The following is a 54962-nucleotide window of genomic DNA, read 5'->3' as shown; positions in this document are numbered from 1 at the left end:
AGAATAAAGGTGAGTTTTTATCTTTTCTGCCGCAGAGCGGCTTCGTTCAACAAGTCATTTAAATGGAAAATTAACAGTTGTCCATCGCTTCGCGATTATAGCCAACCATTAATTTCCACTTAATGAGGCGTTATGTGTACAAAGAGTTTTCATGGGTAGCATACATAGTTACTATTTAGTTGGGTTCATGCTTTTATCAGCAATGTTAAATGCGTTTATAGAGCATGAGGAAGTCGGAATAAAGTTACTTTGCTTACTTTTATTATTCACGACTTTCGTCTTTGCTTCTCTATTTCATTCTTTAATGGTTAAAGTTGCAAAAGAGAAAACAGCAAATGTCGAGTAAGGTAGACATACAAGCTGTTTAACCTGGAAAAAATACAGTTGGTTTTTTCGTTCCTCAACATCTTAGCCAACAATATTTTGCTCATTAAAGAGGGCGTTATGTGTTGAGGATGATTCGCAGTAAATTCAAGGATGAAGAGACCGAAATGAGAGTTAATAATAAACTTAATCAAGCCAAACTAGGTTCTTTAACCATCTGCTTAGGTGTTTCACTTGGTATGTCTATTTTCGTTGGAAGTACATCACCTTACATTGGATCAATGCTCGGTATTCTTACTGTCGGTGTTTTCGTAATGATTGTCTCAGGAAAGTGGGGCACAAAAAGCACATAACCAGTTAATATTTAAACCTTGTATATTGACGAATTTCTCAAGTTTCATCCTTTATCTCTTCATCGTTTATCTCTCTATCGTTTATCTTTCGAAACTTTATCTCTCTGCCATTTATAAAAAGCTGGTCATTAAAAAAGAATAACGAGTGCGATAGACACTTATTGAATTCCAATAAAAAAAGCCAGCATATCGTTTAACGAAATATGCTGGCTGTTTGTATTGTACCTGTTAGTTGGTTTTCTCTGCTTGGTATTGTTCAAACCACCATAAGATATGGGCAACTTTTGACATTAAGTTACTTGGTCGTTTGTATATGCCATGGGGCGCATCTGGGATCCTGACCATAGCGGTATCAATATTACGTAATTTAAGGGCTTGATAAAACTGCTCAGTTTCAGCAATAGGGGTACGTTGATCTGCTTCTCCTGTTAATAGCATGGTAGGTGTTGTGACATTACCTACATAACTGATTGGTGATAACTTCATATAATGCTCGCTATCTTCCCAAGGCATTTTCTCAAACCAGTTCTTAATTACGAAGGGATAAATATCTGTCGTTAGCACAAAGCTATACCAATTGATCACAGGTTTGGCGACTACGGCTGCTGCAAATCTATCTGTATGGCCGACAATCCAAGCTGTCAGTACGCCGCCGCCTGATCCACCGGTGACAAATAATGCCTCTTCGTTAATTGCTTCTTTGGCAATAACACCATCGACTACCGACATTAAATCATCATAATCTTGGCTAGGGTAATTGTTATAAATGGTTTGTGCGAACTCTTTACCGTAACTGTCGCTTCCACGTGGGTTAGCATAGACAACGACATAACCACTGGCTGCCATTAATTGTACTTCTGCAGAGAAATGAGGGCCGTAGTTCGTTACTGGACCACCATGAATCTCTAAAATTAGCGGGAAGGTTTTGCCTGCTTTTTTATCCGCTTCATAACCTGGTGGATAGGCTACCCATGCTTGAATATCTCTATCATCAAAAGAGGATTTCACGTTCAACTCTTTTATTGAAGCTAAGGTTTTATAACTCAACGCATCATTATTTAAATCGGTAAGTTGGTTAGTTCTTCCTTTACGGGTAATGGCAATATCTGCGGGACGTTGAGGGTCTGAATAGGTAAATGCGATAGTGCCATCTTCAGCGACATCGAATTGGCTGCCCGTGTAAGGTCGACCAAATGAAAGGCCACCAAGGTTTTTAGCGGCAATTTCACGCTTACCTTTCAATGACTGATACGCCACATAAGTTTCACCTTTATCATGATAACTCATGTATATGGCTTTACTGTTATCAGCCCATTTTATGCTGTTAATCGAGCGATCTAAGTCGGCAGTGATAGAACGTTTATTACTACCATCAATATCCATGATAAACAGTTCAGTATTTTCATAGTTTTTGAAGTTTTGATCGTAGCCTAAGTACGCAATCATTTTGCCATTAGGTGACACTATAGGGGAGTTATCTGGTCCGACTCGATCGGTAAGTTGGGTGACTTGTTGATCATTAATATTAACGGCGTAGATATTGGTGTCTGTCCATTCTAAATCTTTCTTTGCGCGCTTATTGCTCGAGTAAATGAGCTGCTTACCATCTTTAGACCAACTGATATTACTACGATGATCAAATTTCTCGTGGGTGACTTGTCTTGCTGCGCCGCCATCAGAGGACATCACAAAAATCTGACTATTACCTGCTTGACTAAAACCTGCACCATCAAAGCGATAATACATGTCATCAATATAAACGGCAGGTTTTGCCCATTGGGCATTTTGTGGCTTACCAGGCAGTGAAACAACAGATTTAGGTTTACTGTCTACGAAGCGATTAAATGCGATGTACTTGCCGTCTGGTGACCAACTTAAATTAGATGGAGATTGGCTAAAGTGACTCATTTGGCTACTTTCACCGGTTTCTAGCCATTTCATATGGATTTGAGCTGAGCCACTGGCTGTTGAGATATAAGCTAGTTTACTGTTGTCAGGTGATAGGCTTGGTGAAAAATCAACATGCAGGCCATTGGTAACAGGGGTAAGGCGCTTGTTTTTATCGACTTTCCAAATGTTACCTAGCTTTTTATCCGTCTGAATATCCATGTAATTACGTACAAAATAGACTTCATCGCCGTCAGCGGTAATGGCTAAACCAGATGCATATTCTAAAGAAAACACATCTTCAAGCTGCAGCGTATTATGGACTTGGCTGTTATCGACATCATTTTGAGCATATGCCATTGTCGATGTTATCGCCGCAACGAGTGGCGATATAATGCATACCAGATAAATACCTTTGTTCATGAGTAATCCTTGACCTTAAATTGAACGATGAATATTTGTTATTAGTAACCCTAACTGAGTTATTTGAGATGAGTCAGCTAGAGAATTATTGATGTTTATTGAATAAATTACCATAAGCTTAATAAAATACAAACTTATGTGAATTGATATTTACATTAATAAAAGCTTAGGTATATTAATGAACAAGATTAATAACAATAAGCTTAAATGCCATGACTTTATTTCCATTATCAACAAAGCATAAAATAACTGAGTTCAAATCGTTCATCTCTACTCCAGATTCAAACTCTAACAATATCCAAATCCTTAAGAATGATAAAAAAGCCTTTTCGCTTAGCGCGTTGGTTTTTGGTTGTTTAATGTCTCACTCGGTAATGGCTGATACAAAAGTGATTCATGCAGGTGAGTTGCTTGTTGTACCAGGTAAGGCCCCTTTGACAAAGCAGACTGTGGTCATTAAAGATGGTGAAATCATTGCGGTGAAAAAAGGTTTTGTTGAGGTAAATAAAATATCAGCTGATGCCACCTTGATAAATTTGTCAGATAAGTTTGTTATGCCAGGCTTGATGGACATGCATGTTCATTTACAAATGGAGTTAGGACCGAATAATGTGTCAGATACTGTAAAACTATCTGATGCCGATGTCGCAATGAAAAGCGTTCACTATGCCAAAACCACCTTATTGTCAGGGTTTACTACAGTACGTGATTTATTAAGTGAGCCAGAACAAATGTATGCACTGCGCGATGGTGTAGAAAAGGGCTGGATTGAAGGCCCACGTATAATTGCCGCTGCGGGTGTCACTATAACAGGTGGCCATTTAGATGCTGATGGCATGGCACCTGATATTTTAGCGATGAAATCCCCTAAAACGATTTGCGATGGCCCATATGAATGTCGAAAGGCGACGCGTGAAGCAATAAAATATGGCGCGGATGCCATTAAAGTGGCCTCAACTGGTGGGGTATTATCAGATACCGATACTGGTACTGGTCAGCAAATGACTGATTTAGAGTTAAAAGAAATTGTAGAAACAGCTCACGGTTTAGGGCGTAAAGTGGCAAGCCATGCTCATGCAACAGCAGGCATCAATGCAGCGCTTCGTGCTGGTGTTGATAGTGTTGAGCACGGCAGCTATGCCGATAAAGAAACCATTAAGCTGTTTAAACAAACGGGTGCTTATTTGGTTCCTACTTTGCTAGCTGGTGCAACGGTTGTTGAGATGGCTGAAACGTCAGATTTTATGTCTACACCTATTAAAGCCAAAGCCATTAGGGTTGGACCTGACATGCAAGCTAACTTTGAAAAATCATATAAAGCGGGAGTCAAAATCGCTTTTGGTACAGACAGTGGCGTTTCTAAGCACGGAATAAACGCTCAAGAAGCAGTATTGATGCATCAAGCGGGAATGCCAACCAGTGACATTTTAAAATCAGCGACTGTAAATGCTGCAGACCTTATTGATATGTCAGATAAGCTTGGCACTATTGAAGTAGGTAAGTATGCCGACATTATCGCAATTGATACCAGTCCACTTGATAATATTGAAGCCTTATTAGATATTGGTTTTGTGATGAAAGATGGTGTGGTGTATAAGCAGCAGTAATCATTATCTTTGGTTCAATTGATACCAACAGTGATTGAATAAACAATTCATACATCATTTAATAAAAAAGGAGCTTAGGCTCCTTTTTTATTAGCATATTTTATTAATCTTAATTTAAATCATTCTTCTAACTAAGCGTGGTAACGTAAAGCTAGTTCAAACTCACAAGGAAGAGACATGGTAAATTTAACTGAGGTCAATGGTGTTGAGGTTATGCCTAAGCATAGAGCCAGTTGTCATTGTGGTTCAGTGGTCATGGAGCTTTCTTTACCAAAAGGAATACAGGATGTTAGGCGCTGTGATTGCAGTATGTGTCGTCGCCGAGGTGCTATTGTTGCATCAATCAATTTAGGTGATATTCAGTTTATTCAAGGTGAACACGAGTTAAGCGTCTATCAATTTAATACCAAAACAGCTAAACATTATTTTTGCCGTCATTGCGGTATTTATACCCATCATCAGCGACGCTCAAACCCGAATCAATTCGGTTTTAATGTGGCTTGCTTAGCAGGTATTAATCCGCTGAAAATTGATCAAGTAAAGCTATATGATGGCGTGAACCATCCAGCTGACAGTTAGGTTCAGTACAGGACGTGTTAATTTGGTTTATTAGGGAAAAAATATGAAGATCATCGGTTTGTTAGGCGGGATGAGCTGGGAGTCCACTGCTAGCTATTATAAAGCTATCAATGAAGACGTTAACCAACAATTGGGTGGTCTGCATTCCGCTAAAATTAGCTTGTTTAGTGTTGATTTCGATGAGATTGAAAAGCTGCAGTATCAAGGTGACTGGCAGCAAACAGCAACTATCTTGTCTGAAGCTGCTAAACGAGTAGAACTGGCTGGCGCAGATTTTATGTTGATATGTACTAACACCATGCATAAAGTCTATGACGATATCGACGCCGCCATTAATATCCCCATTTTACATATCGCAGATGCAACCGCAGACCGACTTAAGCTTAATAATATTGACACCGTTGGCTTACTCGGAACTGGCTTTACTATGAAGCAAGATTTTTATAAAGGACGCTTAAAGTCCTTGCATGGTATTGATGTCATCGTCCCTCATGATGAGCAGCAAAAAGTTGTTCATGACATTATTTATGGGGAGCTATGTCTAGGAGAATTTAAGCCGTCTTCTAAAGCCAGTTATCTACAAATTGTCGAGGATTTATTCTCTCGAGGGGCTCAAGCAATCATATTAGGTTGTACTGAAATTGCTTTACTGATTAATCAATCTGACACCGAAATACCACTCTATGATACAACAAGCATTCATGCAGCTGCTGCGGTTAACTACGCGTTAAATCTGAAATAGTAATTTCTTAAATACATGATTTAAGCTAATAAGATTGTCTAGTATCAAAAATCGCTTTTTAAGTTAATACATAGCCGGAGAATGTTAACTCTTTAAGATATGAGACAAGTAAAGTGTTTAGCCTATACAGTTCGTCTACAGAGTGTATTTTAGTTAATGTTTCTTGCGTGATGGTGTCGCCGATTGTAGTCTTGAGGTCAAACATGTACCAGGTTAACGAATTCATTTACATGCAAAATACACCAGAGAAATTGCCATTACATAAAATTTCCTTAGACAACTATCATCTCAACTATCATCTCAACTATCGCCTGATAATAAACGTAGCTTGTATTTTAGTTTGTGTGAGTTTCTCTTTGTTTATAGGCTGGATTATTTACCAAGCCAATACGGGTGGAAGTAATGTCTTTTTCGATTTAGTTCGCACTATTCCCTATGGTGATAAAATTGGCCACTTTTGCTTATTTGGTTTGTTGACAACAATGGGATTACTGGCAAGTCGTTTAGCACACTTTAGCTTCAGAAATATTCGCATTTACTATGCTGTTCTAGTCGTCAGTATCTTTGTGTTAGTCGAAGAAATAAGCCAAGCGTTTATTAGTACAAGGACATTTGATTTAAGCGATCTCCTAGCCGATGCCTTGGGTATTACACTATGCTCATTTATCACTATTAAGTTGTTTACACGTTATACCTATTCTCAACTCTCTAAGGATGAATATAAAAGATTATAAATAGAGTCTTTATGATTGGTTTTAGTTATTAATAAATTAATTCAATATTTTAATGATTGATTTTATCTCATCACTACTAGATGGTTGTGATTGGCTGAAGACGTATTATTAATAATGCTGAAAACCTAAACGGATGTCTAAAAACAGCTATAAATTAGAAGTCTTTTTGGAATTATTTATGCGCGGCTTGTTTGTTATTATCATATTAATTTCGTCTTTTACTGTCCATGCTGAGCAAATCAAACCGTTCACTTCAGATGGATGTAGTGTATTTCCTGATGGAACCTTTAGCCAAAATGAATTGTGGTTATCATGCTGTACTGCTCATGATTACGACTATTGGCAAGGAGGCACTTTTAAGCAACGTCTTGAATCGGACAGACGATTAAAACAGTGTGTAGCAAAAGTGGGTGAGCCTCATATTGCCAATATAATGTTGGCAGGAGTTCGAGTCGGTGGCAGTCCATATTTTCCTACCACTTATCGATGGGGGTATGGCTGGCCTTATCCAAGAGGGTATAAAGTGTTATCAATTTCTGAGAAGCAACAAATTAAAAATTTACAATTAAAAAGCCGTTAAAAACTAAAGTCGTTAGCGATCATAGTGGGTTAATGTTAGGTTATTTTGTGTTCTATCTCTTGGTAAGGTGTTGAGTTGTCGCTCTATTAAGATGCCAATTTCAAGCTAAATAAGGATATATTATGCTTAAGACATTGATGAGTACTGCTGTCATCGCGTTAGTATTGACAGGTTGCTCTACCGCAAATAAACAAGCTGCGCCGGCTCCACAGATATCCCCTCAAGCTCAAATCAACTTTGAAACTTACACAGCTGAAGAGTTTTATAAAACGACCAGTGTGTTTGGCTCATCTATTAATCATTCCGGAAGTGCGGTTTTGGTAAGTAATGATGATTCAGGGATCTTCAACGCATACAAAGTGCCAGTAGATGGCTCCAAAACAACTCAATTAACGTTTTCCACAGAAGAATCAATTTTTGTTGAATCTTGGTTCCCTAAAGATGATCGCTTTCTTTATAGTGCTGACAAAGGGGGAGATGAATTAAACCATCTATTTGTTAAAGACCTCGAAGGCAATGAAGTAGATTTAACTCCAGGTGAAGGCTTGAAGGCCATGATGTTGTCATGGCATGAAGATGATGATTCGTTTTTTGTTATGACCAATGAGCGTGATGCTAAATATTTTGACGTTTATCAATACAGTACTGCAGACTATAGTCGTAATTTAATTTATAAAAATGAGTCAGGATTTACAGTTGAAAGCATGAGTCCCAATGGTCGTTTTATTGCCTTAAGTAAGAACCACTCTAATAGTAATACTGATTTATATTTGGTTGATTTACGACTAAAAATGAACAAACCTCGCTTAATTACAGAGCATGAAGGTGATGTGTCTTATTATGCTTACACCTTCACCAAAGACAATAAGCAGCTGTTATATGCGACAAATGAGTTTGGGGAATTTAACCAAGCATGGACCTATGATATTGCTACCAGTGAAAGTGAGTTAAATTATAAAGCCGATTGGGATGTAAGTTTCAGTTACTTCTCGAAAGATGGTCGTTATCAAATCACAGGTATCAATGCTGATGCTCAAACTCAATTAACGATAACCGATCACAACAATAATCGTGAACTCTCTTTGCCTGAATTACCTAGTGGTGATTTACGTGGGGTGAATTTCTCACAAGATTCTAAATCAATGGTGTTCTACATAAACTCAGATACATCACCATCAAATTTATACAGCCATAAAGTTGGTACTGATAAGGTATTGCGTCTGACGAACTCAGGCAATCCAGCCATTAAAGAGCAAAACTTAGTCGCTGGCGAAGTGATTAGATTCAAAAGCTTCGATGGCGTCGAAATTCCGGCTATTTTGTATAAGCCAAAACAAGCTGAATTTTCCAAGGTTCCTGCATTAATTTATATACACGGTGGTCCTGGAGGGCAATCGCGTAAAGGCTACTCAGCTACAGTTCAGCACTTAGTGAATAATGGCTATGCTATTGTAAAAATAAATAATCGTGGTTCAAGTGGCTATGGCAAAACCTTCTTCCATTTAGATGATAAACGTCATGGTGAAGACGATTTACAGGATGTGGTTTACAACAAAAAATACCTACAAACCCTAGATTGGGTTGATGCTGAAAAAATTGGCGTGATGGGTGGCAGTTATGGCGGTTATTTAACTATGGCTGCAATGGCATTTACCGATGAATTTAAAGTCGGCATTAATATTTTTGGTGTCACCAATTGGGTAAGAACCCTAGAAAGTATTCCGCCTTATTGGGAAGCATTTAGAAAAAGTCTTTATGACGAGCTTGGAGACCCAGCTACTGATAAAGAGCGCTTACATAACATTTCACCAGTATTTTTTGGTCATCAAGTTAAAAGTCCAGTACTTGTTGTACAAGGTGCCAATGATCCAAGAGTGCTAAAAATCGAAAGTGATGAAATGGTCGAGTCTATTCGCTCTGGTGGTACTCATGTTGATTACTTAGTTTTTGATGACGAAGGTCATGGCTTTAGTAAAAAAGAAAATCGCGTCAGTGCTTCGAACAAATACTTGGTCTTTTTGAAAGCATATCTATAACGTTTATCTCTTAAATGACTGAAATAATAATTAAGCCATTTGTGTAAACAAATGGCTTTTGCATTTATAGCAGTTATAGATTGGTATTAATGATAAAATCAATATAATCATAAGTTTGAATGTGACAAAACATGTAAGAGGAAAGGATGTGAATATAGAAGTTTTACACTCAGAAGAGTCGAAAATTGTTGATCAACTTGTTGATGGTGTTAGGGAGTTTAATTTTAGCCACATGGGTAATGAAACGTCCAAACCTTTGACTGTAATTATGCGAGATAGCAATAACACAATCGTCGCTGGCATATCTGGGCGAACGATATACCATAAATTTTTAATCAACGTGGTGTGGGTCAGTGATGAATACCGTGGTCAAAGACTCGGATATCAGTTGATGAAGTTAGCTGAACAGGAAGCCAAACAGCAGGGGTGTAAAGCCGCGCAAGTCGATACGTTGGCATTTCAAGCCCCAAACTTTTACCAGAAATGTGGTTTCGAGGTTATTGGAACAACGCCTGGTTTTGACGGCTGCCCCGAACAGTATTTCCTATTTAAACGTTATGAATAGTAAAGGGAAGCTCGCTGGTTAAATGAATTAAAATACTATTTGGCCAGCAATGGTTATTAACAGAGCTAATAGATTAATTTATTGAGCTAAAAACTTAATTACCACAGCGTTAATAAGTGCCTTTTTTAAAAGAACGCGAGGCTGTTTGCACTGAATTAATCATTTTTCCAAGTGCTTTATCTTTAGCTCTTTTTTGCGCTAACGTCGCGCTATTCATGGCTTGTTCTCGCATTAGTTTCTGATAGCTAACCAATCGTCTTTGATCAATATCCCCTTTATCTAATGCATTTTGAATCGCGCAACCAGGTTCTGAGTTGTGCTGACAATCTGCAAAACGGCATTGTGTTGCCAGTTCAGTGATTTCACTAAAGGTTTCACTTACCCCTTGCTCACAAGCACTGAGTTGTAATTCTCGCATACCGGGAGTATCTAGAATTAATCCACCTTGTGGTAATAATCTTAATGCTCTAGAAGTTGTCGTATGGCGACCTTTACTGTCATCTTCACGGATATCACTCGTTAGCTGCGTATCTACACCCATTAAGCCGTTGACTAAGGTAGACTTGCCCACACCAGATGACCCAAGCAATGCGATAGTTTTACCTTGTTTGCAATAACCGCTGAGTTCAATTAAATGATCATTATCTAGAGCGTTTAATGCATGAACCATCATAAATGGATCAAGTGACTGTACTTGCTGACGTTTAACATAAGTATCTTCACATTGATCGGTTTTCGTCAGGATTATAATGGGTTCTACTTGCGCTTCTTTTGCTAACGCAAGGTAACGTTCAATTCGGCTTAAATTGAAGTCTTGGTTGAGCGAACAAACAATAAATAAGCTATCCACGTTAGAGGAAATTAGCTGAGTATCGATTTTACTGCCCGGTGCTTTGCGCTGAAACAATGATTGTCTTTCTAGTAAGCGTTCAAACTGAAGTTGAGTATTGAATAACAGCCAATCTCCGACACACAGTCTGTCAGTCTGTGTTGCTTGAAGGACTGTTTGGGTTAATGAAAATTGGCCTGAGCCATTCATCACCACAACCCCATTTCGATGGTGTTCAATAACACGTCCTGCATATAGCTTTTCATCAAGATTTTCTACAGACAATAACTCAAGTTCATTGAGCGACAATTGTTGTTGAAAAAATGGTCGCCAGCCAAGTTGTGCTAATGATGTTTGTGAGTTCATATTGAAGACCTTGCAAATCTTTATGGTTATTTAGCTCGAAGACGGGCTGTAAATTATCAACGTGTTTTAAGCGATGACGAAATTGATGGAGGGATTTTAGCAAGAACTAACAAAAGGAGATTGTACAAATACGACAATTTTTAATATTGGTTTAAAGCTCCAGTAATCTTAATTGTTAACAGAAAAGCCTGCCTGCATGATGAACAATGTCATTATTAAAACCTTATTGTAGTGATTTGTTTTGTGTGACGTAGAGGGAGTAGAACAAGTGTTGTTATTTATGGATTTATTTTTAAAGGCAATTATATTAACTGGTTAGGTCTGCTAGTGTTGCGTGTGGTCGCTTGAATGATAGTGATGTTAAATATATTGAATATGGCTAATGTAAAGTAATGCAAAGCAATAAATAGATATTGCAAATGCAAACATCATATGTTTATATTGGGTTTCAATTTAACAAATTTCACAAACCTGTAAAGCGTGTTTTGAACGTTTAAACTGGACAATGTGGGGTTGATTTCAGTAAGTACAAATCTTGTTGGATGTGATTGTCATCATGGGATTTGATTATTAAAAGGACGTCCGTAAATGAAGCCTATCGTTGCCAAGTCAAATTTCGCTAAGACGATATTTGCACAAAGTGCTTTGGTGTTACTTATTTCTCAAAGCTTAATGGCTTGTCAAAATAATGAAAAAGCGCCTGAAACTGAGTTGGTAAGTCAACAAAGCAGTCAATCTTCAGTGGCACTTGATCAAGTTATGCCGTACTCAGATCCGAACAATGAAGGTGGCTGGGTATTAAATACTGAAATCAGTGATGAGTTTAACGCAGATGTTATTGATCAAGAAAAATGGTTTGTTCAAGGTGCAAATGATGAATACTACATTTGGAAAGGGCGCGCACCATCGCAGTTTGCGCCTCATAACGTTATTTTAGAAGATGGTTTACTCAAACTTCGCAGTCAGTGGGAACCCGACTTTGATTTTGCTGACGAAGCTTACGCAGATGGCAAAATTAAAGCCAAATATGGCACTGCAGAAAGTGGCGAGTTTATGCCTATTACTACTGCTGCTATTGTGAGTAATAAACGTTTTCTTAACGGTTATATGGAAATACGCTCTAAAGCGGTTAACGCATCCATGACTAGCGCCTTTTGGGCTATTGGTTACCAGTCTGAGCTTGATATTTATGAGCAAATTGGTAATCCAAAAATCATTGGTGATATTAAACCTGATCAATCTAAATCAACCGTTCATGATTGGAGCCCACCAGCAAAACGTCCTACACGTGTTTTTCATCATAAAGAAAACTTGCCATATCGCGTAGCTGATGAATTTCATATTTATGCAGCTGAGTGGGGTGAAGATTACTTAAACCTGTATTTAGACGGCAAATTACTGGAACGTTTTACTCAAAAAGAATTAGGCGATCGTTGGGTATTGAATAATCCACTAGAAATTTGGTTAGATTCAGAAATCTTTGCATGGCTTGGGATGCCAAATAAAGATGAACTACCAGCAGATTTCGAAGTTGACTATATGCGTGTGTGGCAAAAGCCTAACCCGCAGTTATTAGATAGAGCATTCTTTGGTTTTGAAGGGCCTATTTTATTCCAAGAAAATAAGCGTCCACTTAAGTTGGTACCTGAAAACTCAGCAAATAATGATTACCAAAAGTTCTGGGATATCAGTACTGAGTCAGCTAAATATGCCGAGATAACTAAAGAGCAACGCATTACAGGTTTGCGTAGCTTAAAAGTGTCAGCATTGGCTGCAGATGCTACGCAACCGATTATTATCAGCTCTCCAGAAGCTGCTGTTAAGTTAGATGCTGGTAAGTATGTTTTTTCTATGCGCCTATGGGTTGATACCAGTAATTCGCTCAAAGAGTTTAATATCACAGTCACTAACGATGCGAATACTGACGTTGGTTTTAATTTAAAGCCGATTAATTTAAGTCACATTGATCATGCGCATAAAGCGCAATGGATAACCGTTAGTCAAGAAATTAACCTAACGCAAGCAGTTCCAGCTGATGCCAAACTGACAATCTCAATTGACCCTTCACTCATCGCTAAAGAGTCAGCTTTGTTTTATATCGATGATATTTCGGTGGTTAAACAGTAAAGGGTACGACTTAGAGATAGCAACATAGCTAAAAGCTAGTAAGACTGTTATGCGGGCAATTTGGGGAAGAGTGTCAATGATCCATTTACATTCTTAAGAGCTCGCGCAGTCTTTACTCGTAGAACAATTTACTTATAAACACTTACTCATAATCACTTACTGATAAAGAAGAACACAATCTAGCATCGTTGTTCTAAGAGGTTTTGTAAGTGACTGTTGTAAAACATGGTTTTAAGTAATTGTTTTAAAAGAGTAGAGAAAGTCCAAACAAGAGACAAAATAATGATAAACAATAATCTGAAAACATTGCTGACATTAACCTGTGTTGGAATAAGCACATTAGTAAGTCAAGTTGCGTATGCTAATGCAGCAAACGACACTAGTTTAAAATCAGCACAACAAGTTCAGCCTAATGTATTGATCTTGATGTTTGATGACATGCGTTTCGATACTTTTTCTTACCGTGATGGCCCAGTTAATACGCCTAACATTGATGCGTTAGCTCATGAAGGTGTTCGATTTGATAATGCAATGACCAGTACCGGTTTATGTTCTCCATCTCGAGCTGCAATGTTTACTGGACGCTGGGGTCATAAAACAGGCTTAGATGACAATGTCGGCTTATATCATTCACGCGTTGATGAATTAAACCCAGAAGAAGGAGGCGTTATTCGCCGCGCCGTTGATGTGGGTTACAAGGTAGGTTACGTCGGTAAGTGGCATATTGGCGCTCAAGGTCCAGCATTACGAGGAGCTGAGTTTATATATGGTCACGATAAAGACGTAGAGCGTCATGGCCGTCAATGGACACCTTATGAAACACAGGCCAATATCGAAAAATTTAATCGTGGTGAGCGTGATGCTAATGGTGAAAAGCACGAATATTACCGCACTATGCCAGGCACTTTTGAAGACACTAAAGCGGGTAAAGAGGTTCGTGAAGGTCAGAAAATGTTGCGCGCAGCCGCTAAAAAAGACGAGCCTTTCTTTGGTATCGTAAGTTTTGAGCAACCGCATCCGCCTTATCGCGTTCCTGAGCCATACGCGAGTATGTTTGATCCGAAAACTGTTGAGCTACCTAAGAATCATGGGATTGAACGTATTCATAAGCCGATGGCTCAAGATGATATTTGGTGGCCTTGGCACGATGTAAGCCACATGACAGATGAAGATTGGCGTAAGTCTCGGACCTTCTATTATGGAGCGATCGCAATGATCGATCATGCTGTCGGTGAACTGATTGCAACGGCTAAAGAAGTCGGCATGTATGATGATTTACGCATCATTATCATTGGCGATCAGGGCAGTATGCTAGGGGAACATAACCTTTATGATAAAGGGCCATACGCTTACGATGAATTAATGAGAATGCCATTAATTATTCGTGACCCAAGTGTTGAACCGAAGATTATCCAACGTCAAGTTTCTATGTTGGACATTGCTCCCACATTAGCAGATTGGATGACGCTTGCTGACGATGGTGATGTGGATGGCCGTTCATTGGTACCACTGATGGAACAAGGTGATGTGGCTGATAAAGGTAAAGATGATATCGCGCTATATGCCTACGAATGGTACAACGGTGGCTGGTTTGGAATAAGAGCTATCCGTACCCCAGAAATGAAATTTGTATGGAACCCAGGTGATAGTCGTGATGAGTTATATGACTTGAACAATGATCCTTACGAAATGACCAATTCAATCAAAGATCCCAAGTACAAAAAACAACTAAAACAGATGGTTAAATATATGCATGACGAACTGGTGCGCTTAGAAGATCCTTCTATCGTTAAGTTTCGTCAACATATGAAAGGCCTTTTGTAGACTTATATTTACCTTGCGAATATTACTCAAGGCGTAATGGTAAAAATAGGTAACAGTAACTTGTCACAACAATCATGAACTAAACAAAAATTGTTGTGATGACATATCGGCGCTGTGATTACAGCATCAGTATTAATGAAAGCTCATGTTAACTAAAGCATATGTTAACTAAAGCTTTTGTTAACAACTGAATGTGTCAATAACACAAGCGCCAACAATCCCTGTTTTAGATTGGAAACCACTTTTGGCTGTATAGCCAAGAGCGGGGTTTTTGCGGCTCCAATGTTGGCAAAGCAGTAAAAATAATGTGAATTAGGAGAAATTATGAACAGCGTTTTTAACACCAGCATCGGGAAAACTGCCCAGACATGTTTACTCGGAAGTATGCTAACGCTTTCAATGGCATCAATGACTTATGTCGCGCCAACAGCAGCTGCAAGTATTGGTAATCAAGGCCGTTATTTTACTAACAAAGTGACCGGAGCAACTGAAACCGTCACGTTATCGGGTAGTGCAGCTGTGCAAACGCGAGCACTTCAAGCCGCTATCGATCGCGCTACTAATAAGCCAAATGGCGGCGTGGTAAAAGTGATGGGTAATGATTTGAAATTGGCGCAAGTTGATTTAAAAGCCAATGTTCGATTAGAAATTCAGTCAGGTAAAACCATTAAAATGGCTGATAAAGTTTTATTTAACCTCAACCGTAATGGTCAAGGTCCTCGTGCGCCTTTAATGCAAAATGTGGAGATTACCTCAACCGGTAATGCTCGTTTCAAAATTGACGTCAATAAAAATGCCATTTTCTTAAATGCAATTCCGGTACGTGTGGGTTATGTGAAGAACTTTGCGTTATCAAATTTTGATATCAAGGATAACTATTCTATTTTCCCATCACTATTTATGGTTGCTGATAGTGACGCTAGAACAGTGGCTAACAATGCGACTTATGGTCGGATTCCGCAAAAGGGTGTTGTCGAAAATATCTCTGCTACAAAGGTGGCAGCAGGTTACGCATTGATCCAACTATTCAGCGGTAAGCAGATGCGTCTAAAGAACTTAGATGCTGAAGGGGGGTTAACCATTCGTTTAGAGCCTGGTAGTGGCAGACCATCAGATTACTTAAACCAAGCAGGTCCCCGCGTCGGTAATATTGCAGATATCAAAATGATTGATATTGAAAACACTGAAGGTATGGCTGCTTTGTTTCTAAAACCGCATCAAAAGATTTGTTCTGATATCACCGGCACCAATATCCGTGGTGTAAACAGTGCATTTACCATAATGAGCAACTCAAGTGACTCTAGCACCTTTAGCCGTGGTTATTTTGAGCGCACTAAGTTTACTGGCCGCATATCTCTGACTAAAACTAAAAACACGCCGTTAGCTGATATTGGTGCGTCGTCACAATATTTTGTCGAACCAAGTGAAAGCGCGGGCAGAACTAAGATTGCTGATTTCCCGAACGATCCTTCTGGTCGTCGCTGGCACACCAAACCAATTGCACCAGTATTGTTGGCTTCTGCGCTTAACAAAAATAATGTTGGCACAGCTGTAAAAGGGCGTTTTGGTATTGATATTTCAAATGCCAATATTACAAAAACGGGCAATTACGAACGTGCAACGAAAGTCTTTTACCGTGAAGATGCCGTCAAACTAAATGGCAAAGCCGCAACAGTGTGGATTAACAAATAAATTTAGATTAAGCCTTAGCTTTGTCATTACGTTAATAAAAGTGTTTGAGCAGTGAGTGATTCGCCGCTCAAACACTATAAACATCAATAGTCATATTATTGAGTGGGTCATGAAAAGGGGAATGCAGTGTTAAATCATCAGACAAATTTAGTGTTTAATATTAAAACTAACAAACAAATCGCAGCAGCCTTGTTATTTTCAGTATGCATGATGTTTATTGGTTTTCTGTTTGGGTTCTTCTTTAATGATTTAACTAATAGCGCTTCATCTAGATATGCAAGTGAATATCAAGAACGTGACCAAAACCAAGGCCAATTACAAAACTCAAACCCAAACCCAAACCCAAACCAAGAGAACCCAGCTCAGTTAACTGATGACTCAAACTTGATTAGGGTAACAAATAACAAACCGCAGCCAATGATTATCGATAATCTAGATGCTGTATCCAGTGAGGCAATGACAGTTGAGCAATGCCAGCTGATTTCATCATTGTATGATCAACAATGGGATTTATCTTCTAATACTGAATTTTATCAGTTGATGAGTGATATTAATTCACTGCAAGATTCAGCGATTAAACAAATGGCGATAACAGCCATATTGTCGATAACGTCTGTTGAGGATGAAGGTTTAGAAGAGGGGATATTTGAGTTTTTAATTGAAAATCCAAATGATGTTATTGCGAATCAACTATACCAACAAAATTATTCACATAAGTTATTGCCTGAACAGCGACAACAATTAAGACAGAATTTAGTCAATATAACAGATCCCAATATATTAACTGACAGCATAAAGCTGACTAGCCAAGTCAGTTACATGACTGAAGAGAAAAAGCAGCAATTCAATCAAGCGTATCAGCAATTTTATTATTCCCCTTATGACAATGTTCGTGCTGCAGCCATTGGAGTGATTGGTGTGGCTTCAAGGGACGATGAAGTGATGTTATTAACGGATGCGCTATCAGATCCCTCAGATGCAGTCATTGATATGGCTTTAGATGTCATAGGAAAAAGACAACTAACCGATCCGCAATTACTCAGTGCATTAGAAGAATTGCATTACCAAAGAACCGATCAATTAAATACTGCGCAGCAGCGTGACATGGTAGAGCACATTCTTTTTGAATCAGGGGCTATTTGAATAAAGTGCTATTTGACTCAGGCTCTATTTGACTCAGGTGCTATTCGAATCAGGGGTATATGCATAAGGCTAATTCGATACATGTTTAGTCGGCAAGTATAAGGTTGCAGCCGGTATAAAACTTTAAGCATGTGTATGAGATTTTGCAGGAGTTTTAATGTGAGAGTTTTCACATCTCAGTAGCTAGATTTGCTACATAAAATTGTACAGGAAAACGGCATTTATAATGCCGTTTGTATCGCGTTAAGCAAAATAAATTATCATATTTTATTAAATGAATTAAGTAACTTAGTTCTAGTAGTGATAATTTACTTTAGTGACGGTAAAGGCTTTGAGCGTTTAATGCGTAATAAGTTAATACACGCTAAATTAATACTCGCTCAATTAATAAAGCATGATTAATGATAATTGCAGTAATTAGAGAAATGGATGTTATGAATAGATTACTTACTACAAGTTCAACATTAAGCCCGTATCAGCACTTGAATTTAAAAAGGACAGCTAAGGTCAAGGCTAATGTTTTGGGCGTTTTATCATCATTAGCCATGCTAGTGTCAACCTCGGTCACAGCTGTACCAGCTATCGCTGCAGAAACTGCGCATACCAGTCAGCAACAGCCGAATATACTGCTTATTTTGACTGACGATCTTGGCTATAACGACGTTGGATTTAATGGCTCAACTGACATTACAACACCAAACTTAGACGAGTTAGCTGCAAATGGGACTTCATTCTCACAAGCTTATGTAGCACATCCATTTTGTGGTCCCAGCCGAGCGGCGTTAATGACAGGCCGATACCCACATAAAATTGGTTCTCAGTTTAATTTACCTACCAAAGGTTCATTTGTTGGCGTTCCAACCAATGAGCAATTTATCAGTAAGCTACTACAAAATAACGGCTACAACACTGGAGCAATCGGTAAGTGGCACTTAGGTGAAGCGCCTGAGTTCCATCCCAATGCGCGTGGCTTTGATGATTTTTATGGTTTTACTGGCGGTGGGCATAATTACTTCCCTGAACAGTTTAAAGCGCAATATGCTAACCAAGTAAAACTGGGCAATACCAATATCAATCATTACATTTTGCCTTTGGAACATAATGGTAAAGAAGTTGATGAAAACGAATACATCACTGATGCGCTTTCTCGCGAAGCCAGTCGATTCGTTGAAGATGCAGCGACCGATGACAAACCATTCTTTTTATATTTAGCCTACAACGCGCCTCATGTTCCTTTAGAGGCGAAACAATCTGACATGGATATGTTTCCTAACATTACCGATGAAAAACGTAAAACCTATGCAGGAATGGTCTATGCGGTAGATCGCGGTATTGGGCGCGTTGTTGACTCGTTAGAAAAGACTAATCAATTAGATAACACCTTGATTGTTTTTTTAAGTGATAACGGCGGCAAGCTAAGCAAAGGTGCTAGTAATTACCCGTTAAAGGAAGGCAAAGGAAGCGTATATGAAGGCGGATTTAGATCGCCAATGTTGTTTCACTGGCCTAAACAAGTTGCTGCTGGTCAGCGCTTCGAACATCCAGTGTTAGCGTTAGATTTATATCCGACATTTGCAGCGTTAGCTGGCATAACAATTCCGAGTCAAAAAAGGTTAGACGGTAAAGATATTTGGCCTGCATTTAGTGCCGGAGAAGATCCGCATAAAGATGAGCTCTTTTATGTTTTACGTCACCGTAAAGGCTATAGCGATGCATCTGTTCGCCGCAATCAATGGAAAGCGGTAAAGCAGGGTGACAAGCCTTGGCAGTTGTTTAATGTTGAAGTGGACTTAAATGAAACCAATGATTTGAGTAAAAAGCATAAAACAATGTTGATTGACATGGTACGTGAGATGGAAAAGTGGAGTTGGGATAATAAACAACCGCTTTGGTTCCATGAAGCCTATGAAGGCGCTGATTGGCGTTTAAAAGGCATGCCACGTTTCGATCAAACCTTTTCTACCGGCAAGTAGATTTGACTCTCACTCATCTTAATTGATTGTGTTTATATCATTAGTTATGCACTTTTAAAGCTCATCGGTATTAACTCATTAATCTAATTGAGTTAATACCATGACCCTTCATGCAGGAAGCACTCATGTTACAGTTTAGAAAATTATCGACGGCGCTCGCTGTCAGTTTAGCTATTGGCAGTTTGTTAGGTTGTGAAACTACAACTGAAGACTCTGGTTCAGCAGACACAGTGACCAATCAACGCATATTATTCTCAGACCAGCACCAAGATATCAAACTGGAAAGTGTTAATCGCCGTAAATGGGATAATCCGGTGATAGCCGATTTTGACCAGGATGGTTATCCAGACCTTTTGCTGACCGATCACGGATATTCAGTAAAGCTTTATTGGAACAATGAAGGCACATATTCGAAAGGTCATGATTTGATTGTGGGTGACATGCATGGCATTGGTGTTGCAGATTTTAATCAAGACGGAAAAGTTGATATTTTAATTTCTCGTGGAGGCGGTTCAGGCTCCAATGCACGTAATGCCAAGCTATATCATTTTGATGGCCGAACGATCATTGAAGGTAATGAATTTAACCCGCCATTACAAAACTTACGTGGCAGAAACAGTAAGTTTTTTGATGCAAATAACAATGGTGAATTAGATTTAATATTAATGGGTTTTCCCTCGCGGGCTAAGGGGCCAAAACCCAAAAGTACGACTGAAAACTTTATTTATCAAAATGACGGTAAAGGCAATCTCAGTTATGCGACAGATTTACCGCAAACCTATCAGGATGGGCAAAAAGTACTAGTTACTGACTTTAACAATGACAAAATTGATGACTTACTTATATACGGTCATGGTCGACTAATTGCTTTAAAGGGAAATGGTGATTTAACTTACACAGAAGTGACTAATGGTGTGTTTGCTCAAGATATAAAACATGTCACTGGTATAGCTGAAATTGATTATGATAATGATGGTGACTTTGACCTCTATCTTACTAGAGCAAGACCATTTGAAGCGGGTGACACCTTCTTTGATAAAGCCAGTAATACTTTTGCCTTTTATACTAAACGTGGCAAGTTCCGCTTTGAGGATTTAATCATTGGTGACACTTTTGAATTAGAAAATTACCAGTCACCTTATCCAAATCAAGATGTGTTTATAGGAGAGGGAGCTTATAAGTACCAATTTGAAGGTGAGCGTCATAGTGGACAAAACATCAAGTTGGTTAGCAGTAATGCATTAGGCTGGCCTGACAAACTACCCAAAAAAGGGCTATATGTTGGTTACATAGGTAATGATACCTGGCGGATCGCAGGAAATACCTTCTCGCCAACTACTGGGGTAGTTAAAGGTGTTGAGCAATATGACGCAACAGAGCAATTGCCTGCGCCTAAAGACATGTTACTTGAGAATCGACATGGAAAATTTGTCAATGTCACGGCTAAGGCTAATCTAGTGATGAATGAGCATACTTCAAGTGTCGCGGTGGCAGACCTTAACAACTCAGGGTATCAAGATGTGTTTGTGGTTAAGCAAGGAGATTTGTCTCAGGCAACAGAACAGCTACTTTGGCTTAATAATGGTGATGGTACATTTACAGTTCAAGCGCACCATGGCATTAAATCACTGGAGCTCGGCGCAGCAGGCTCTGGCAGTGATGTGGTTGATTACAACAGAGATGGTTTTAATGATCTTGTTTACGCAAATGAGCGCGGTCAATGGCATGTTTACAAAAACCAAGCGGTCAATCGCGATACGGGGAATGCGAACTTCACTGTAGTAACAGTAAATAACTCACCAAAGGATAAAGCAACTGCACAAGGGGCTTTGGTAAAACTTAGTGCTTGTGGCAGTAGTCAAATTAGGCGAGTCGGCGCATCTGGTGCGCCTTACACGCAATCTTATAATCAACAAATCCATTTTGGGTTGGGCGAATGTCAGCAAGTTGATTCTGTTGAGGTCAGTTGGACTAATGGCGAAACGTCGACATTTAAAGACATTAACCCTAATCAGATTAATTTATTATGATGACTTTTGTCACGACGCTAACACTATCTGTAGTCGTTAATGTGAAATTGCATTCTTTAACGGTTTAAGATAACTTTAGCTATTGATTTTAAGGGCTATTTATATCAATTGATTCTAGCATTAAGTAGATTAACTAACTGGCCTCGATATATCTCGAGGCTTTTTTATGGTGGATATTTGGGCTTGCCTACTAAAACTTGTCGTGCTCGATAATAAATAGGTCATAATCATTGGGTGATGTAATTTAGGTGTTTTTAATAATGCTTAAATTTAGATGATGCAATGAATTGCGTTAGCGCCTCGATAGGGAGATTGAGTCATGTATTTAGAATTAGCGATATTAGCTGTTTTCGCTTTTAACTACAGTTTAATTGCAGGCCGAGTCGAGCGATCGATGATATCTGGCCCTATGGTGTTTGTTGTCGTGGGTTTCATACTGGGACCGTCAGCTTTTGGCTGGTTGGGCAATGAACTCGGTAATTCAGCTATGCGGGTGTTTGCCGATTTAACCTTGGCTGTGGTGTTATTTTGTGATGCCTCAAACAGTAATTTATCGATATTAAAACAGCATATTAATATTCCGACGCGGATGCTGCTATATGGGCTTCCAGGTGCCATTGGGTTAGGTTTTATTGCTGGTTATCTACTGTTTCCTAATTTATCTATATTTGAACTCGCTGCGTTGGCAACCATGTTAGCTGCAACCGATGCCGCCTTAGGTAAAGCTGTGGTTTCCAGCCCTGTAGTGCCTGCAAAAATTCGTGAAGGTCTCAATATTGAAAGTGGCTTAAATGATGGGATTTGTGTACCTATTTTATTTGTATTTCTTGCGCTTGCTGCTGGCAGTATTGCAGAAGGGCAAGTATCCCATTTAGCAATGACCTATTTAGCTGAAGAATTAGGCATTGGTTTAGCGGTGGGGTTATCAGCAAGCTTTATCGCATCAAAGTTAATCAGATACAGTTATAAGAAAAATTGGATCACTGAGGCTTGGAGCCAAAACATTGTCTTAAGTTTAGCGCTATGTTGTTTTGCTATTTCTCAACAATTGGAGGGGAGTGGTTATATTGCGGCGTTTTCTGGTGGGTTGTTGTTTGGATACTTGATGAAAGACGTCAAACATAAATTGATATTACCCACAGAAGGTATTGGCGAAATTCTCGCATTACTGACTTGGATGTTATTTGGTGCCATTGTCATTGGCAATGCTATTGAAACGTTTACTTGGACGATGCTTCTGTATGCTCTACTAAGTTTAACTGTTGTTAGAATGATACCTATCTTTATATCTTTGGGGCGAAGAGGTGAGAATGTCCCCTCAAGATTATTTTTAGGCTGGTTTGGACCCCGCGGTTTAGCATCCATTGTGTTTGTTATCATCATGCTTGATCGTGATTTGCCGGGTGGTGACTTTATTGCGATGACAGTTATTTGTACTGTTTTTATCAGTCTTATTGCCCATGGCGCGTCAGCAAATATATTAGCTAAATGGATCAGCACTCGGGTCAAATAAGCTCATACAAAGGGAAGTACTTAGCTTCCCTTTAAGCATTCCTATATCTGGCATAATAATGCCACACTTCTGCTTAATTAAATTCGCACATCATATTGAAGATTAAACATCATTTAAACTCACTGTTGTATTGCATTCCATTTCGCTAATCTACAAGTGAATTTGTTATTTAATAAAATGGAGTTTATATGACGAACAGGATTATAAAAGCGATTAAAGCTAATAAATCGATATTGTTATTTATTATCTTAATGAGTGTTTTTAGAAGTGCCGTTGCAGATTGGTATACTGTGCCGTCAGGTTCAATGAAACCGACAATCATCGAAGGTGATAGGTTATATGCTGATAAAATGGCTTATGATTTACGAGTACCTTTTACGCACATTTCGCTTTATAAGATTGCAGATCCTCAGCGAGGCGATATTATTATTTTCGAATCTACAGCTGCTGATAATAGACTGGTTAAACGTGTCATTGGCATACCAGGGGATGTCATTGCATTGACGGATAATGTGCTCAGCATTAATGGAAAGACATTAGCCTATCAACCAATAAGTGCAACTGATTCATCCGAGGACAAAATTGAGCAGTTATTTTCTGAAACTAGCACGGTTAACCATTTCGTTCGTACCAGTAATAGTGGCTCTAGGCTTTCAAATTTTTCTGAGGTTACCGTACCAGAAGGTCATTACCTAGCACTAGGCGATAACCGTGATCATAGTTCTGATTCTCGAGTGATTGGTTTTGTACCTAGAGATGAAATCATAGCCAAAACATCCAGTGTAGTAATGTCATTTGACTATGATAATTACTACATTCCACGTTCAGAGCGCTTTTTACATAGCTTAATTGAGGGCTAGTGCTTCATAAGCCAGATCATAAGCTTTGCCCAAGTCGACTGTTTTAGGTTTGGCTGACTTATGATCTGCTTCACGCTTATCGGTAGCTCTTAACGTTGCTGGATGCACAAAATCTATTTCACAATTTAATGTAGCTAATATGGCGCCTTCTAATAAAAAAGTTCCCGCACCACCAGCTCCTTGACCTGTGGTAGAGCGTCGATTAATCACCGCTTTATTGATGTTGTTGGCGTTACAATAGTCCATAATTTGTTGTACTAGTTCTTTCACATCTTTTTGCTCAGGGTGCTTATTCAAAGCGAGCTTATTGAATTTAGCATTAACCATTTCATGACAGGTTCTGCTGCCCGTTAAAGTTACTATTCGCATTTCATTAGCTTTAAGCATGATGCCCATCACATTCATTAGATGATTCTCTTTTGTTTTTTATTAATAATTCAATGCCTTATGTAAACTAATGACATTATTACTATACTGGGATAGTTTAATTTATCACAATACTGTTTATTTATACAGTATTGTGTGTAACCTGATTTGTAGATGTGAAATGGGAAGTGTAAATCGCTTATATTTTACAGTGATAAAAAAGGCCATGTCGTCATGGCCTTTGTGTGATTGATTATTGTTTTAAAAAGATCCCTTTAGAGACACAATGTTTAATAACGACTTTGCAGATGAACCCCTCGCTAACAGATAAGCCTCTAGCTAACCAATAAATAATTGTAGAATTATCACTGTTATTAATAGCGGACAAATATACTTAACGTAGACAGGCCATAAGCGCCAAAAAAAGCTATCTGGGTTAACAGAATCCTGCTGTGCAATATCTTCCATTAACTTATTTCTATGCCAAACCCAACCCATAAATATCGCAATACCTAAAGCAATTAAAGGCTGTGCTCGCTCTGTTGTTAAGGTAATGATAAGTCCGAATAATGCACTAAAGTTAAACACAATGATGCTGGCCATGATGGCGATAAAGACGCCGACAACTAACGTCGCTTTGTTGCGGTTTAATGATGTCTTTTCGACGATATAGCTGGTTGGCACTTCAACAATCGACATAGCAGAAGTTAATCCGGCAATGGTCATTAACGTAAAAAACACGATAGCGATAATATATTGACTGATGCCACCAATAGAGTCGAATAATGCAGGTAGAACACTAAACACAAGCGTATCTGAGTTGAGTAAGCTGCCATCGTCTGCAAATATTTGAACGCCATTATGTTGCGCCACGTACATTGCTGGAATAATCATTAGCGCAGCAAGAAAAGCTACCATAGTGTCAGTTAACGTCACGTAAGCAGTTAATTGGCCGATGTTCTCTTGTTTATTTAGATAGGCGCCATAAACCATCATCGCTCCTGTTCCCACAGTTAATGAGAAGAAGGTTTGTCCTAAGGCACCAATTAACACATCAGCATTAAATATCATTGAAAAGTCAGGAACTAGTAATACCTTTAAACCTTGCATTGCCCCTGGCTGAGTTAAGATATAAACCGCCCCTAACAGCAGCATTATCAGCAATAATGGCATTAAACGCTTAGACCAACGCTCGATACCTTTTTGGATCCCTTGTCGGATCACTAGAACAACTAACGCGATAAACACTAAAGAAAAGACTAAGTTCCTTGAAACTGAAAACTCGGTAAACCAGTTTGCAATATCAGGTTGGTCTGCCATTTGTGCAATGGGTGCTAGCGCAAAACTGACAAACCAGCCAGAAAGAATACTGTAAAAGGTACAAATCAGTGTTGCTGTGATAATCGAAATCATACCGATCGTTTTACCGATCTGCTTTGATATTGCAGAATTACCCAGTTTTGCCATGGCATCTGCAGGGTTAGTTTGACCATGACGACCTACCATTAACTCAGCCATCAGCATTGGGTAACCCAGTAGGATGATGAGCAACACATATACGAGTAAAAATGCACCACCGCCGTGGGTTGCTGCTTGTGTTGGGAATCCCCAAATATTACCCACACCGACAGCAGAACCTGCTGCGGCCATAATAAAACCGATTCTTGAACTAAAATGTCCGTTTGCTTGTGCACTCATGATGACTCTCTGATGAGGATGAAAATATAAAGAGCGCGCATGATAGTGTTTTATTGACGTGGCGCAATGGTTCTATATTGCTAAATTAATACCTGTGGCGATATTTAATTGCTGTATATAGAGGGTGTGTAGAAAATTAATGTGATATTTTTACATTGATTGAAATATGTTTTCGCCATAGCAACCAGGAAGGTTTGCTGGCGCAATTTAATATATTTATACAGATTGGCACAAACTTGATATAGCGCACATTAACTGATGGGAATGGCTGTGCTACTTTTCACTTTTTTAAGTACAAAGCTTGAATGGATCCCCGCTATATGTGGGTTTGTCGTGAGTTTATCCAGTAAGAATACTTTGTAATGCTGCATGTCTTTGACTAACACTTTAAGGTGATAGTCAGCTTCACTGCCGGTGATTAAACTGCATTCTTGAACTTCTTCATAATTAATAATATCGGCTTCAAATGCTTCTAATATGTCACTGGCGTGTTTTTCTAAGCGGATTTGAATGTACACAGTTAAGGCTAGGTTGAATTGTTCTGCATTTAATAGTGTTGCGTAACCTGCAATAAAACCAGCATCCTCTAAAGCTTTAACTCTACGAGAACACGGAGAAGGTGATAACCCCACATTGATTGCTAATTCTTGATTGGATAATCGCCCATGGCGTTGTAGCGCTGAGAGAATCGCGAAATCAATTTTGTCTAAGGTGAGTTGTGTCATGGTGCTCCTAGTAAGGTTCTCGATAATTGGCAATCCGACAATTACAGATAATTTAGCAAGCAAGATAAAAAATTACATAGAATTATAATCCTCATGATGTGTGAAGTAACGACTTCTTATGCTGTAGACATAAAAAAACACCCGAAGGTGTTTTTGATACTTCCATCATGTTTAGCAATCACTGTGCTAAAAATCGCAAATTTAATGTAGGGCGAATGAGACAGGAAAGGGGATATCTCATTCGCCCTTATTGAACTGGTTAGTAACGTACTTGTTAGCTACGTGCTGTATTGCTTTAAGCCTTACTATCACTGTTGGGGCAATGACAGTAAGGCAACATGGATTAAACGAGCTTAGAAAGCATATTGCACGCTGCCGCCAAAGAAACGGTTCCAATCACGAGGGTAGAAGGCTTGTCCATAACCTTCTTGGTTGGTGTTTTGACGTGTGGTGTATGGCTTGTCGAATAAGTTCTTCACATATAGGCTGAAACGTAAATTGTCTTGGCCAAAGTTAAAGTATAAATCCCAAATACTTGAAGAAGGATTAGCATTTTGATCAAGCGCTAGCTCATTAATAGTTTGTGTATGCGCACCGTTATAACGCCAAGCTGCTTGTACGTTACCATTCCAGCCCGTGTTACCGAATTCAGTAGAGTATTTCAATGTACTAAATACTTGCTGCTCAGCATTATTCGGGAAAGAGAGGCCTGTTTGATCGAATGTTTGACGACCGGTTACAGGATCAGTGTTACAACGATCTGCTAATTCGCCACCGTCACCTGCAGGGCAGTTAATCGGTGTATCTGAGAAATCTTCGTAACGCGCATCAAAAATGGCGTAACTTGCGGTCCAACGTAAATCTTCTGTGATATCAACTATCGCATCAGCTTCGAAACCCGTTGAGCGTGCTTCTTTTGCATTCACGTAGCCTGCGAAAACGATATTCTCTTCTTCATCAATCACACGTGTTGCGCGTACTTGATAATCTTCAACTGTCATATCAAAGTAAGTGATGTTAAATAGTACGTCATTATCAAAAAAGCCAGTACGTAAACCAACTTCAAAGTTACTTGATTGCTCAGGTTTTGTTGGGAATTGATCAGCATCTAATGGGTTAGTATTTGTAGTAACAAAATACGAAGAACCTTTATAACCCGTTGAGTAATTGACATAAGCACGAATTGAATTGGTAAAGTCGTAACCGACAACAGCCTTGTAAATAAATGCATCATCAGAATCTGAGAACTTGGTTTTTTCAGTTTGACGTTTAATCAATGAAGGATCTGTTTGAGACATTGCTAACACATCAGCGTATGTATCCATACCAATCCCATCTGATGGTGCAAACAGATCAGTACGCTCGAACGTTGCTTCACCTTCTTCATGCAGAGCGCGGAATCCGAAAGTGGCATCTAGTTGATCTGTAATTTGGTATTCAAATTGACCGAAGATGGCAAAGTTTTCGAAGTTAGTGGTGAAGTTACCACCAGAGAGCAAACGGCCTGGATTTAGGTCGGCCATCATGCTTTCGTCAAACTGTTGACCTTCGTACATGCTTAAGAAGTTTCGAGTAGACTGGCGATCGTAACAACCAGATAACTCACCGCCATTGATAAAGCCGAAGTTACCAGCGATACAACCATCTCGGTTTTCTGAACGTTGACCTTCAGTGTTGTGATAAAACAGACCTACAATCCAATCAAACTTTTCATTATCGAACGAGCTTAAACGAATTTCTTGTTGGTTCACGATAACAGATTCATTACCGCCAAATGCTGAGCGCTCTAGTGGGAAGTTTAAAGTGAAAAAACCTGAACTGTTATATAGGTCGAAGTCTCGGTAACTACCATTATATGAAAGGGTTAAGTCATCATTAAGGTAATAGTCAGCAGCAATAGAAAAACCGAGGTTTTCAGTTGAACCATAGTTTGCTTCGGGGTTACGAGCTGTAACAGGTTTACCTGTATCATCAAAAGATTTTGAAGAATTGATACGGTTATAAGTTGTGCCTTCAATGATGCCATCATCTTTAATGTTGATGATAGGTTTAGGGCCGTAATCTGGATTAACCGGACCAATCTGTGTCATTGAACAACAGTTACTGTCTGTTTCAGCATATTCAGCACGGAATAAGATATTAAATTGCTCGCCATCATCATAAAGAAGTTGACCACGTAAACCTGATTGATCTTTTTCACCAATTTTATAATCTTCATGACCAGGCATTGTATTGTCAATCCAACCGTCAACTTCGCTCCACTGTGCGTTCATTCGAAACGCCCAATTGTCAGAGAAGGGCACATTCACTACGCCACTAACATTTATACCATTGTCTTGGGTGAGTTCGGTTCTAACTTTACCGCTAACGCCATTTAAATTAGGCTTTTTGGTCACATAATGCAGCATACCGGTTGAGGTGTTTTGACCAAATAAGGTGCCTTGAGGACCACGTAACGCTTCAACACGTTCAACATCGGCAACCGCAAGGTTTAGCATAGATTGACGGGGTAATACTTCACCATCAATAACCACAAGGTTTGAAGATTGCAAACCGATAGAGTTAGTAAAAGTACCAATACCACGGGTTTTTAATGTTGTTGTTCTAATTTCAGTACTGTCATCGATACCAAAGCCCGGTAGGTATTTAACGAGGTCGAAACCGTCTTGGACACCCATTTTTTCGACTAAATCACCATCCAAAACTTCAATAGAGACGGGAACATCTTTTAGTGCCTGCTCACGTTTTTGCGCGCTTACCATGATGACTTCAATGTCTTTAGTTGAAACCGCTTCTTCATTAGGCGCATCTACAACTTCCGCAGCATATAGGTTGCTTGAGAAGGCTGCAAAAGAACAACCAGCCAGCAATATTGCTTTATGCAATTTACTATATTTAGGCATTTTCTTACTCCGTGTATTTATTATTTATGTCTTATTGCGGGAAATAAATTCCCCCCCCATACAAATCAGAACTTGGTAAACCACGACTTAATGTTTACAACGTATTTAAATAAGCTTGTTAGTATATGTATAAAAAACAGGCAATACAGTTCATATGAAGTATTTAAACATATGATGTTTAAATGTGCAACATGTTAAACATTTGTTGTTATTACGGTGCTATAGCATTGATTTATTATCATTTATCAGAGAAATTGTCGGGTTTTGTGATGGTTTTGTAAATGAAATTTATTAAAAAAACTTCTTCAATCGATTGGGGATTCGTTAAAATTTTGGCGATTTTTGTATGAAATGTTTGCTGTATCAACAAAGGTAATAGGCTTTTAGTTAATATTTTTGTTTGATATATATTCCGAGAAAATAAATTTAAGTTTCTATAATTACAGGGTAAAAAGTATTGATCGCACCAAATATATACGTTTTATTCTCCATTTGTTGTGCCATAAATGATTGGTTGGTACAACATATTGTTTACAAGCGTAAACATCATATGTTTAAATATTTGCAACGTTTTATTGTTTGTTAATCGTTAAGTTAATGTGAAGCAAACTTGATCTAATACTGTAGACGAGGTTTAGCTGCTTACCTGGCGTGATTTGCCACTGATTTTGATAGTTGAAGTTTGGCACCGTTTGTAGAAGTGCCCAACATGGCTAGTCACTATGAGCCAATGCTTCATGAGACAGCTTTGCGCGAACAAACAATATTAACGATGACAGTCGTTGTGAATACATGGAGCAGTTTCTAAATGAAAGTAAGAATAATCAAAAGCGTAGTGATATTGTCTAGCCTGTTAACCCTTAACGTCTATGCGCAAGGTGAGACGAGACAACAAACACAGAAACAGTCTGAAGCGAAGCTCACTACTGCGACTGACAAACCAAATATCATTCTCATTTTTGCCGATGATGCCGGCTATGGCGACTTTGGTTTTCAAGGCAGTCAAATCATGCAAACCCCGCATTTAGACAATATTGCAGAGCAAGGGGTTATTTTTAGTCAAGGCTATGTGAGTGATGCAACCTGTGGTCCATCGAGAGCTGGATTAATGACAGGTAAATATCAGCAAAGATTTGGCTACGAAGAAATCAACGTACCGGGTTTTATGAGTGATAACTCAGCGTTATTAGGGCCTGAAATGGGCTTGCCAGTTGATCAAACAACCATGGCAGACTATTTAAAAGAACAAGGTTATAAAACTGCTGTATTGGGGAAGTGGCATTTAGGCAGCGCCGAACGGTTCCATCCATTGAATCGCGGTTTTGACGAGTTTTTAGGTTTTAGAGGTGGCGATCGCAGTTACTTTAAATACCCAAAACAAATTGAAAATGATCCTAACAGCACTATGTATGACAAACAATTAGAACGCGGATTAGGTCATTTTGAAGAAAGAGAAGGCTACTTAACGGACATTCTTGGCCAAGCCGCTGCAGACTTTATTGAGCAAAATAAACACGATCCATTTTTCATCTATCTTGCCTTTAATGCTGTGCACACTCCGATGGAGTCAAAGCCAGATGATCTACTTAAATTCCCAAAGTTATCGGGAAAACAACAAGAGTTAGCCGCCATGACCTTAGCCATGGATAGAGCAACCGGCATAGTGATGAACAAACTTGAAGCACTCGATTTAGCTGATAATACTATCGTGGTATTTACCAATGATAATGGGGGCCCAACCGATAAAAACGCATCGAACAATGCGCCATTAGCAGGCACGAAATCTAATCATTTAGAAGGTGGGATCCGTGTGCCATTTATCATGAGCTGGCCAGCAAAAATTAAACCTAATCAACGTTATGACTATCCAGTTAGTACCTTAGATTTATTACCTACTTTTGTTGCAGCTGCAGGTGGTGCTGATAAAGTAACAGATACTGACGGCGTTGATTTGCTGCCTTATATAAACGGCGACAATGTAAGTCGACCGCATCAACAAATGTTCTGGAAAAAAGAAACGCGCGCTGTGATTCGCGATCAAGATTGGAAGCTTATTCGTTTTCCTGATAGACCTGCAGAGTTATATAACTTAGCTGATGATATTGGCGAGCAACACAATCTTGCAGCAGCAGAGCCTGAGCGCGTTAAAAAGATGTTCAAAGATTTGTTTACTTGGGAGCTCACTTTAGAGCGTCCGCGCTGGTTATTAAAGCGTAAGTTTGAAAAATACGATATGGACAGAATGGATAAATATCGTTTGCCAGCGACGCAATAAGCTAAGTTACTTTAACTAAGTTCTTTTACTTTAGCCAAGTGCCAATTAACTAGCGTAAAAAAGTTAAATTTTTGGCAAGTAGATTAACTGGCTGTGGTGTAGTCATTGCCAAGAACAGAATAACCGCAAAAATAATGATAATAATTAGATGGTGCATTTAAATGAAAATTGAATCTGTAGAAGCGCTGCTAGGCTGTGTTGGTCGTCGTAATCAGTTACTTGTAAAAGTAGTAACAGAATGCGGAATTATCGGCTGGGGAGAGTCTGGTTTATCTAACCGTGAATATGCAGTGATGGGCGCTGTTAAACACTTTGCCCAGTTTTTAAAAGGCAAAGATGCAAGACAAATAGGTCGTATTTGGCAAGAGCTTTATCGAAGTCACTACTTTGAAGGTGGCAGGGTAATAACAGCTGCCATATCAGCAATTGATATTGCGCTTTACGATATTTTGGGTAAAAAGCTAAATGTGCCAGTTTATCAATTGTTAGGGGGTAAACAGCGAGACAATATTCCTTGTTTTGCTTGTTGCTATACTGAGGCGGATCCTGATCGTTTAGATGAACTCGTTAACGAAGCTAAAGCGCTAATAGAACTAGGCTGGACCACAATTCGTGTGATCCCAAGTCGCTTTGATGATCCTAAATTATTTGAACCACAAGAGTCTATTACTCGCACAGCACGTTGTTTGAATGAACTACGTAAAATTCTTGGACCAGATATTACCTTGGGGATTGATTATCACCATAGACTAAGTGTGGCGGAAACGGCTTCATTTTGTCAGCGATTAGCACCAGATACGCTGGACTTTATCGAAGAACCTATCCGCAATGAATCACCTGATGCTTATAAAACACTGCGCACCATGACAAATATTCCGTTTGCTATTGGTGAAGAGTTTAGTTCGAAATGGGCGGCCAAACCATATATAGAGCAGGGGTTAACTCAATATCTACGTGTCGATGTTTGTAATATTGGTGGCCTAACTGAAGCGATGAAAGTCGCAGGGTGGGCTGAAGCGCATTATATAGATGTAATGCCGCACAACCCATTAGGACCGGTGTGCACAGCTGCAACAAATCACTTTGCCGCAGCTTTAGCTAATTTTAGTTTAATGGAAACCCATCAAGGACCATTCAGTCCATTCGGAGCCCATGACACTAATTTATTCCCATTACAGCACGAACTTGAAGGTAACGTGTTTATGTTGCCAGATGTTCCAGGTTTGGGTGTAGAAGTAAATGAAGCGGCATTTAGACAAGCGACCCCCATAGAGACAGAAGCCCCACATTTGAGTAAACGTGATGGTTCACATACTAATTGGTAATCAGAATTATTCTGAAAGTGGCGCACAATACCACTGGCGAATCAAAGGAATAACATGAGCAGTCAGGTTTTTGATAGTAGAGTTAATTATGTTGGCGAGAGCCCACTGTGGCACCCATTAACAGACACATTATATTGGGTCGACTTTCCTAATAAGCAGTTAATGAGTAGAAAAGGTGAACAGACTAGCCAGCATACGTTTGATCAAATGGTGACGGCAATAGGTTGGATCGATCAAAACCACTTAGTCATAGCCACTGAAACTGGCTTGTATAGATTCAATCTCGATACTAAACAAACGCAGTTAATTGTGCATGTTGAGCATCAAGTGAGCTCGAATCGCAGTAATGACGGCAGAGCCGACCCTTGGGGCGGTTTTTGGATTGGCACTATGGATAATGACGCAACGCCAAACAAAGGCTGTTTTTATCGCTATTACCAAGGTCAACTTAAGACCATAATTACCGATTTAACCATTCCCAATGGCATGTGCTTTGATAAATCACGTCAGCGCGCATATTACGCCGATTCTGCCGCGCAAAAAATGTATTGGATTAGCTTAGATGCCGTTACAGGTTGGCCTGTTGATGAATTTTCTGATTCAGAGCTTAGCCGTCAAGATGCAAGGCTATTCTTTGACTTTTCAGACTCAGCAGTGTCGCCAGATGGTGCGATTGTAGATGCAGAGGGTAATGTTTGGGTGTCATTATGGGATGGTGGTTGTATAGTTTGCCTTTCGCCAGACGGTAAAGAGCTCGAAAGGGTAGATACCGGCACATCAAGACCGACTTGCCCAGCATTTGGCGGAGAACTCGCGGACAAATTATTTACTACCTCAGCACAATGTGGACTCGAGGAAGCGCCAGTTACCGCAAATATCCATGGCACGACAATCTTGTTAAATACTAAAGTCAAAGGGCTATTTGAGCCTGCTGTTAATCTAACGGAATAAGACTGTCAGTTAATAAAGGGGTAAATTACTGACAGTGTTATCTTCACACTCGTGTGGGTAGCTCTACTTCTTCAAATGAGCGATTTGAGTAAGTATGCTAATAACGTACTCAACGTAATCAACGTAATCATCGTAATCAAGCAGCTAGCTATAGCTTGGTTTCGCTTCGCTACACATTTTGGACTAGCATTATCAGCCCTGTGTTGAAGCTTTTGCACTTTGCACTTTGCACTTTGCACTTTACACTTTACACAAGGAGAGCGTTATCGAATACGCAGAAGAGTTCTCAAAATCTGAAAAGTTTAAGAGGATATTTTTATTTCTTCTATTGGCTGTGCTGATACTCATAATTAATGAAAAGTGGTACCTCCCTTTTATTAATGAGTATGTTGATACTGTAATTGCCGAACTCTGTTCGGTTACTCTGGGATCACAGTCATGTGGCATGCTTTATTTGTAGGTTTACCGCTATTCAGTGCCGTCATAATCGGTTTGGTTACTGTACCTCTTGGATATAAAGGCATTATTCATAAACAGTTTCCGCCTAAAGGGGTAAAAGTATATAAACCCACTCCAATTCTGCGAGGCTGGAAAGCAAGTGCTAAGTCAATATTTCACCTTTTAATACCTAGCTTATTTATATTATTTTCTGTTTGGGGTTATTTCCAAGTAGAGCAAATGCCACACGAAATACCAGATGATTTTGATTTAAGTGTTTGTGAAAAAAATAAGTAATTTTTATAAAGTCATACAGATATAGGCTAGGCGTAACGGTATACCGAGTTAACACTTTTATCTGCCTACAAACTTGTTGTTTCAGCACAAATATCATTACCAGCCTGAGCATAGCAATCAATTGAAAACACGGCTAAACAGTATTGCGCTTATGCTTATATATTCGATAGATATTTGCAGAGTAATTTATCCTTCCTAACTTCGTTTTTCTTTACTGATTTCTTCACCGCTATTTATACGTTTAAAATGTGTATTTTGTAAAAAAATAAATGTAGTAACAACCTGAAAAGTAAAGTAAGTTACAATCAATTATCGTTGTACTCTGCAATCACCATTAGTCAGATTATTTGATAGTCGATTCAACTATTTTTAATTCCTTATTGCTCTCAGTTGTATCCACTCCACTTAATATCCCAATGTTAATATAATTAACAAACATATTGCCTATTGAAACATCATATGTTTAAATCTTGTTAATGGAATGATTCATTCTTTATTTTGTATTTGAAAATATCAGCTTTTAATTTGCGTTATTGCATATATAAAGATGTTTTCTGACAGGGTAATTAAGAAACAAGATGTGGGGATATCACTTTGCTAGAAACAACAATGTCAGAAACGGCGTCTACTGATAATAAGCAGGCCGATAACAAACTGACTGATAAAAATAAGCACTTTCAAGCGATTAAATTTTCGATGATTGCCGCATTTGGTGGCTTTGTATTTGGTTTAGATGCTGCGAATATTTCTGGAGCACTAAGATTTGTTAGCTCTCAATTTGAATTAACCAGTTTACAAACGGGTAACGTCGTAGGTTGTGCCATTGTTGGTGTTATTCTAGCTTTGTTCTTTACTGGTAGCTTATGTCAGCGTTTTGGTCGTAAAAAGGTGTTGCTTGGTATTGCACTCACGTACTCGTTATCTACTGTTATTTCTTCATTCGCCAACAGTTATGAAATGCTAGTAGTAGGGCGGTTTATTGGTGGTGTGGCATTTGCTTCAATCACTGTTTCGGCCATGTATATAGGTGAAATAGCCCCTGCAAAACAGCGCGGTCAATTTGTGTCTGTTAATCAGCTGCTTATTACTTTAGGCAGTTTGATTGCATTTGTTATTAACTATTTTCTTGTTAGCTCTATGGGCAGCATTGAATCATTAACGGATGAGAATATTTGGCGTTTAATGCTCGGCTTCGAGATTGTGCCAAATATTATTTGGTTTTCGTTATTGCTTACCATCCCGGAATCACCACGTTGGTTACTGAGCAAGCAGCGAGATGATGAGGCTAAAGCTGTATTTGAGCAAATCACTGCACAAGGTGAAGTCAGTGAGTTAATGACTGATATTAAGCAAACCATTAAACAAGACAGTACAAATACTGTCGTACAGCAGCTTAAATTACTGTTTAGCAAACCAATGCGGTTTTTAGTTATTATTGCTGTTGTGTATGCCGTTGTTCAAGGCGCGACAGGGATGAATGCGGTGCTGTTTTATGCCCCAACGGTATTTGAGCAAATTGGTATGAGTGTAGAAGATACTTTTTTACAAACTATTGTATTAGGTGGAGTTTCAGTACTGTTTACTTTAGTGGCAATTTTTACCGTAGAAAAATTAGGTAGGAAAGTACTTACGGTATCAGGCCTTTTATTGATTGTGTTAGCGCATGGATCAATTTGGTACGGTTTTGATAACGCGAGTTATCAAATTAGCCAGCCTGTTATTCAAAAAGTGGCACTGCAACAGGTCGATGCTGACAAATTATTACCATTTTTGGGTAAAACTTATGACACAGATGTAGCATTAAAAGCAGATTTGGCCAGTGTGTACACGAAAAAAGAATTGCCTTTGATTAGTGGGGTGGTGATTAACGAATCAATAACCATCAACCCAGCATTTGTTTTATTTGGCTTATTCGCATTTTTAGCGGCATTTAATATGTCAATTGGCCCAATTATGTGGGTCATATTCTCTGAAATATTTTCTAGCCGAGTGAGAAGTGTGGCGCTGCCTTTTGCTGCACTAGTGCAAAGTATTTCAAGTTGGAGTATTCAACAGTTTTTCCCGTGGCAATTAGAAAACATGGGCGCTGCGAATACCTTTTTATACTATGGCGGCGTTGCGTTTATCGGTTGTATTGTCATGGCGTTGATTTTGCCTGAAACAAAAGGCAAGACCATTGAAGCGATTGAGCGTGAATTGGTACACGAGCGTTAACACTAACTTTAACAGGGTGTTTACTGTCTCGTTAACTGGTTTGCTTACAGTTCTTAATCATAGTGTGAAAACCTAACTAATTAAAAAAAGAGAATAATATGTCTGATCGTTTAATGGGTGAAGTAGCCATTATTACCGGTGGTGCTGACGGTATTGGCTGCACCATTGCTGAAGAATTTTGTCAGCAGGGGGCTAAAGTTTGCGTAGCAGATATGAACCAAACATTAGGTCAACAAGTGGTCGATAAACTGGTTGCTCAAGGTCATCAGGCTATTTTCGCATGTGTAGATATTGCAGATGAAGATTTGGTCAATGCAATGGTAGCAAAAACAGTTAAGGAGTTAGGAGAGCCTACAGTGTTAATTAATAATGCCGCCTTAATTAGTCCTGGTAACCAAATTGATGATGTGTCGGTCGATGCTTGGAAGAAAAGTTTTTCAGTTAATGTCGATGGAATGTGGTATTGCAGCAAAGCTGTGTATCCATACATGAAACAAAATGGCCGCGGCAGTATTGTTAATATTGGTTCAGTGCACTCGTTTAAAATTGTACCCGGTTATTTTCCGTATGCGGTTACCAAGCATGCAGTCATAGGCCTGACACGTAATTTAGCTGTCGAATTTGCAGACAGTAACATTCGCGTGAATGCACTTTGCCCTGGGATGATTGAAACGCCAATGGCATTTAAATCTTGGGATGCAACTGACGATCCGCAGGGCTCTCGTCAAGCTATGGCTGAGGTGCATCCTTTAAAGCGTAACGGCACTACCAGTGAAATAGCAAAACCGGCTTTATTTCTAGCCAGTCAAGATTCAAGTTTTATGACAGGTCAAAGCCTTGTCGTCGATGGTGGTCGCTCAGTTATTTATCATGATTAAAAGCGCATTGTTTTGGGCGATTGTCGATGAGCGCTTTTTGATAGGCACATGCTGTACAGTGTTTAGCGTTAATCTGCAGTGTTAAAGTTAATTTATTCTAAAATTGATGGCTTTGAAGCAATCACAATAGCTAATAACCAAGTGTCTATGACTGTCATGCCTCAACTTGGGGGCAAAATCATTTCCCTTAAGTCCGTTACCATGCAGCATGAATGGCTACAACAAACGCCATACGGCCAGCTTAGCAAAGCTCAATATGGTGATTCGTTTGTTGATGGTAATGATACTGGTGGTTGGGACGAGTGTTTCCCAAGTATTAGCCAGGAAATCTATTCCCAGCCTAACTACAGTCACGTCAAAATTCCCGATCATGGTGAGTTATGGTGTATGCCATGGCAAGTTAGCAAAGTCGCTGAAATTAATGGGTATGTAGCTGTGACTTTGCTTTGCACAAGTAAACAATTACCGTACACATTTGAGCGAACCATCAGTTTATGTACTGAAAGTGATTATTTTACAATTGAGTATTGTGTAACTAATCACGGAGCCGATGATTTACCATTTGTCTGGTCTATGCACCCTATATTCGCAGCTAAAGAGGGGATGACCATTCAATTATCTGAATCTATCCACCAATTCAGGGCTGACAGTGGTTTTAAAGACTTTTTTAATTCCTCACAACGACACATAAACTGGCCTTATTTTGGTGAATCAACCGATAAAGTGGTTAGCCTTGCTGACGTAATGCCTGAATCTAGTCAATTTGCTAGTAAACTGTTTAGTAATGAGTTAGTTCGGCAAATACCTGAAGATAGTAATCAACTGGTTGAAGTCGCGCTCTTTGAACCAGAGCGCAAGCAGATGTGTGGTTTTCGCTTTAATCAAGGTGAGATTTCACATTTTGGCTTATGGCTTAATTATTGTGGTTGGTCAGGCAGTGATTTAGCGCCTGCTTATGTCATTGGCTTAGAGCCTTGTTTAGGAAGTGCGGATTCATTAAAAGAGGCTGTTGAACGAGATTCTGTAGCAGTTCTTCTTGCAAACAGTTGTCGTAAATGGTCCATCGAGTGCTTTATTAAAGGGTAATTGTTCAGACCTATCTCTTTCGCTTTGTGTCGCAAGTTAAACATGAAAAGCAATCACTATTACGGAGACATTCATAAAGGTCATTTCTTTTTTACTATTTATCATCACCTATATGCTAACGTTAACAATTTATCCTGCTATGGACCTTTCTTTCATAGTCTCATGCTTATTCTATTCTTAATTGATTGAATTTATGATAGTTTAAATCTTGTATTTAATTTGAAAAGGAACTTCAATGCTTATAATAGAACTGTTTGTAAAATCATTATTGTGGCTTTCAATCGCACTGTCTCCAACGTTATTATGTGCAGGTATTGGCGCAGTATTAAGCCTATATCTAACTGGAGAGTTAACAGGTGTGATATTACCTGTTTGCACAGCTATTGGTTTTATCTTAGGTAGTCACTGGGCCGAAACCGTTCGCAAAGGTGTTGGTTTGTCGGAGTATTTAGGTCGCTTAGTGAGCAGTCAAAATGATGCCAAAGGTAAGTCCAAATAGATACTATTAGCATTACTATCTTTTCAAACATATCATTCTATAGCCTAATTCAGCACCTTAATATAAACCGATAGCAAGACCTTATAGAAGCTTGTTATCGGCGAGCTAAAATATTGCCGCTTTTTAATATTCCTTCCTAAGCTCTGCCAATTATTTATCTTCGCCAGCAAAGTAGCAATCCTTAACATCCTACTTGTATCCTCAAAGGTAAATGTTTTGTTAACATTTCTGTAAACATTTAGTCTTTGTATATTGCACTCTTAAACATCATATGTTTAAATACTTATTATGTTATGCGATTTATTCTTTTATTGGTTAATAGCCTAGTCATTAGATGTGTAATCAGTGAGTAAAGAGGATTTTACTCACCATGGTTTTATGATGTTGATGTAACAGGTTTTAACGAATAGCGTATTAGAAATATACAAATGGAGCTGTGCTAATGCTTATAAAACAACTATATATCGGTGGTGAGTTGGTTTCTAGTGGATTGACAACTGAGGTTATCAACCCTGCAACTCTAACCCCTGTTGGCAGTATTGCAGCAGCAGATATTGCCCAAGCTGAACAAGCATTAGCGGCTGCAAATAAAGCATTTCCAATTTGGTCTAAAACCTCGATTAAGCAAAGAACCGATTGGATGTACAAATTGCGTGATGCTGTGATTGAAAACGAACAACATCTTAGAGAGTGCATCCATCTTGAAATGGCAAAACCTTGGTCCTCAACAAAAGATGATTACCAAATGTTGGTGGATAGCTTAAATTTTTACGCCGACGCTATGTTGAACCTTGAGCAAGAAACACTTGAAGATAAAGAGGGCACTCATACTCATGAACTTAGACGTGAGCCTGTGGGTGTGGCAGCAGCATTTTTAGCTTGGAATTTTCCACTACTAAACCTTGCCTACAAGATTGGCCCCGCAATGGCTGCGGGCTGTCCGATTGTCATTAAACCTTCAGTTAAAACTCCTTTATCTGCTTACGCCGTTGGTGAATTATGCGCAAAAATAGGCTTGCCAGCTGGTGTGGTGAACATTATTTCTGGTCCGGACCATAAAGTGGGCGATGCAATTTCAGCATCAACTATCCCTTCAGTGTTAACTTTAATTGGTTCTACCAATGTCGGTAAACATGTTATCGCAACGGGCGCCACATCCATTAAACGCTACTCAATGGAATTAGGCGGTAATGCCCCTGCAATAGTGTTTGCTGATGCTGATTTAAACAATGCTGCAGACGTGATTTGTGGCGTGAAATTCGCGAACGCAGGTCAGATTTGTGTCACACCAAATCGGGTGCTTGTTGAACAATCCATTGCAGATGAGTTTATTGAAATGATTTTGACCCGTGCTCATTCTGTCAAAGTAGGTTTTGATAAAACAGCTGATATTGATATGGGACCTGTTATGGATGCTTCATCATGGCACCGAATCGATGCACTGGTACAAGATGCGATTGTTAAAGGTGCCACATTACTAACGGGTGGCGGTAAGCCCGAAGGACATGAAACAGGCTATTTTTATAGCCCAACTGTCTTGTGTGGTGTCACTCCTGAGATGGATATTGCCAAAGAGGAAGTGTTTGGACCTGTTATCAGCATCATGACTTTCAGTAAAGATGATGAGGTTTTAGCTGAAGCTAATAACACTGAGGCAGGCCTGTCATCATTTATTTTCACGTCTAATGAAGCCAGAGTTACGCGGTTTGCTGATGAGCTACGATTTGCAGAAGTACAAGTGAATGGCATTAAATATGCGATTAATTTGCCTCATTTTGGTATTAAGCAATCTGGAGTTGGAGTCGATTGTTCCTTGCTAGCGCTGGACGATTACCTTGCTTACAAACGAGTCTCTCGTGCCGTTTAGTTTTTAGCAATAGTTCTTTATTAGTTACTTAGCAAAAGTCTCAGTATCGCTGATTCGCTATTACCAGGAAGTTATTCGATGAAAATTATTGAAATAAAAAGCCACGTATTGCAATACGATCTTGAAGAAGAATTAGGTTATTCGCAGCAATACTACGCCCAAAGAACGACCCATTTAGTTGAAGTCATTACTGATGTAGGTATTACAGGTTGGGGGGAATGTTTTGGCGGTGGCGGTATTGCTTTTGCCAATAAAACTATTGTTGAAAAAGTAATACAGCCGATGATTCTAGGCATGGATCCACTGGATAGGGAAGTAATTTGGCACAAGGTCTACAACCTGATGCGTGATCATGGCCAAAAGGGAATGCCTATCCAATCATTGTCGGGTGTAGATATCGCTTTGTGGGATATTGCAGGCAAGTTTCATGGACAGCCGGTGTATAAACTACTTGGCGGGGCATTCAGAGAGCGTATTCCTGCCTACGGTTACGGCATGATGCTACAACGTTTTGATGACTTAGAAGCTCGATTTACCGATGAAAGTGCTCGTATTAAAGAAATGGGTTTTACTGCGACTAAGATGAAAATCGGTCTAAGTCCTGATAGGGACATTAAACTCGTAGAAGCTGTACGAAAAGGCATCGGTAACGATATGCGTCTAATGGTTGATGCGAATCATGCTTATACTGCTAGAGAAGCGATTCCATTGGGGCGTGAGCTACAAAATCTAGGTGTTCACTGGTTTGAAGAACCTGTCGCTCCTGAAGATAAGCAAGGTTATCGTGATTTATGTGAAGCGTTGGATATGACCATCGCAGGTGGCGAAGCTGAGTTTACCCGTTGGGGCTTTAGAGACTTAATTGAAAACCGTTGTGTAGACTTACTGCAACCTGAGGTATGCGCACTTGGCGGCATTACTGAATACCAGAAAGTTTTAGCGATGGCTCATGCTCATTTTATCCCAGTGATTAATCATGTTTGGGGCTCTGCAATTGCCGTCGGTACAAATCTTCATTTACTAGCAGCATTACCTGATTTACCGGGGGCAGCGCATCCAGTACAACCCATGCTTGAATATGACACTACACCGAATCGTTTTCGTGAAGACTTACTTAAAGAGCCGCTTAATATCTTAAAGCAAGTAAAAGACAGTGGCGGCAGTGTTGCCTTACCTCAAGGCCCAGGGATTGGTGTTGAACCTGATCCTGACTTTATCAAACATTACGAAGTCATTAATTAACCTTTCTAGAGAATTCTCCCATGATAGATGCATCATCGCCTCAACCTGCACTTATAGCGGTTGATTGGGGTAGTAGTAACTTTAGATCCTTCTTGTTGGATAAAAGTGGCCATATTTTGTCCGAAGTGACGTCACCACAAGGTATGTTGTGCCTTGAAAAAGCGCAATTTGAACCTGCTTTACTTGAACAAATTCAACCTTGGTTGAATGACATTAGTGCGCAGAAAAATGTTGTACCTGTATTAATGGCTGGCATGGTCGGCAGTGCACAAGGTTGGTGTGATGCAGGCTATGTCGAGTGTCCTGCTGATGCTAAACAAGCAGCAACTCAATTACAGGCAGTGAACAATCAAGCAGGGTTACAGTTACATATTGTTCCAGGTTTCAAATGCCAAACATCTAATTTACAACCAGATGTTATGCGCGGTGAAGAAGTGCAAGTGTTTGGCGCGGTGTCATTGATTGAACATGAGTTAGGCCTTTTAAATAACGCCCAGCTTGAAAAATTAGTGTTTTGCTTACCCGGCACTCACTCCAAATGGATAAGAATGGCGAAAAGCGACCATGGCCATACCTTGATAGATGATTTATCAACGCATATGACGGGTGAGATGTTCAACATCGTGCTTGAGCATAGCATTTTGGGTAAAGGTTTAGATAAAAGTGCTGAATCGCATATTGAAGAAATAGATATGGACGGTTTTTTACAAGGGGTGCATACAAGCCAGCGTGAAGGTGGCTTACTGCATCACCTTTTTAGTGCCAGAACACTGAGGCTAGAGCAGCGTTTAGCCGATGATGATGTGACTAGCTATCTTTCAGGTTTACTTATTGGATCAGAACTTTGTTCGGTTTTAGCCTCATCGCCAAACCTAGAACATATTTATCTCATTGGCAGCTCTCAACTAAACAACCTATATAGCGAAGCGTTAAAAGAGTTGGGGTATTTGTCGACTACAGTGAGCAGTGCTAAAGCATCAGCCCTTGGCATGTTGTCGATTGCTAAACAGGCGAATTTAATTATATCTAAGGAAGCAAGTTAATGGCTATTTCGTTAAAAGATGCATTAAATGAATTACCTTTAGTTGCCATCTTACGTGGTGTGACACCTGAAGAAGTTATCGCTATTGCAGATGTGCTAGTAGAACAAGGCTATAAAGTGATTGAGGTACCGCTCAACTCGCCACGACCTTACGAAAGCATTAAGTTATTAAGTGATAAGTACGGTGAAAATCTTGTGATCGGTGCCGGTACGGTGGTGTCAAAGGAGCAAGTGGATCAAGTCGAAATTGCTGGCGGACGGATAATTATATCGCCTCATGCTGACGTTGAAATTATTAAGTACAGTAAAGCTAAGAATCTTTATTGTGTTCCAGGTTTTTTTAATCCTACTGAAGCTTATGCAGCCATTCATGCAGGTGCGGATTCTTTAAAGTTATTTCCTGCTGATACTCTTGGCCCCAAAGGGTTAAAAGCGATGTCAGTTGTATTACCTGACATCCAAATTTTACCCGTAGGTGGCGTTTCACCAGACACTATGCAAGCATTTATTGATGCTGGTGCCAGTGGGTTTGGTTTAGGAAGCGGCTTATATAAGGCTGGGATGAGTGTTGAGCAAGTTAAGCATAACGCTTTGGCATATGTCCAAGGTTATAAAAGTACCTTAACAGTTCACTAAGCCAGAACTTTAAAGTTCAATAATGCCGTAAACTGAGTTCAGTGAGTTGTATTAGTTCAGTCATTTCAGAGATGATTTTGAACTTGTCTGTTGTCGCTTTATACAAATAGTGTTGTTTTGCTTTCCTTTATACTTATTCCTAGTAAGTATCTGTTGTAGCTTTAGCAGCCGAAAGGCTGCTATTTTTTTAGTTACTTCTGCTTATCACCCATAGCATCAATTTATCTAATGTGAAGTTGATATATTATTAAGTCTCAATCGTAGATTGTTTCAATTGACACCTTAAACATACTATGTTTATATTTAACCTATGAGTGAATTAATATATTACGATTTAAAATGCACCCAAGGAATGTCGCCTAGTCTTTCAGTACAAGTTGCTAAAGAACTCGGTCGTCGCATTGTTTCTGGTGCTTTCGAAGCCCACAGTCTTATTGATGATGAAAATGCCTTGGCATCTCGATATCAAGTCAGTCGTGTTGTCGTCCGTGATGCCGTTAAAATTTTAGTAAGCAAAGGTTTACTAGAAGTCAGACGCGGTATTGGGACACGTGTTCAGTCACGCGATAAATGGAACATGCTAGATGATGATATTTTAGCTTGGCATTTATCTGCACCACCAAACCTTGTATTTTTAAAACAGTTGATGGACGTTAGGTTAGCATTTGAGCCCAAAGCAGCAAGATGGGCTGCAGAACGTGCAACTGAAGAAAACCTCGCTGAAATCGAATCAGCGGTAGAACGTATGGCAAAAGCTGACGGTACAGCGGAAGATTTTATTATTGCCGACTCTTTGTTTCATAAATCGGTGATGAAAGCAGCTAACAATAGTTTTCTCGCTTCTATGGAAGGAGTGATATATTCAGCTTTATTGGTCAGTATTAAAGTCACCAATAAAGACCCTCGTGATAATGGCGCTTCTGTTCCTTTTCATCGTGAAGTCTTTGAAGCGATTGCAGCTAAAGATGGTGATAAAGCTGAAAAATTAACCGAGAAACTGTTAAATGATGCCAGTATTCGCCTTTCTTTAACTCAAAGTAACAATAATTAACAATTCACGGTTGTCTATTGTCCAAAAATCAGATAAATAGTATGTAGTTATCTTTTTGGAAAAATATTTAATGAGTGAATTAACATACTACGATTTAAGAAGAACGAACTCGATGTCACCGAGTTTGCCTGTTCAAGTAGCAAAAGAGTTAGGTCGTAGGATTGTTGCTGGCACGTTTGTGCCTGGTACGCTTATTGATGATGAAAATAAACTGGCTGAACGCTATCAAGTCAGTCGAGTTGTCGTTCGTGATGCGGTAAAAATTCTCGTTGGTAAAGGCTTATTAGATGTACGCCGAGGAATAGGTACTCGTGTTAAACCTAGAAATAACTGGGCTTTACTTGACGATGATGTTTTAGCTTGGCACCTTTCTGCACCACTTAATCCTGACTTTTTAACTCAATTGATGGAGTTTAGACTCGCATTTGAGCCTAAAGCTGCCAGTCTCGCAGCATTAAATGCCACGGATGAAGATATTCAAGCAATTACTGAAGCACTCGCTGAAATGGAAGCGTCTACAAGCGATGTGGATCGTTTTGTGATTGCAGATGCGCACTTTCACAGTGCTATTTTAAAAGCGTCTCATAATGAGTTATTCATTTCGATGGAGTGCGTGATTTTTTCAGCCTTGTTAGTCAGTATTCGGGTTACTAACCAAAATGATGCTGAAAACAAAACATCGATTCCATTTCACCAAGAAGTATTTGATGCAATTAAAGCTAAAGATGGTGCATTAGCACAATCATTAACAGAAACCTTATTAAGCGATGCTAAAGCTCGTTTGGTTGCATTAATGGCATAAACAGCAGTGTTGTAAAATGAGTCTTTAAAGCTTGAGTATTCAAAGAAACGGTTCAATCATTGATTGAGCCGTTTTTTATTTTGATGTTATTTATGATGAATAATGATCTTTGATACAGCTATTTGACTAGGTTATTTCGCTCCGCTAAGTCTATTCCTTATGTTTAGCCTCTATATCCATGCTATTTGTGTTTCTGTTTCAGTAACATTCTGAGTATCTAAATTAAGTCAGCTGATTTGCGATTTTAATAACTGTCCTTGAAAAAATTCACATTGCACAGTTAAACATCATATGTTTAACTTTATAGAACAGATTCCAACTATTAATCGCTATTTCATAGTTAAATAGTCAACGCACTATTTAAAATCAAAAGATGATTCAAGTTAACTATTACACAAGGATCCAGTGTGGCTCATTCTGACTCAAACAATCTTACAAACAAACTAACGGTTTCAGACAAACTAGTTGGGTATGCCAAACATTTATTAATGCAACGAGGTGCTGCTAAGCCTGTTGCTGAAACGTCACAGACTACTGCACCTGATTCGTTATCTGAAGCGCTAACAGTGCAGCAGATTATGGCTGAAATGCATCAACATCCTGTGGTTGGCTGGAAGTGCTTAACCCCACGTGACGATGGCAGTCTTATTGTGGCGCCGTTACTTGGTGAAAGTGTTGTTGAACAAACAATATGCCCAATAGCACCAGTGAACAATCAGGCTCTTATTGAGCCTGAAATTGCTTTTGTTTTAACTGAAGATTTACCCAGCGGTAAAGTCTACTCAGAAGCGGAAATCGATAAGGCTGTTGGTGAAACTAGAATGGCTTTAGAGCTTATACAACCAAGGTTTACAAAGGACTATCCAGCTAATCACTTTGAACGCTTGGCAGATGGCTTAAGCAATCAGGGGCTATATTTGGGGCCTGAAATTGAAAAATCTTTAGCTTATAGTGCGTCTAATATTGCTTTGTCACTTCAACAAGGTGAACAACAACAAAATGTAGTGGGAGAGCACCCATGTGATTTGCCACAAAACCCTTTGTATTGGTTAGTAAATCATTTAAGTGAAAGAGGGATTAGTTTGCAAGCTGGCCAAGCAATCATTACTGGTTCGTATTATGGTGTGGTTAAAATGGCACTAGATGTACATCTTAAACTCGAATACGGCGGTTTAGGGCGCTTTGATGTGACGTTTATTGCTCGTTAAATTCCACTTTTTAATTAGAATAAACCTATAACCTTGACTATTTATTCAGTTACCTGCGATATGGTGACTGCTTATTCAGTCATGATGAATTATTCATAGTTGATTTCTTTGTCAAAAATTCTTATTTTATTTGCTGTTTATGTTTTATTTTTGTTGACTCCAAGACATAACGACATTATTTTGCATCTCCATTTTTCAAAATCAAATTTAAACAAGGAAAGACGTCATGACAGAGCCATCTGCGATCAGCTTGATCCCGCCTGTGGTTGTTTTGATATTAGCAATTTTATTAAGAAGACCTATTCTCGCTTTGGTGATAGGTGCTGTTGTGGGTTTATTGATGCTTGAGCCAACAGAAGCATTAAATAACTTTTCAGAAATATCACTTAAAGTCATGGCAGATGAAACCATCGGCTGGCTTATTTTAGTGTGTGGTACTTTTGGTGCTTTGATTGCTTTATTGGTTAGAACAGGCGGTGCATTTGCCTTTGGTAAAAACGCATTAAAAGTCGCCAAAGGCCCTAAATCGTCTTTGATGATGACGTTTGTATTGGGTGTTGCCATATTCATTGATGATTATTTGAATGCGCTTACAGTGGGTGAAACCATGAAACGAGTGACTGACAAGTTTCGAATTTCTCGTGAAATGCTAGCGTATGTTGTTGATTCAACTGCTGCGCCGATCTGTGTATTAGTGCCATTGTCAACTTGGGCGGTATTTTTTGGCGGCTTGTTGGTAGACAATGGCATTGCAGAAACGGGGCAAGCAATCAGTGTATATATGTCAGCGATACCTTATATGCTGTATGCCTGGGTTGCTGTCATTATGGTGCCGCTGGTTATTTTAGGTATTATTCCTTTAATTGGGCCGATGAAAAAAGCTGAGTTAAAAGCACGCCAAGGTATTGGGATCCCTGTCGATGAATCTGCGGATATCCAAACCAGTAATGATTACGCTGTTAAAGCGATGGAAGATGAATTTAAAACTGCTGATCACCAAGGGAAACTACATAATTTTCTAGTGCCGATAATCATGTTGGTAGGCTTCACTGTGTATTTTGACATTGATGTCTGGTTAGGTTTATTAGCAACAATGGTGATAACTATTCCTTATTACGCAGTACAAAAGCTCATGCCATTTGCAGAGATGATGGAGCAAATGATTGATGGCTTTAAAAGTATGCTGCCTGCAATCGGCACCGTTATCGCAGCATTTATTTTCAAAGATGTATGCGATCAATTATTGCTACCGCAATTTGTCATTGAAAGCTTAAGCCCATATATGACAGCGCAGCTGTTACCGGCTGTGGTATTTATTGCTATGGCAATACTCGCGTTTGCTACTGGTTCTAGCTGGGGAATTTTTGCAGTTTCTATTCCGATTGTCATGCCGCTTGCTCAAGCAGTGGGCGCCGATATCCCGCTTGTGATTGGAGCATTATTATCTGCATCATCATTTGGTAGCCAAGCTTGTTTTTATAGTGATTCGACTGTACTTGCAGCGCAAGGTGCAGGGTGTAACTTGGTGAGTCATGCTGTTACTCAGCTACCTTATACACTGATTGCAGCGGCCATTACTTTCGTTGGGTTTATTGTTATCGCGTAACTTGTGGTTTTATTAAAACCTGTTTACTAAACCAGTGCTAGTCACTGGTTTTTTTATTGTTTTTTAAGGGATTATTTAACGATGTTTAATTTAATTATCAATGACAATGACAATGACAATGACAATTACAAAAGTAACGAACAAGGATTCACTGGTTGTAAATTGGCATTGTTTTATAACGAGCAATTAGTGGTTTATCGACGTGATAATATCAGTTCAATTCCGTTTGCAAATATGTGGGACTTTCCTGGGGGTGGGCGTGAAGGAAATGAAACGCCTGAACAATGTGTGTTACGTGAATTGCATGAAGAATTTTCTATTGCATTACCTACTGAGAGGTTGATATACAAACAACAAGCCATTAATCAAACATCTGATGGTATTTCATTCTTCTTTGTTGCACAGGCGACACAGCTAGAGATTGAGTCGATTCGCTTTGGAGATGAAGGTCAATATTGGCAATTAATGTCGATTGAAGAATATATGAATGACAAAGATGCCATTTTGCCATTACAGCAGCGTTTGGCTTGTTACTTAGAGACTAAATAACTTGAACTTAGTTAAGTAAGATTATTTATCCAAAGGATAAGTATTAAGATAAAGAGTTAACCTAAACAAGTATCATAGGGAGTTTATATAAGCTTTTATATAAGCTTTTTTTTATAGCAGGGAGCAATATGTATATACCTAAGAACTTACAAATGGAATCACTTGAACAGATCCATGACTTTATAGATGAATTTAGCTTTGCCATTTTAACCACTCAAGACTTAACGGCTTCACATCTCCCTTTATTATTAAAACGTGATGAAGGAGAACTAGGCACTTTATATGGTCATCTTGCGAAAGCGAATAGTCATTGGAAAGCGTTTGATACCCAAGCTATTTTAGCGGTGTTTTCTGGCCCTCATGGCTATATTTCTCCCACATGGTATGACAGTTATCCAGCGGTGCCGACCTGGAATTATGCTGCCGTACATGTAAAGGGGCATATAAGCCTAACAAGCAGCGAAGAGACCTTACAAATACTTTCAGACACGATTCAATATTATGAACCGTCATTAGCTGAAAGTGGCGGTTTTATTCCTGAGGAATATAAGCAAAAACTCGCTAAAGCCATCGTGGGTTTTAAAATTGAAATTACCCATGCTGAGGGAAAACTGAAACTAGGCCAGCATCGCTCAGAGGCTGATCAACAAGGTGTATTAAATGGCTTAGCAAAGTCGTCAAGGATGGATGATAAAGCCTTACTTGCTTATACAAAGAGCCTGATTGAACATTCTGTAAATAAAACCTAATGACTAATTGTGTAAGGTGTGATGGCATGGATAAAAGCGGCAGTGATAGAAAAGACCTCCAAGTGAAAGGGTTTAAAATCAGCACGGATAAAGAAGATATTGATATCAACATCATTCATCAATTTATAACTCACTCTTATTGGGCTAAAGATATTCCGATGGCCGTGTTGCAAAAAGCGATAGAGCATTCAAGTTGTTTTAGCGTGCTAACTGAATCAAATCAACAAGTCGGTTTTGCAAGATTAATTACGGACCATGCAACTTTTGGTTATTTAGCAGATGTGTTTGTTGTTGATGAACACAGGGGGAAAGGTTTAAGCAAATGGCTTATCGATACCATTATGAATCATGAACAGATTAAAGGTTTTCGTAGAATGATGTTAGCCACACGAGATGCACATGGCCTTTATGCCCAATTTGGATATTTACCTATAGATAATCCAGAAATTCTAATGCAAGTGTGGCGGCCTAATGTATATCAAACATCACTCAACCGATGATCTTTTTCATCTACTTAATTTGTGGTTAAAGTATCAAACAAAAATGGGCGCAATTGCACCCATTTAATTTATTCGCTCTAACCTGAAACCAATTTCTGATGTTTGAAAAACCTGATAAGAGGCAACCAAACAAGACCACAAAGTAATCCGCTAACTACACCAATGAAGTGTGATTCAGTGGCGACTCTTGCATTAATCAGTGAGCTAACACTTTCACTCGCGCCAAAGTACATTTCATAAGCCACTTTAAGACAGACTCCGACGAGTAATAAGTAGCCTGAAATATACCCTTTTCGGATGTCTAATAACGCGCCAAAGGTAAATAAGCCGTGCAGTAGACCACTTAAACCGACGTATCCTTTAAGTTCTGGATAAAAGAAGTACAAACCTAGGCCTTCAAGAATACATAAACTGAAAAACAATCCCATAAACTTGCTAGCATGACCTTTGTAGTGCATCTCATGTAAAAACAAAATGACCCAAAAACCAGCTAAGTTCATTAGCAAATGCCATAGGTTAGTATGGAGTAAGTTGCCAGTCGCAATCCGCCATAGTTCACCTGCAGCGATATTGTCGTAACGATAACTGAGTAAAGCATCAATGTTTATGTTTGCCATTGGTGTCATCGTTGAGACAAATAACACAGTGCAAATGACACTGATTACTAGTGCGAAATAGTAGGTTCCTGCACTGCTGTTGCGGCTTCTTGGCATAGTAAAATCCATTTAAATCGAGTCATAGTGTTAATTGTAGCTAAGAATAAACTTTAATCATTGGTAACGATTCTGATTAGAATTAAATAATTCGAATAACGTTATTGCTTAGACTCTAAAGACGCCATCACAGTAGATTTATTACTAAGATAATCATCCAACCCACGTTGACGTAATAAACACGCAGGGCAGTCTCCGCAGCCACTGCCTTTAATGCCGTTGTAACACGTGAGGGTTTCTTCAGTTACTAATGATAACGAGTGGTACTTATCTGCCAGTGCCCAAGTCTCAGCTTTGTTTAGCCACATTAATGGCGTCACAATTTTAAGTGGCTTATCCATACCTAATGCCAGTGATTGTTGCATGGACTTAATAAATTCATCGCGACAATCTGGGTAACCCGAGAAATCGGTTTCACAAACGCCTGTGATAATGGCGTCGCAACCTAGCTGATACGCATAAATACCAGCAAGAGTTAAGAACAAAATATTTCTACCTGGGACAAACGTACTTGGTAGACCGTTTTCCATCAATTCATGTGAGACAGGAATTGAATCTCGAGTTAACGCTGAAATAGCGAGCTCGTTCAATAAGCTGACATCCATGACCTTGTGACTGGCGATATTAAGCTGTTTAGCTAATGATTGAGCTATTTCAATCTCTTGACGATGACGTTGACCATAGTCAAAGGTTATTGCATGAACTTCATCATATTCTGTCATTGCCTGTATTAGGCACGTTGTGGAATCTTGACCACCACTAAAAACAACGATTGCTTTTGACATAAAATCTCACAGTAAAACTCATATCGGCTTGTTATTAAACAAACTGAACCTCAGTTGTTTAAGAATGACTCGCTATGAGTTTGAAAAATACATTATCCCGCTATTTTATCTTATTGCAGCAAGCGATAGCAAAAACTTGCAGCTACATTGAAAATCATCTATAAATGCGCCCTCGAAACAAAACATACTCTTTATATAGCAGATGATTATCTGCACTTTTTAAAAGTAAGGCATTTACATGAATTATCCAGTAAACGAAGTGTTTGAAACAATCCAAGGCGAGGGAACGTTTACTGGCGTACCAGCGATTTTTGTTCGTCTACAAGGCTGTCCTGTAGGGTGTTCCTGGTGTGACACCAAGCAAACCTGGGAAGTGCTAGCTGAAAACAACGTCTCACAAGAACAAGTTATTCAAGTTGATGGCACTATCGGCCGCTGGTCAGAACATAATGCATCAAGCCTTATTAATGCCTTTAAAGCGAAAGGTTTTACCGCAAAGCATATTGTTCTAACGGGCGGTGAACCATGTTTATATGATTTATCAGCATTAACTAATGAATTGATTGACGCAGGTTACGATATACAAATTGAAACCAGTGGCACATTTGATGTGGTTTGTCATAAAGACGTTTGGGTTACCGTATCGCCAAAAGTGAACATGAAGGGTGGTTATGCCGTACTTGATCGAGCATTAATGCGTGCAAATGAGATAAAACATCCTATAGCAACTCAAAAACATATCGATGAATTGGATGAATTGTTAAACCCAATAGATACCACAGGTAAAACCATTTGTTTGCAACCAATCAGTCAAAAGCCGAGAGCGACTGAACTTGCGATGAAAACCTGTATTGCACGTAATTGGCGATTATCAATCCAAACACATAAGTATTTAGATATTGATTAATAAGTTGTACAAGAGAACTTCACGTTAAGTTACTCAGCATTCTGATTATAAAAAAAACCGCTATTAAGCGGTTTTTTTATGCAAACTAGTCAGTCATTAAATACGCTATTTGAGTAAGCGAGACTATTTAAGTGAACCAGACGTATTAAACTTTTCTAACAATGCATCATACTGCGCTGTTGAGCCGATATTGTTATCAATCCATTGTGCATTGTAATAAGTATCAAGATAACGTTCACCTGAATCACATAAAAGCGTCACTAGCGAACCTGTTTGGCCTGCTTGTTTCATTGCGCAGGCAAGTTCCAGCACACCGTATAAATTAGTTCCTGTAGAGGGACCGACTTTTCTTCCAATCAACTTGGCAAGCCAATTCATGGTTGCAAGAGAAGCAGCGTCTGGGATTTTTTTCATGTCATCTACAACACCTGCAATAAATGAAGGCTCAACTCTTGGTCGACCAATACCCTCAATTTTACTGCCATTTTCACAGGTGATTGATTGATCGCCTTGATGATAGTAGTCGTAAAAGACCGAGTTTTCTGGGTCAACAACACATAACTTGGTCGATAATTGCTGATAGTTCAAATAACGGCCTATGGTAGCGGATGTGCCACCAGTGCCTGGACTCATCACAATCCATTCAGGTATTGGATAGGGCTCTTTCTGCATTTGATTAAATATAGAATCAGCGATGTTGTTATTACCACGCCAATCGGTCGCACGTTCAGCATAAGTAAATTGATCCATATAGTGACCATTTAATTCCTCTGCTAAACGTTGCGATTCTGCATATATCTTACTGCTATGATCAACAAAGTGGCATTGGCCGCCATAAAATTCGATTTGCTCAATTTTAGTTTTTGCGGTCGATGAAGGCATGACGGCAATAAAAGGTAGACCTAATAAACGTGAAAAATATGCTTCTGATACGGCAGTGCTGCCTGATGATGACTCTATGATACTGGTGTGTTCGTTTACCCAACCGTTGGATATGGCATATAAGAACAATGAGCGAGCTAATCGGTGTTTGAGACTGCCAGTTGGGTGAGTGCTTTCATCTTTAAGGTAAATATCGATGCCATCAAGTTGCGGAAGGTCTAATTTGATTAAGTGCGTGTCAGCGCTTCTCTGAAAGTCCGCTTCGATTTTGGCGATTGCCTGTTTAACCCATTGTTTAGACATAATGGAACCTTTAAAAGAAAAGAGATCAATATCATAGTCTTATTTATATTTTGCTTAAAGGATGTTTTAGCCGATGAAAGGTAAAAATCATTAATTTACAGTTAGGTAATAGAAGGCGTTCTGATTAATGTGAACAAGATCAAAAAAATATTAGTTTAAACACGAGACAGACTTAATCAAGAAATAAAGAATAAAATGAGATTTCATTTTAAAGCATAAGAAGTGGTGGAGGGAGAAGGATTCGAACCTTCGAAGGCTGAGCCGTCAGATTTACAGTC

General features: G+C 39.2%; 45 protein-coding genes. 36 read left to right on the top strand and 9 right to left on the bottom strand.

Annotated features, from left to right (window positions below):
• Positions 1-491 precede the first annotated feature (491 nt).
• Positions 492-677: a hypothetical protein gene (locus LMH66_RS17700; RefSeq protein ID WP_229371972.1), complete on the top strand. Its 186-nt coding sequence runs from the start codon at positions 492-494 to the stop codon at positions 675-677.
• Between the two features lie 228 nt (positions 678-905).
• Here the strand turns inward: LMH66_RS17700 and LMH66_RS17695 are convergent, their stop codons facing one another.
• Positions 906-2987, bottom strand: a complete 2082-nt coding sequence (locus tag LMH66_RS17695; protein ID WP_420709436.1) for a S9 family peptidase — start codon at positions 2985-2987, stop codon at positions 906-908.
• Between the two features lie 359 nt (positions 2988-3346).
• On the opposite strand from LMH66_RS17695, the gene LMH66_RS17690 reads away from it, so the two are divergent.
• The 7 genes from LMH66_RS17690 (at position 3347) to LMH66_RS17660 (ending at position 9830) form a co-directional block, all read left to right on the top strand.
• Positions 3347-4594, top strand: coding sequence for a metal-dependent hydrolase family protein (locus LMH66_RS17690; protein WP_229371970.1), 1248 nt, complete (start codon positions 3347-3349; stop codon positions 4592-4594).
• A 177-nt stretch (positions 4595-4771) separates the two neighbouring features.
• Positions 4772-5173 carry a GFA family protein gene (locus LMH66_RS17685; protein WP_229371968.1) on the top strand — a complete coding sequence of 134 codons (402 nt, stop codon included), beginning with the start codon at positions 4772-4774 and terminating at the stop codon, positions 5171-5173.
• Between the two features lie 43 nt (positions 5174-5216).
• Positions 5217-5915 carry an aspartate/glutamate racemase family protein gene (locus tag LMH66_RS17680; RefSeq protein ID WP_229371966.1) on the top strand — a complete coding sequence of 233 codons (699 nt, stop codon included), beginning with the start codon at positions 5217-5219 and terminating at the stop codon, positions 5913-5915.
• Between the two features lie 230 nt (positions 5916-6145).
• Positions 6146-6649 (top strand): VanZ family protein, encoded by a 504-nt coding sequence (locus tag LMH66_RS17675; protein WP_229371964.1) that lies wholly within the window; start codon positions 6146-6148, stop codon positions 6647-6649.
• A 178-nt stretch (positions 6650-6827) separates the two neighbouring features.
• Entirely contained in the window at positions 6828-7229 is a 402-nt protein-coding gene (locus tag LMH66_RS17670; RefSeq protein WP_229371963.1) for a hypothetical protein, read from the top strand.
• A gap of 122 nt (positions 7230-7351) precedes the next feature.
• Positions 7352-9265, top strand: coding sequence for an alpha/beta hydrolase family protein (locus tag LMH66_RS17665; RefSeq protein WP_229371961.1), 1914 nt, complete (start codon positions 7352-7354; stop codon positions 9263-9265).
• A gap of 148 nt (positions 9266-9413) precedes the next feature.
• Positions 9414-9830, top strand: a complete 417-nt coding sequence (locus tag LMH66_RS17660) for a GNAT family N-acetyltransferase (RefSeq protein WP_229371959.1) — start codon at positions 9414-9416, stop codon at positions 9828-9830.
• A 109-nt stretch (positions 9831-9939) separates the two neighbouring features.
• On the opposite strand, the gene rsgA is transcribed toward LMH66_RS17660, so the two are convergent.
• The gene (rsgA, locus tag LMH66_RS17655; protein ID WP_229371958.1) at positions 9940-11025 is read right to left on the bottom strand and encodes a ribosome small subunit-dependent GTPase A; all 1086 of its coding nucleotides are present in this window, start codon (positions 11023-11025) and stop codon (positions 9940-9942) included.
• Between the two features lie 588 nt (positions 11026-11613).
• Here rsgA and LMH66_RS17650 point away from each other — a divergent pair.
• The 8 genes from LMH66_RS17650 (at position 11614) to lepB (ending at position 24187) form a co-directional block, all read left to right on the top strand.
• Positions 11614-13152 carry a family 16 glycosylhydrolase gene (locus tag LMH66_RS17650; RefSeq protein ID WP_229371942.1) on the top strand — a complete coding sequence of 513 codons (1539 nt, stop codon included), beginning with the start codon at positions 11614-11616 and terminating at the stop codon, positions 13150-13152.
• Positions 13153-13434: 282 nt separating this feature from the next.
• Positions 13435-14976, top strand: a complete 1542-nt coding sequence (locus tag LMH66_RS17645; RefSeq protein WP_229371937.1) for a sulfatase-like hydrolase/transferase — start codon at positions 13435-13437, stop codon at positions 14974-14976.
• 324 nt (positions 14977-15300) lie between these two features.
• Positions 15301-16668 carry a hypothetical protein gene (locus LMH66_RS17640; protein WP_102527200.1) on the top strand — a complete coding sequence of 456 codons (1368 nt, stop codon included), beginning with the start codon at positions 15301-15303 and terminating at the stop codon, positions 16666-16668.
• A 126-nt stretch (positions 16669-16794) separates the two neighbouring features.
• Entirely contained in the window at positions 16795-17811 is a 1017-nt protein-coding gene (locus LMH66_RS17635; protein WP_229371932.1) for a HEAT repeat domain-containing protein, read from the top strand.
• A 521-nt stretch (positions 17812-18332) separates the two neighbouring features.
• Positions 18333-19784 carry a sulfatase gene (locus tag LMH66_RS17630; protein ID WP_229371926.1) on the top strand — a complete coding sequence of 484 codons (1452 nt, stop codon included), beginning with the start codon at positions 18333-18335 and terminating at the stop codon, positions 19782-19784.
• A gap of 125 nt (positions 19785-19909) precedes the next feature.
• Complete coding sequence (locus LMH66_RS17625) at positions 19910-21814, top strand: CRTAC1 family protein (RefSeq protein WP_229371924.1); 1905 nt, start codon at positions 19910-19912, stop codon at positions 21812-21814.
• A 319-nt stretch (positions 21815-22133) separates the two neighbouring features.
• Positions 22134-23327: a cation:proton antiporter gene (locus LMH66_RS17620; RefSeq protein WP_229371920.1), complete on the top strand. Its 1194-nt coding sequence runs from the start codon at positions 22134-22136 to the stop codon at positions 23325-23327.
• Positions 23328-23515: 188 nt separating this feature from the next.
• Positions 23516-24187, top strand: a complete 672-nt coding sequence (gene lepB, locus LMH66_RS17615; protein ID WP_229371909.1) for a signal peptidase I — start codon at positions 23516-23518, stop codon at positions 24185-24187.
• On the opposite strand, the gene LMH66_RS17610 is transcribed toward lepB, so the two are convergent.
• From LMH66_RS17610 to LMH66_RS17595, 4 genes are all read right to left on the bottom strand, one after another.
• On the bottom strand, positions 24173-24592 hold the full coding sequence (locus LMH66_RS17610; protein WP_102435608.1) for a DUF3010 family protein: 420 nt from the start codon (positions 24590-24592) through the stop codon (positions 24173-24175). The genes lepB and LMH66_RS17610 overlap by 15 nt on opposite strands.
• A gap of 300 nt (positions 24593-24892) precedes the next feature.
• Entirely contained in the window at positions 24893-26251 is a 1359-nt protein-coding gene (locus tag LMH66_RS17605; RefSeq protein ID WP_229371904.1) for a sodium-dependent transporter, read from the bottom strand.
• Positions 26252-26502: 251 nt separating this feature from the next.
• Positions 26503-26976, bottom strand: coding sequence for an Lrp/AsnC family transcriptional regulator (locus LMH66_RS17600; protein ID WP_102435604.1), 474 nt, complete (start codon positions 26974-26976; stop codon positions 26503-26505).
• A gap of 353 nt (positions 26977-27329) precedes the next feature.
• Entirely contained in the window at positions 27330-29879 is a 2550-nt protein-coding gene (locus tag LMH66_RS17595) for a TonB-dependent receptor (RefSeq protein ID WP_102527206.1), read from the bottom strand.
• An 808-nt stretch (positions 29880-30687) separates the two neighbouring features.
• Here LMH66_RS17595 and LMH66_RS17590 point away from each other — a divergent pair.
• The 19 genes from LMH66_RS17590 to LMH66_RS17500 all read left to right on the top strand — a co-directional run bounded on the left by LMH66_RS17590 (position 30688) and on the right by LMH66_RS17500 (position 51094).
• Positions 30688-32154 carry a sulfatase gene (locus LMH66_RS17590; RefSeq protein WP_229371898.1) on the top strand — a complete coding sequence of 489 codons (1467 nt, stop codon included), beginning with the start codon at positions 30688-30690 and terminating at the stop codon, positions 32152-32154.
• Between the two features lie 161 nt (positions 32155-32315).
• On the top strand, positions 32316-33479 hold the full coding sequence (locus LMH66_RS17585; RefSeq protein ID WP_229371894.1) for a mandelate racemase/muconate lactonizing enzyme family protein: 1164 nt from the start codon (positions 32316-32318) through the stop codon (positions 33477-33479).
• A 54-nt stretch (positions 33480-33533) separates the two neighbouring features.
• Positions 33534-34430, top strand: a complete 897-nt coding sequence (locus tag LMH66_RS17580; RefSeq protein WP_229371888.1) for an SMP-30/gluconolactonase/LRE family protein — start codon at positions 33534-33536, stop codon at positions 34428-34430.
• Between the two features lie 438 nt (positions 34431-34868).
• Entirely contained in the window at positions 34869-35165 is a 297-nt protein-coding gene (locus LMH66_RS17575; protein ID WP_229371882.1) for a hypothetical protein, read from the top strand.
• A gap of 594 nt (positions 35166-35759) precedes the next feature.
• Positions 35760-37379 (top strand): MFS transporter, encoded by a 1620-nt coding sequence (locus LMH66_RS17570; RefSeq protein WP_229371878.1) that lies wholly within the window; start codon positions 35760-35762, stop codon positions 37377-37379.
• 98 nt (positions 37380-37477) lie between these two features.
• Positions 37478-38257 (top strand): glucose 1-dehydrogenase, encoded by a 780-nt coding sequence (locus tag LMH66_RS17565; RefSeq protein WP_229371873.1) that lies wholly within the window; start codon positions 37478-37480, stop codon positions 38255-38257.
• Positions 38258-38335: 78 nt separating this feature from the next.
• Complete coding sequence (locus LMH66_RS17560) at positions 38336-39343, top strand: hypothetical protein (RefSeq protein WP_229371866.1); 1008 nt, start codon at positions 38336-38338, stop codon at positions 39341-39343.
• 235 nt (positions 39344-39578) lie between these two features.
• On the top strand, positions 39579-39842 hold the full coding sequence (locus LMH66_RS17555; protein ID WP_102527213.1) for a hypothetical protein: 264 nt from the start codon (positions 39579-39581) through the stop codon (positions 39840-39842).
• Positions 39843-40284: 442 nt separating this feature from the next.
• Complete coding sequence (locus tag LMH66_RS17550; RefSeq protein WP_229371860.1) at positions 40285-41709, top strand: aldehyde dehydrogenase family protein; 1425 nt, start codon at positions 40285-40287, stop codon at positions 41707-41709.
• 78 nt (positions 41710-41787) lie between these two features.
• Positions 41788-42951, top strand: a complete 1164-nt coding sequence (locus LMH66_RS17545) for a mandelate racemase/muconate lactonizing enzyme family protein (RefSeq protein ID WP_102527215.1) — start codon at positions 41788-41790, stop codon at positions 42949-42951.
• Between the two features lie 20 nt (positions 42952-42971).
• On the top strand, positions 42972-43994 hold the full coding sequence (locus tag LMH66_RS17540) for a 2-dehydro-3-deoxygalactonokinase (protein ID WP_102527216.1): 1023 nt from the start codon (positions 42972-42974) through the stop codon (positions 43992-43994).
• Entirely contained in the window at positions 43994-44629 is a 636-nt protein-coding gene (locus LMH66_RS17535) for a 2-dehydro-3-deoxy-6-phosphogalactonate aldolase (protein ID WP_229371853.1), read from the top strand. Before LMH66_RS17540 ends, LMH66_RS17535 begins: the two co-directional genes overlap by 1 nt.
• Before the next feature lie 310 nt (positions 44630-44939).
• The gene (locus tag LMH66_RS17530) at positions 44940-45680 is read left to right on the top strand and encodes a FadR/GntR family transcriptional regulator (protein ID WP_102527217.1); all 741 of its coding nucleotides are present in this window, start codon (positions 44940-44942) and stop codon (positions 45678-45680) included.
• A 70-nt stretch (positions 45681-45750) separates the two neighbouring features.
• Positions 45751-46482 carry a FadR/GntR family transcriptional regulator gene (locus LMH66_RS17525; RefSeq protein ID WP_102527218.1) on the top strand — a complete coding sequence of 244 codons (732 nt, stop codon included), beginning with the start codon at positions 45751-45753 and terminating at the stop codon, positions 46480-46482.
• 407 nt (positions 46483-46889) lie between these two features.
• The gene (locus LMH66_RS17520; RefSeq protein ID WP_229371847.1) at positions 46890-47690 is read left to right on the top strand and encodes a 2-keto-4-pentenoate hydratase; all 801 of its coding nucleotides are present in this window, start codon (positions 46890-46892) and stop codon (positions 47688-47690) included.
• Positions 47691-47916: 226 nt separating this feature from the next.
• Positions 47917-49296 (top strand): Na+/H+ antiporter NhaC family protein, encoded by a 1380-nt coding sequence (locus tag LMH66_RS17515; RefSeq protein ID WP_229371840.1) that lies wholly within the window; start codon positions 47917-47919, stop codon positions 49294-49296.
• 81 nt (positions 49297-49377) lie between these two features.
• Entirely contained in the window at positions 49378-49845 is a 468-nt protein-coding gene (locus tag LMH66_RS17510) for an NUDIX hydrolase (protein WP_229371835.1), read from the top strand.
• 128 nt (positions 49846-49973) lie between these two features.
• Positions 49974-50594, top strand: a complete 621-nt coding sequence (locus LMH66_RS17505; RefSeq protein ID WP_229371830.1) for an FMN-binding negative transcriptional regulator — start codon at positions 49974-49976, stop codon at positions 50592-50594.
• A 26-nt stretch (positions 50595-50620) separates the two neighbouring features.
• Entirely contained in the window at positions 50621-51094 is a 474-nt protein-coding gene (locus LMH66_RS17500) for a GNAT family N-acetyltransferase (RefSeq protein WP_229371824.1), read from the top strand.
• 77 nt (positions 51095-51171) lie between these two features.
• Here LMH66_RS17500 and rrtA read toward each other — a convergent pair whose 3' ends face one another.
• Both rrtA and queC read right to left on the bottom strand, forming a co-directional pair.
• Complete coding sequence (gene rrtA / locus LMH66_RS17495; protein ID WP_229371818.1) at positions 51172-51807, bottom strand: rhombosortase; 636 nt, start codon at positions 51805-51807, stop codon at positions 51172-51174.
• 101 nt (positions 51808-51908) lie between these two features.
• On the bottom strand, positions 51909-52592 hold the full coding sequence (gene queC / locus LMH66_RS17490) for a 7-cyano-7-deazaguanine synthase QueC (protein ID WP_229371814.1): 684 nt from the start codon (positions 52590-52592) through the stop codon (positions 51909-51911).
• A 238-nt stretch (positions 52593-52830) separates the two neighbouring features.
• Between queC and queE the strand changes: the two genes are divergently transcribed.
• Complete coding sequence (gene queE / locus LMH66_RS17485) at positions 52831-53499, top strand: 7-carboxy-7-deazaguanine synthase QueE (RefSeq protein ID WP_229371810.1); 669 nt, start codon at positions 52831-52833, stop codon at positions 53497-53499.
• 123 nt (positions 53500-53622) lie between these two features.
• Here the strand turns inward: queE and LMH66_RS17480 are convergent, their stop codons facing one another.
• Complete coding sequence (locus LMH66_RS17480; protein WP_102527226.1) at positions 53623-54684, bottom strand: PLP-dependent cysteine synthase family protein; 1062 nt, start codon at positions 54682-54684, stop codon at positions 53623-53625.
• Positions 54685-54962: the final 278 nt, after the last annotated feature.

Source organism: Shewanella sp. 10N.7, from assembly GCF_020806285.1.
GTDB lineage: Bacteria > Pseudomonadota > Gammaproteobacteria > Enterobacterales > Shewanellaceae > Shewanella > Shewanella electrodiphila.
The sequence above is the reverse complement of the archived record's forward strand: the minus strand, read 5'-3'. Positions and strand labels throughout refer to the sequence as shown.

What these genes read in the sequence shown, in the direction of transcription:
- LMH66_RS17700 (WP_229371972.1), top strand. Translation starts at nt 492, where the DNA reads ATGAGAGTTAATAATAAACTTAATCAAGCCAAACTAGGTTCTTTAACC.
- LMH66_RS17695 (WP_420709436.1), bottom strand. Translation starts at nt 2,987, where the DNA reads ATGAACAAAGGTATTTATCTGGTATGCATTATATCGCCACTCGTTGCG.
- LMH66_RS17690 (WP_229371970.1), top strand. Translation starts at nt 3,347, where the DNA reads ATGTCTCACTCGGTAATGGCTGATACAAAAGTGATTCATGCAGGTGAG.
- LMH66_RS17685 (WP_229371968.1), top strand. Translation starts at nt 4,772, where the DNA reads ATGGTAAATTTAACTGAGGTCAATGGTGTTGAGGTTATGCCTAAGCAT.
- LMH66_RS17680 (WP_229371966.1), top strand. Translation starts at nt 5,217, where the DNA reads ATGAAGATCATCGGTTTGTTAGGCGGGATGAGCTGGGAGTCCACTGCT.
- LMH66_RS17675 (WP_229371964.1), top strand. Translation starts at nt 6,146, where the DNA reads ATGCAAAATACACCAGAGAAATTGCCATTACATAAAATTTCCTTAGAC.
- LMH66_RS17670 (WP_229371963.1), top strand. Translation starts at nt 6,828, where the DNA reads ATGCGCGGCTTGTTTGTTATTATCATATTAATTTCGTCTTTTACTGTC.
- LMH66_RS17665 (WP_229371961.1), top strand. Translation starts at nt 7,352, where the DNA reads ATGCTTAAGACATTGATGAGTACTGCTGTCATCGCGTTAGTATTGACA.
- rsgA (WP_229371958.1), bottom strand. Translation starts at nt 11,025, where the DNA reads ATGAACTCACAAACATCATTAGCACAACTTGGCTGGCGACCATTTTTT.
- LMH66_RS17650 (WP_229371942.1), top strand. Translation starts at nt 11,614, where the DNA reads ATGAAGCCTATCGTTGCCAAGTCAAATTTCGCTAAGACGATATTTGCA.
- LMH66_RS17645 (WP_229371937.1), top strand. Translation starts at nt 13,435, where the DNA reads ATGATAAACAATAATCTGAAAACATTGCTGACATTAACCTGTGTTGGA.
- LMH66_RS17640 (WP_102527200.1), top strand. Translation starts at nt 15,301, where the DNA reads ATGAACAGCGTTTTTAACACCAGCATCGGGAAAACTGCCCAGACATGT.
- LMH66_RS17625 (WP_229371924.1), top strand. Translation starts at nt 19,910, where the DNA reads ATGTTACAGTTTAGAAAATTATCGACGGCGCTCGCTGTCAGTTTAGCT.
- LMH66_RS17620 (WP_229371920.1), top strand. Translation starts at nt 22,134, where the DNA reads ATGTATTTAGAATTAGCGATATTAGCTGTTTTCGCTTTTAACTACAGT.
- lepB (WP_229371909.1), top strand. Translation starts at nt 23,516, where the DNA reads ATGACGAACAGGATTATAAAAGCGATTAAAGCTAATAAATCGATATTG.
- LMH66_RS17610 (WP_102435608.1), bottom strand. Translation starts at nt 24,592, where the DNA reads ATGAATGTGATGGGCATCATGCTTAAAGCTAATGAAATGCGAATAGTA.
- LMH66_RS17605 (WP_229371904.1), bottom strand. Translation starts at nt 26,251, where the DNA reads ATGAGTGCACAAGCAAACGGACATTTTAGTTCAAGAATCGGTTTTATT.
- LMH66_RS17600 (WP_102435604.1), bottom strand. Translation starts at nt 26,976, where the DNA reads ATGACACAACTCACCTTAGACAAAATTGATTTCGCGATTCTCTCAGCG.
- LMH66_RS17595 (WP_102527206.1), bottom strand. Translation starts at nt 29,879, where the DNA reads ATGCCTAAATATAGTAAATTGCATAAAGCAATATTGCTGGCTGGTTGT.
- LMH66_RS17590 (WP_229371898.1), top strand. Translation starts at nt 30,688, where the DNA reads ATGAAAGTAAGAATAATCAAAAGCGTAGTGATATTGTCTAGCCTGTTA.
- LMH66_RS17585 (WP_229371894.1), top strand. Translation starts at nt 32,316, where the DNA reads ATGAAAATTGAATCTGTAGAAGCGCTGCTAGGCTGTGTTGGTCGTCGT.
- LMH66_RS17580 (WP_229371888.1), top strand. Translation starts at nt 33,534, where the DNA reads ATGAGCAGTCAGGTTTTTGATAGTAGAGTTAATTATGTTGGCGAGAGC.
- LMH66_RS17575 (WP_229371882.1), top strand. Translation starts at nt 34,869, where the DNA reads ATGTGGCATGCTTTATTTGTAGGTTTACCGCTATTCAGTGCCGTCATA.
- LMH66_RS17565 (WP_229371873.1), top strand. Translation starts at nt 37,478, where the DNA reads ATGTCTGATCGTTTAATGGGTGAAGTAGCCATTATTACCGGTGGTGCT.
- LMH66_RS17555 (WP_102527213.1), top strand. Translation starts at nt 39,579, where the DNA reads ATGCTTATAATAGAACTGTTTGTAAAATCATTATTGTGGCTTTCAATC.
- LMH66_RS17550 (WP_229371860.1), top strand. Translation starts at nt 40,285, where the DNA reads ATGCTTATAAAACAACTATATATCGGTGGTGAGTTGGTTTCTAGTGGA.
- LMH66_RS17545 (WP_102527215.1), top strand. Translation starts at nt 41,788, where the DNA reads ATGAAAATTATTGAAATAAAAAGCCACGTATTGCAATACGATCTTGAA.
- LMH66_RS17540 (WP_102527216.1), top strand. Translation starts at nt 42,972, where the DNA reads ATGATAGATGCATCATCGCCTCAACCTGCACTTATAGCGGTTGATTGG.
- LMH66_RS17535 (WP_229371853.1), top strand. Translation starts at nt 43,994, where the DNA reads ATGGCTATTTCGTTAAAAGATGCATTAAATGAATTACCTTTAGTTGCC.
- LMH66_RS17530 (WP_102527217.1), top strand. Translation starts at nt 44,940, where the DNA reads ATGAGTGAATTAATATATTACGATTTAAAATGCACCCAAGGAATGTCG.
- LMH66_RS17525 (WP_102527218.1), top strand. Translation starts at nt 45,751, where the DNA reads ATGAGTGAATTAACATACTACGATTTAAGAAGAACGAACTCGATGTCA.
- LMH66_RS17515 (WP_229371840.1), top strand. Translation starts at nt 47,917, where the DNA reads ATGACAGAGCCATCTGCGATCAGCTTGATCCCGCCTGTGGTTGTTTTG.
- LMH66_RS17510 (WP_229371835.1), top strand. Translation starts at nt 49,378, where the DNA reads ATGTTTAATTTAATTATCAATGACAATGACAATGACAATGACAATTAC.
- LMH66_RS17505 (WP_229371830.1), top strand. Translation starts at nt 49,974, where the DNA reads ATGTATATACCTAAGAACTTACAAATGGAATCACTTGAACAGATCCAT.
- LMH66_RS17500 (WP_229371824.1), top strand. Translation starts at nt 50,621, where the DNA reads ATGGATAAAAGCGGCAGTGATAGAAAAGACCTCCAAGTGAAAGGGTTT.
- rrtA (WP_229371818.1), bottom strand. Translation starts at nt 51,807, where the DNA reads ATGCCAAGAAGCCGCAACAGCAGTGCAGGAACCTACTATTTCGCACTA.
- queC (WP_229371814.1), bottom strand. Translation starts at nt 52,592, where the DNA reads ATGTCAAAAGCAATCGTTGTTTTTAGTGGTGGTCAAGATTCCACAACG.
- queE (WP_229371810.1), top strand. Translation starts at nt 52,831, where the DNA reads ATGAATTATCCAGTAAACGAAGTGTTTGAAACAATCCAAGGCGAGGGA.
- LMH66_RS17480 (WP_102527226.1), bottom strand. Translation starts at nt 54,684, where the DNA reads ATGTCTAAACAATGGGTTAAACAGGCAATCGCCAAAATCGAAGCGGAC.